Origin of the sequence: Paenibacillus sp. 2KB_20, from assembly GCF_052115765.1 — a bacterium.
Taxonomy (GTDB): Bacteria; Bacillota; Bacilli; order Paenibacillales; family Paenibacillaceae; genus Paenibacillus_AQ.
Genome location: NZ_JBFRHH010000009.1, coordinates 57,672 through 115,342, shown reverse-complemented (window position 1 = coordinate 115,342; position 57,671 = coordinate 57,672). Strand labels below are relative to the sequence as shown.

The 57,671-nt window shown below is 46.9% G+C and carries 59 protein-coding genes, 1 pseudogene and 1 other annotated feature (2 of these 61 cut by a window edge); of the genes and pseudogenes, 15 read left to right on the top strand and 45 right to left on the bottom strand.

Annotation, left to right across the window (positions count from 1 at the left end; translation table 11 throughout):
- The 3 genes from AB4124_RS23975 to AB4124_RS23965 all read right to left on the bottom strand — a co-directional run.
- Positions 1 to 770, bottom strand: partial view of an NAD(P)/FAD-dependent oxidoreductase gene (locus tag AB4124_RS23975; protein WP_430107248.1) — the 5' portion only. 142 nt of this gene lie to the left of the window's left edge; the window shows 770 of its 912 coding nt (coding positions 1-770); it begins with the start codon at positions 768 to 770; its stop codon lies beyond the left edge, outside the window.
- A gap of 185 nt (positions 771 to 955) precedes the next feature.
- Positions 956 to 1,939, bottom strand: coding sequence for a phosphotransferase family protein (locus AB4124_RS23970; RefSeq protein WP_441974413.1), 984 nt, complete (start codon positions 1,937 to 1,939; stop codon positions 956 to 958).
- Between the two features lie 434 nt (positions 1,940 to 2,373).
- Positions 2,374 to 2,883, bottom strand: coding sequence for an AraC family transcriptional regulator (locus AB4124_RS23965; protein ID WP_430107244.1), 510 nt, complete (start codon positions 2,881 to 2,883; stop codon positions 2,374 to 2,376).
- Between the two features lie 236 nt (positions 2,884 to 3,119).
- Between AB4124_RS23965 and AB4124_RS23960 the strand changes: the two genes are divergently transcribed.
- On the top strand, positions 3,120 to 4,376 hold the full coding sequence (locus tag AB4124_RS23960; protein ID WP_430107242.1) for a cytochrome P450: 1,257 nt from the start codon (positions 3,120 to 3,122) through the stop codon (positions 4,374 to 4,376).
- A 101-nt stretch (positions 4,377 to 4,477) separates the two neighbouring features.
- On the opposite strand, the gene AB4124_RS23955 is transcribed toward AB4124_RS23960, so the two are convergent.
- Positions 4,478 to 4,888: a hypothetical protein gene (locus AB4124_RS23955; protein WP_379405111.1), complete on the bottom strand. Its 411-nt coding sequence runs from the start codon at positions 4,886 to 4,888 to the stop codon at positions 4,478 to 4,480.
- Between the two features lie 14 nt (positions 4,889 to 4,902).
- Positions 4,903 to 5,493, bottom strand: coding sequence for a TetR/AcrR family transcriptional regulator (locus AB4124_RS23950; RefSeq protein ID WP_441974412.1), 591 nt, complete (start codon positions 5,491 to 5,493; stop codon positions 4,903 to 4,905).
- 252 nt (positions 5,494 to 5,745) lie between these two features.
- On the opposite strand from AB4124_RS23950, the gene AB4124_RS23945 reads away from it, so the two are divergent.
- Positions 5,746 to 6,663, top strand: a complete 918-nt coding sequence (locus AB4124_RS23945) for an aldo/keto reductase (protein WP_076326090.1) — start codon at positions 5,746 to 5,748, stop codon at positions 6,661 to 6,663.
- Positions 6,664 to 6,712: 49 nt separating this feature from the next.
- Here AB4124_RS23945 and AB4124_RS23940 read toward each other — a convergent pair whose 3' ends face one another.
- The 6 genes and pseudogenes from AB4124_RS23940 to nirB all read right to left on the bottom strand — a co-directional run.
- Positions 6,713 to 8,044: an MFS transporter gene (locus tag AB4124_RS23940; protein WP_441974411.1), complete on the bottom strand. Its 1,332-nt coding sequence runs from the start codon at positions 8,042 to 8,044 to the stop codon at positions 6,713 to 6,715.
- Positions 8,045 to 8,190: 146 nt separating this feature from the next.
- Complete coding sequence (locus AB4124_RS23935; protein ID WP_441974410.1) at positions 8,191 to 9,840, bottom strand: FAD-binding dehydrogenase; 1,650 nt, start codon at positions 9,838 to 9,840, stop codon at positions 8,191 to 8,193.
- 321 nt (positions 9,841 to 10,161) lie between these two features.
- Positions 10,162 to 10,917: a uroporphyrinogen-III C-methyltransferase gene (cobA, locus tag AB4124_RS23930; protein ID WP_441974409.1), complete on the bottom strand. Its 756-nt coding sequence runs from the start codon at positions 10,915 to 10,917 to the stop codon at positions 10,162 to 10,164.
- 8 nt (positions 10,918 to 10,925) lie between these two features.
- The gene (locus AB4124_RS23925; RefSeq protein WP_441974408.1) at positions 10,926 to 11,801 is read right to left on the bottom strand and encodes a formate/nitrite transporter family protein; all 876 of its coding nucleotides are present in this window, start codon (positions 11,799 to 11,801) and stop codon (positions 10,926 to 10,928) included.
- 22 nt (positions 11,802 to 11,823) lie between these two features.
- Positions 11,824 to 12,144, bottom strand: coding sequence for a nitrite reductase small subunit NirD (gene nirD / locus AB4124_RS23920; protein WP_441974407.1), 321 nt, complete (start codon positions 12,142 to 12,144; stop codon positions 11,824 to 11,826).
- 13 nt (positions 12,145 to 12,157) lie between these two features.
- A pseudogene (gene nirB, locus AB4124_RS23915) lies at positions 12,158 to 14,044 on the bottom strand (nitrite reductase large subunit NirB); the annotation flags it as partial.
- Between nirB and AB4124_RS23910 the strand changes: the two are divergent.
- Positions 13,991 to 15,091: an anthranilate phosphoribosyltransferase gene (locus AB4124_RS23910; protein ID WP_441974406.1), complete on the top strand. Its 1,101-nt coding sequence runs from the start codon at positions 13,991 to 13,993 to the stop codon at positions 15,089 to 15,091. The pseudogene nirB and the gene AB4124_RS23910 sit on opposite strands and share 54 nt — an antisense overlap.
- Before the next feature lie 52 nt (positions 15,092 to 15,143).
- On the opposite strand, the gene AB4124_RS23905 is transcribed toward AB4124_RS23910, so the two are convergent.
- From AB4124_RS23905 to AB4124_RS23890, 4 genes are all read right to left on the bottom strand, one after another.
- Positions 15,144 to 15,263 (bottom strand): YjcZ family sporulation protein, encoded by a 120-nt coding sequence (locus AB4124_RS23905; protein ID WP_256720830.1) that lies wholly within the window; start codon positions 15,261 to 15,263, stop codon positions 15,144 to 15,146.
- A gap of 132 nt (positions 15,264 to 15,395) precedes the next feature.
- A complete protein-coding gene (locus tag AB4124_RS23900; protein ID WP_441974405.1) occupies positions 15,396 to 16,187 on the bottom strand; it encodes a hypothetical protein in 792 nt (263 codons plus the stop codon).
- Positions 16,188 to 16,304: 117 nt separating this feature from the next.
- Entirely contained in the window at positions 16,305 to 17,270 is a 966-nt protein-coding gene (locus tag AB4124_RS23895) for a hypothetical protein (protein WP_441974404.1), read from the bottom strand.
- Entirely contained in the window at positions 17,231 to 17,791 is a 561-nt protein-coding gene (locus tag AB4124_RS23890; RefSeq protein ID WP_256720828.1) for an RNA polymerase sigma factor, read from the bottom strand. Before AB4124_RS23890 ends, AB4124_RS23895 begins: the two co-directional genes overlap by 40 nt.
- Positions 17,792 to 18,148: 357 nt before the next feature.
- Between AB4124_RS23890 and AB4124_RS23885 the strand changes: the two genes are divergently transcribed.
- Positions 18,149 to 18,586: an SgcJ/EcaC family oxidoreductase gene (locus tag AB4124_RS23885; protein ID WP_441974403.1), complete on the top strand. Its 438-nt coding sequence runs from the start codon at positions 18,149 to 18,151 to the stop codon at positions 18,584 to 18,586.
- 186 nt (positions 18,587 to 18,772) lie between these two features.
- On the opposite strand, the gene AB4124_RS23880 is transcribed toward AB4124_RS23885, so the two are convergent.
- The 3 genes from AB4124_RS23880 to AB4124_RS23870 all read right to left on the bottom strand — a co-directional run bounded on the left by AB4124_RS23880 (position 18,773) and on the right by AB4124_RS23870 (position 21,073).
- Positions 18,773 to 19,309 (bottom strand): GNAT family N-acetyltransferase, encoded by a 537-nt coding sequence (locus AB4124_RS23880; RefSeq protein ID WP_441974402.1) that lies wholly within the window; start codon positions 19,307 to 19,309, stop codon positions 18,773 to 18,775.
- Between the two features lie 15 nt (positions 19,310 to 19,324).
- Positions 19,325 to 20,308, bottom strand: a complete 984-nt coding sequence (locus AB4124_RS23875; RefSeq protein ID WP_441974401.1) for a phosphotransferase — start codon at positions 20,306 to 20,308, stop codon at positions 19,325 to 19,327.
- A 171-nt stretch (positions 20,309 to 20,479) separates the two neighbouring features.
- Positions 20,480 to 21,073: a DJ-1/PfpI family protein gene (locus AB4124_RS23870; RefSeq protein ID WP_441974400.1), complete on the bottom strand. Its 594-nt coding sequence runs from the start codon at positions 21,071 to 21,073 to the stop codon at positions 20,480 to 20,482.
- Between the two features lie 271 nt (positions 21,074 to 21,344).
- Here AB4124_RS23870 and AB4124_RS23865 point away from each other — a divergent pair, with 271 nt between their 5' ends.
- Complete coding sequence (locus AB4124_RS23865) at positions 21,345 to 21,857, top strand: DUF3231 family protein (RefSeq protein WP_441974399.1); 513 nt, start codon at positions 21,345 to 21,347, stop codon at positions 21,855 to 21,857.
- A gap of 321 nt (positions 21,858 to 22,178) precedes the next feature.
- Here the strand turns inward: AB4124_RS23865 and AB4124_RS23860 are convergent, their stop codons facing one another.
- Positions 22,179 to 23,165 carry a DMT family transporter gene (locus AB4124_RS23860; RefSeq protein WP_441974398.1) on the bottom strand — a complete coding sequence of 329 codons (987 nt, stop codon included), beginning with the start codon at positions 23,163 to 23,165 and terminating at the stop codon, positions 22,179 to 22,181.
- Between the two features lie 122 nt (positions 23,166 to 23,287).
- Between AB4124_RS23860 and pdxR the strand changes: the two genes are divergently transcribed.
- Both pdxR and AB4124_RS23850 read left to right on the top strand, forming a co-directional pair.
- On the top strand, positions 23,288 to 24,319 hold the full coding sequence (gene pdxR / locus AB4124_RS23855; RefSeq protein WP_441974397.1) for a MocR-like pyridoxine biosynthesis transcription factor PdxR: 1,032 nt from the start codon (positions 23,288 to 23,290) through the stop codon (positions 24,317 to 24,319).
- A gap of 44 nt (positions 24,320 to 24,363) precedes the next feature.
- Complete coding sequence (locus tag AB4124_RS23850) at positions 24,364 to 24,681, top strand: hypothetical protein (protein WP_441974396.1); 318 nt, start codon at positions 24,364 to 24,366, stop codon at positions 24,679 to 24,681.
- Positions 24,682 to 24,782: 101 nt separating this feature from the next.
- Here AB4124_RS23850 and AB4124_RS23845 read toward each other — a convergent pair whose 3' ends face one another.
- From AB4124_RS23845 to AB4124_RS23775, 15 genes are all read right to left on the bottom strand, one after another.
- Positions 24,783 to 25,442 (bottom strand): FMN-dependent NADH-azoreductase, encoded by a 660-nt coding sequence (locus AB4124_RS23845; protein ID WP_441974395.1) that lies wholly within the window; start codon positions 25,440 to 25,442, stop codon positions 24,783 to 24,785.
- Between the two features lie 242 nt (positions 25,443 to 25,684).
- A complete protein-coding gene (gene hisC, locus AB4124_RS23840) occupies positions 25,685 to 26,812 on the bottom strand; it encodes a histidinol-phosphate transaminase (protein WP_441974394.1) in 1,128 nt (375 codons plus the stop codon).
- 215 nt (positions 26,813 to 27,027) lie between these two features.
- The gene (locus AB4124_RS23835) at positions 27,028 to 28,641 is read right to left on the bottom strand and encodes an alkaline phosphatase family protein (RefSeq protein ID WP_441974393.1); all 1,614 of its coding nucleotides are present in this window, start codon (positions 28,639 to 28,641) and stop codon (positions 27,028 to 27,030) included.
- Positions 28,642 to 28,756: 115 nt separating this feature from the next.
- Positions 28,757 to 29,971 (bottom strand): MFS transporter, encoded by a 1,215-nt coding sequence (locus AB4124_RS23830; protein ID WP_441974392.1) that lies wholly within the window; start codon positions 29,969 to 29,971, stop codon positions 28,757 to 28,759.
- A gap of 26 nt (positions 29,972 to 29,997) precedes the next feature.
- On the bottom strand, positions 29,998 to 30,411 hold the full coding sequence (locus tag AB4124_RS23825) for a hypothetical protein (protein ID WP_076326067.1): 414 nt from the start codon (positions 30,409 to 30,411) through the stop codon (positions 29,998 to 30,000).
- A 113-nt stretch (positions 30,412 to 30,524) separates the two neighbouring features.
- Positions 30,525 to 33,032 carry a WG repeat-containing protein gene (locus AB4124_RS23820; RefSeq protein ID WP_441974391.1) on the bottom strand — a complete coding sequence of 836 codons (2,508 nt, stop codon included), beginning with the start codon at positions 33,030 to 33,032 and terminating at the stop codon, positions 30,525 to 30,527.
- A 180-nt stretch (positions 33,033 to 33,212) separates the two neighbouring features.
- Positions 33,213 to 33,380, bottom strand: coding sequence for a hypothetical protein (locus AB4124_RS23815; RefSeq protein WP_441974390.1), 168 nt, complete (start codon positions 33,378 to 33,380; stop codon positions 33,213 to 33,215).
- A complete protein-coding gene (locus AB4124_RS23810) occupies positions 33,377 to 33,673 on the bottom strand; it encodes a DUF2269 family protein (RefSeq protein WP_441974389.1) in 297 nt (98 codons plus the stop codon). The genes AB4124_RS23815 and AB4124_RS23810 overlap by 4 nt, the downstream gene beginning before the upstream one ends.
- Positions 33,670 to 34,296, bottom strand: a complete 627-nt coding sequence (locus AB4124_RS23805) for a TetR/AcrR family transcriptional regulator (protein WP_441974388.1) — start codon at positions 34,294 to 34,296, stop codon at positions 33,670 to 33,672. The genes AB4124_RS23810 and AB4124_RS23805 overlap by 4 nt, the downstream gene beginning before the upstream one ends.
- Positions 34,297 to 34,325: 29 nt before the next feature.
- On the bottom strand, positions 34,326 to 34,778 hold the full coding sequence (locus tag AB4124_RS23800; RefSeq protein ID WP_441974387.1) for a DoxX family protein: 453 nt from the start codon (positions 34,776 to 34,778) through the stop codon (positions 34,326 to 34,328).
- A 185-nt stretch (positions 34,779 to 34,963) separates the two neighbouring features.
- Positions 34,964 to 36,211 (bottom strand): MDR family MFS transporter, encoded by a 1,248-nt coding sequence (locus tag AB4124_RS23795; RefSeq protein ID WP_441974386.1) that lies wholly within the window; start codon positions 36,209 to 36,211, stop codon positions 34,964 to 34,966.
- 342 nt (positions 36,212 to 36,553) lie between these two features.
- The gene (locus AB4124_RS23790; RefSeq protein ID WP_430107212.1) at positions 36,554 to 36,958 is read right to left on the bottom strand and encodes an NUDIX hydrolase; all 405 of its coding nucleotides are present in this window, start codon (positions 36,956 to 36,958) and stop codon (positions 36,554 to 36,556) included.
- A 33-nt stretch (positions 36,959 to 36,991) separates the two neighbouring features.
- On the bottom strand, positions 36,992 to 37,450 hold the full coding sequence (locus AB4124_RS23785; protein ID WP_339272726.1) for a DMT family transporter: 459 nt from the start codon (positions 37,448 to 37,450) through the stop codon (positions 36,992 to 36,994).
- A gap of 40 nt (positions 37,451 to 37,490) precedes the next feature.
- The gene (locus AB4124_RS23780; protein ID WP_076326059.1) at positions 37,491 to 38,192 is read right to left on the bottom strand and encodes a Crp/Fnr family transcriptional regulator; all 702 of its coding nucleotides are present in this window, start codon (positions 38,190 to 38,192) and stop codon (positions 37,491 to 37,493) included.
- A gap of 52 nt (positions 38,193 to 38,244) precedes the next feature.
- Positions 38,245 to 38,670 (bottom strand): DMT family transporter, encoded by a 426-nt coding sequence (locus AB4124_RS23775; protein WP_441974385.1) that lies wholly within the window; start codon positions 38,668 to 38,670, stop codon positions 38,245 to 38,247.
- Between the two features lie 356 nt (positions 38,671 to 39,026).
- Between AB4124_RS23775 and AB4124_RS23770 the strand changes: the two genes are divergently transcribed.
- Positions 39,027 to 39,890, top strand: coding sequence for a pentapeptide repeat-containing protein (locus AB4124_RS23770; protein ID WP_441974384.1), 864 nt, complete (start codon positions 39,027 to 39,029; stop codon positions 39,888 to 39,890).
- Between the two features lie 113 nt (positions 39,891 to 40,003).
- Here AB4124_RS23770 and AB4124_RS23765 read toward each other — a convergent pair whose 3' ends face one another.
- The 4 genes from AB4124_RS23765 to AB4124_RS23750 form a co-directional block, all read right to left on the bottom strand.
- Positions 40,004 to 41,686 carry a glutamine--tRNA ligase/YqeY domain fusion protein gene (locus AB4124_RS23765; RefSeq protein WP_441974383.1) on the bottom strand — a complete coding sequence of 561 codons (1,683 nt, stop codon included), beginning with the start codon at positions 41,684 to 41,686 and terminating at the stop codon, positions 40,004 to 40,006.
- Positions 41,687 to 41,764: 78 nt separating this feature from the next.
- Positions 41,765 to 42,023, bottom strand: a binding site (T-box leader).
- A gap of 87 nt (positions 42,024 to 42,110) precedes the next feature.
- Positions 42,111 to 42,599 (bottom strand): translation initiation factor IF-3, encoded by a 489-nt coding sequence (gene infC / locus AB4124_RS23760; protein ID WP_076326055.1) that lies wholly within the window; start codon positions 42,597 to 42,599, stop codon positions 42,111 to 42,113.
- A 41-nt stretch (positions 42,600 to 42,640) separates the two neighbouring features.
- Positions 42,641 to 43,405 carry a metallophosphoesterase family protein gene (locus AB4124_RS23755; RefSeq protein ID WP_441974382.1) on the bottom strand — a complete coding sequence of 255 codons (765 nt, stop codon included), beginning with the start codon at positions 43,403 to 43,405 and terminating at the stop codon, positions 42,641 to 42,643.
- A gap of 238 nt (positions 43,406 to 43,643) precedes the next feature.
- A complete protein-coding gene (locus AB4124_RS23750; protein ID WP_441974381.1) occupies positions 43,644 to 44,087 on the bottom strand; it encodes a GNAT family N-acetyltransferase in 444 nt (147 codons plus the stop codon).
- A 281-nt stretch (positions 44,088 to 44,368) separates the two neighbouring features.
- Between AB4124_RS23750 and AB4124_RS23745 the strand changes: the two genes are divergently transcribed.
- Together AB4124_RS23745 and AB4124_RS23740 are read left to right on the top strand one after the other, a co-directional pair.
- Positions 44,369 to 46,315, top strand: coding sequence for a GTP-binding protein (locus tag AB4124_RS23745; RefSeq protein WP_441974380.1), 1,947 nt, complete (start codon positions 44,369 to 44,371; stop codon positions 46,313 to 46,315).
- 226 nt (positions 46,316 to 46,541) lie between these two features.
- Entirely contained in the window at positions 46,542 to 47,411 is an 870-nt protein-coding gene (locus tag AB4124_RS23740) for a cation diffusion facilitator family transporter (protein WP_430107203.1), read from the top strand.
- An 88-nt stretch (positions 47,412 to 47,499) separates the two neighbouring features.
- On the opposite strand, the gene AB4124_RS23735 is transcribed toward AB4124_RS23740, so the two are convergent.
- The 3 genes from AB4124_RS23735 to AB4124_RS23725 form a co-directional block, all read right to left on the bottom strand.
- Entirely contained in the window at positions 47,500 to 48,138 is a 639-nt protein-coding gene (locus AB4124_RS23735; protein WP_441974482.1) for an inositol monophosphatase family protein, read from the bottom strand.
- Positions 48,033 to 48,308, bottom strand: a complete 276-nt coding sequence (locus AB4124_RS23730) for a hypothetical protein (RefSeq protein ID WP_441974379.1) — start codon at positions 48,306 to 48,308, stop codon at positions 48,033 to 48,035. Before AB4124_RS23730 ends, AB4124_RS23735 begins: the two co-directional genes overlap by 106 nt.
- A 215-nt stretch (positions 48,309 to 48,523) precedes the next feature.
- Complete coding sequence (locus AB4124_RS23725) at positions 48,524 to 49,378, bottom strand: MBL fold metallo-hydrolase (protein WP_430107199.1); 855 nt, start codon at positions 49,376 to 49,378, stop codon at positions 48,524 to 48,526.
- 446 nt (positions 49,379 to 49,824) lie between these two features.
- Here AB4124_RS23725 and AB4124_RS23720 point away from each other — a divergent pair, with 446 nt between their 5' ends.
- Genes AB4124_RS23720 through AB4124_RS23700 form a run of 5 tightly spaced genes read left to right on the top strand, consistent with a single transcriptional unit; the run spans position 49,825 to position 54,286 of the window.
- Entirely contained in the window at positions 49,825 to 51,252 is a 1,428-nt protein-coding gene (locus AB4124_RS23720) for a PQQ-dependent sugar dehydrogenase (protein WP_441974378.1), read from the top strand.
- A gap of 29 nt (positions 51,253 to 51,281) precedes the next feature.
- Complete coding sequence (locus AB4124_RS23715; protein ID WP_441974377.1) at positions 51,282 to 52,088, top strand: ATP-binding cassette domain-containing protein; 807 nt, start codon at positions 51,282 to 51,284, stop codon at positions 52,086 to 52,088.
- Positions 52,088 to 52,945 (top strand): ATP-binding cassette domain-containing protein, encoded by an 858-nt coding sequence (locus tag AB4124_RS23710; RefSeq protein ID WP_430107193.1) that lies wholly within the window; start codon positions 52,088 to 52,090, stop codon positions 52,943 to 52,945. The genes AB4124_RS23715 and AB4124_RS23710 overlap by 1 nt, the downstream gene beginning before the upstream one ends.
- A 1-nt stretch (position 52,946) precedes the next feature.
- Positions 52,947 to 53,711 carry an energy-coupling factor transporter transmembrane component T family protein gene (locus AB4124_RS23705; RefSeq protein WP_441974376.1) on the top strand — a complete coding sequence of 255 codons (765 nt, stop codon included), beginning with the start codon at positions 52,947 to 52,949 and terminating at the stop codon, positions 53,709 to 53,711.
- Positions 53,708 to 54,286, top strand: coding sequence for a hypothetical protein (locus tag AB4124_RS23700; protein WP_441974375.1), 579 nt, complete (start codon positions 53,708 to 53,710; stop codon positions 54,284 to 54,286). The genes AB4124_RS23705 and AB4124_RS23700 overlap by 4 nt, the downstream gene beginning before the upstream one ends.
- Before the next feature lie 237 nt (positions 54,287 to 54,523).
- Here the strand turns inward: AB4124_RS23700 and AB4124_RS23695 are convergent, their stop codons facing one another.
- The 4 genes from AB4124_RS23695 to AB4124_RS23680 all read right to left on the bottom strand — a co-directional run.
- Complete coding sequence (locus AB4124_RS23695; RefSeq protein ID WP_441974374.1) at positions 54,524 to 55,405, bottom strand: GNAT family N-acetyltransferase; 882 nt, start codon at positions 55,403 to 55,405, stop codon at positions 54,524 to 54,526.
- A 145-nt stretch (positions 55,406 to 55,550) separates the two neighbouring features.
- Positions 55,551 to 56,303 carry a hypothetical protein gene (locus AB4124_RS23690; RefSeq protein WP_441974373.1) on the bottom strand — a complete coding sequence of 251 codons (753 nt, stop codon included), beginning with the start codon at positions 56,301 to 56,303 and terminating at the stop codon, positions 55,551 to 55,553.
- A 127-nt stretch (positions 56,304 to 56,430) separates the two neighbouring features.
- A complete protein-coding gene (locus AB4124_RS23685) occupies positions 56,431 to 57,180 on the bottom strand; it encodes a class I SAM-dependent methyltransferase (protein ID WP_441974372.1) in 750 nt (249 codons plus the stop codon).
- 96 nt (positions 57,181 to 57,276) lie between these two features.
- A protein-coding gene (locus AB4124_RS23680; RefSeq protein ID WP_430186760.1) for a GNAT family N-acetyltransferase crosses the window boundary here: on the bottom strand, positions 57,277 to 57,671 show its 3' portion. Its footprint extends 40 nt past the window's final position; 395 of the gene's 435 nt are visible here — the last part of the coding sequence; its start codon lies off the right edge, out of view; it ends in the stop codon at positions 57,277 to 57,279.

The following is a 57,671-nucleotide window of genomic DNA, read 5'->3' as shown; positions in this document are numbered from 1 at the left end:
AAGGCATTAATGACCACGCTTCCGGCTTCATTGATATCACAGCCGATGGCGGCCGGCAATTCAGAGCCGGAGACCAGCTTCGGCGCAAAAAAGATGCCCGTGCAAGGAATACTCTTTCCATCCTCCAGCACGACTTGCTGTACCATCCCTTCATTCGACTCAATGCGATGAATTGGGGAGCTGAATACGGGGATGTTATGCTCCTTCAATTCTTGGCGCTGTTCATCCGTCAGTTCATCCGGTCCATTGGTACAGATTGTATAACGATCACTCCAACCTGCAATGACTTTGGCCATATGCGCTGCAGCCTCACCCTTGGCAATCACGACAAGCGGCTGATCCCGCAGTTCCCATCCATCGCAATATGGGCAGACGAAGGCGCTTTTCCCATATACGTCTGCCAATCCGTTAATATCCAAGGGGCTATCTTTCTTTCCGACGGCAAAGAGCAGCTTTTTACTGCGGTATACCGTCCCCTGTCCTGTCGTAATTTGAAAATCACCATCGACACCTGCGACCGAAGCGGCGGTATCCTCTACAAAACTAACAGAAGGATAAACGCTAATCTGTTCCCTTGCGATCCTGCGAAATTCCGATGGGCTAATGCCATCTCGGGTAAGAAAACCATGAGTCTCGCGGGTAACCCGATTTCGTGGCTTCCCTTCATCCATCAGCACCACATGTTTTCTAGCTCTCCCCAATACCAACGCAGCATTCAAGCCTGCCGGCCCCCCGCCAATAATAAGGACATCATGCATTTGTTCACTCATTTATACCAACACCTTTCTGGATCTTTAATATCTATAATAATAGTACAAGAAGAGATTCCTTCTTGTTTTTCTTCGTGCTCAAAGTAGACTGCCACCAAGATTCATTATTACAGACTTACAATGTCTATTATAGATAAACAGAGTCTATAATGCAAATCTTATTTTGATTTACGAATCAAAAAAACTCAGCCCTTCGTAACCTGAACGGTTCCCGCAATTAATCGCTGAAGATCATGCATTCGATTGGGCGTAGCCAAGCTGGAATGGGTTAACATATCGCACAAGGCAACAAGATCCTCAAGCTTGGACAGGATTTTCCAATGATCATACAGAACCGCACCTTCCTCACGATATGCACGAACAAAGTTCTTTTCAAATACAGATCCATCGGGTTCGTATCGAAGCATATTGGCTATATCTACGTATCGGTTCCATGAAAAGGCGTCCTCCCAATCAAGCACTGCCGAGACCTCACAACCTTCAGGACCATGCCGCATTAATATATTTAAGCCATTATAGTCTGAGTGAACAAGCATAGGCGTATCTTCAATCTCTGACAATAAATGACTGTACGTTTGACTGAAGGACCATACCGATTGAGCTAGCTCTTCCCCGAGCCATTGGCCGCATTGATCCTGAAAGAGGCTTTGTTCAATAAATGCGAGAAAACGTTCCCCGTCCATCCTCATCGGATCCTGGACTTCCATGTCCCCATTGAAGAAACCGGATTCTGTAAATGTGTGTTTATGGATGTTGGCGAGAGTGCGTCCGGCGGAGGCTGCAGCGGCAACGAGATCCTGCTCGCTTCCGCCCTGCATCACGTCACGAAGAAGACCGCCTTCCTTCCACTCCATTATCGCCCATGGCTTATCGAATACGCCGCAGCTCATATCCGCATAGATATAATCGGCAACAGGAACGGTTTGGCGTACTCTTCGAATGATAGCAAGCTCTTTTTCGGCAATCTCCCGACCTTTCCTGAACAAGCGCAGCACATAAGGCTCTGCACTGCCTTCCAGACGAATTTTGTAGTTGGTATTGCTAAGTCCGGTACCGATCCGTTCAGCGGTTGCTACTTTTTTACCGGGGAATACGGGTGAAATGATGTCATGAATTTGTGTGATGTCTAGTTGCATCGGCGGCACTGCGCGTTCCCATCCTTCTTTCATCTCGATGCCCTCCTATTATAAAAATTTTAAAGTTGACATGCAGTAATGCCGTTACCTCTATTTATAGTTTACATATTCTAATGTGATATATGAAATCTTCTTCACAGATAATGAGTGATATAATGGCAGCTAGCTTTAATAATAGTTCAACAAGTCCGGAATCGATTCGTCCTCTCCGCTACGCCGTGCGGATTGCTTACTTTTAGACGAAAGAAACCGTTCTTTGGTAAAATGGAGGTGCGACCCAAACCATTTACGAAAGGAACGGTTTCTTTTGTACATTCAATTTACCTTGGACCAACTCTATCTGCCAATGGATTTGGAGGAAGATATCCTTAGGCACCATCTGGTTTCTGTTTAGGAGAGCCGTACGCCAAGAAACTAAATCTACTTTTGGGACGGCCCCATTAATCATACAACGCGAATCGTACGTCTCATTTCACGTAAACACCGTAGTCCAATATGACATTCCCCTGTTCATCCAGCGTCATGAATCGGATATCGTGATAGCGTTCGAAGAACCACGGATTGTCGTCCAAGATCCAGCCTTGTTCGGCGATTTTAGCCATACATACGTTATGGGGTTCCATACCGAAAAGCTCACCATTATCCCTATTGCCGTACAACCAACAGATCCCCACATCGCCTTCCGCCAGGTCCGCATAATCAAACCCTACCGGCACTTCCGTGTGCTCCGGGAACAGCATCCCGATCCAATATTCAAACCGATTCCCGCTCATTCGCATGATACCGTAAGAAGAACCCTCAGATTCCGGCAGTGCGCCAAGCTTCCCGATCTCTTCGAACCAGCCATTGGTGGACCATTCATCCCATCGGTCCGCGAAGCTTCCGGCCGCATTCCGATGCTCATCGAAATACCGTTTGCCGATCAAGCGCGCTGACGGGATATGTTCTTTATATACCTTGGTTACTTCTGCTGTCACGATCCTCACCCTCCTGCTCATTTTTAGTTATGTACATTCTTATTGATTTCTCTCGCAAGCATGAGAATCCTGCAAAGGATGGACCATAAGCCCGCATATTTCTAATACAGATGGCCAGTCCTTAGACACGGGAGTAGAAGCTTGGTTTGTTCAAATCGGATGAGAACGGGTATTTAAGATATTGTGTTGGAAGCACGTAATCATTTCTAATCTTGAATATCCAGGAGGCGACCGTTATGGAAAATATCAAAACGATTCCCAAGGAAGAGGGGCTGGATCACAGCTTGAATGTGCTGCGCGAAGGCTACTTGTTCATTACCAACAGAACCATCGGCTTTCAATCTGATCTTTTCGAGACGTGTCTATTGGGCGAACGTGCCATCTGCATGCGCGGAGAAGAAGCGGCCAGGCTATTTTATGACCAGGAGAAGTTTGTTCGAGGTGGTGCAGCACCGAAACGCGTGCTGAAAACCCTGTTCGGTGAAGACGGTGTACAGACGCTGGATGGCGAAGAGCATCATCATCGCAAAGCGATGTTCATGTCCTTGATGTCCAGGGAGGCTCTTCATAGCATGAGAGAAATCACCCGCAAACATTGGGAGCTTGCTGTAAGACGATGGGAATCTGAGGATAAAGTCGAAATTTATAAAGAAGCTCAAGAAATTCTGTGCCGAGTGGCCTGCGAATGGGCGGCTGTGCCACTTCCCGAAGCGGAAGTGAAAGAGAAAACGGGCTGGCTTGCTGACATGATTGAGGCTACAGCAGCCTTGGGTATCAAACATAGGAAGGGAAGATATGCCCGTGCCAAAGCAGAAAAATGGATACAGTACCTCGTAGATGACGTGCGCAGTGGAGCAATAGATCCGCAACAGGGCAGCACCCTGCATACGATGTCCTGGCACCGCGATCTTAGGGGCGAGCTCCTGGACAAGGAAACCGCAGCGGTAGAAATCCTTAACATTCTTCGTCCCATCGTAGCGGTTGCCATTTACGTGTGCTTTACTGCTTTAGCTGTCATTCAGCAGCCCGAAGAACGTGAGAAATTGATGACGTCCGACGAGAAGCTGCTCAAGAATTTTGTTCAAGAAGTGCGGCGGTTCTACCCCTTCTTCCCCTTTGCGCCTGCGCGTGCACGGAAAGATTTTACCTGGAACGGATATGCATTCGATAAAGGTGTGCTCACAATCCTAGATTTATACGGAACGAACCATCATCCGGATCTATGGGATCAGCCTGAGCTGTTCAAGCCGGATCGTTTCGACGATTGGAACGGGAGCCCCTTTAATTTCATCCCCCAAGGAGGCGGAGACCATCATATGGGACACCGCTGTGCCGGGGAGTGGATTACGCTCGAGATCATGAAGGAGAGCCTCGACTTTCTTGCGAACAAGATGAGTTATGAAGTGCCTGTACAGGACGTAAGCTTCAGCTTTCATAATATGCCGTCTCTTCCTCACAGCCGTATCGTCATCCGGAATGTCAAAGCGCTGTAATAAAACTCAAAGTTATGCGGTAGTCAGGGGTACATCATACGCACTTACTTACGCATCCCAACTACCGCTGACTTTTTTCTTGAGGCGTGAATGGTTATTGTTTAACTGACCTTATCCTCTTCGCTCAATCCGCTGGCTTGAAACGCTTGTTCTTTCCCATCATAGCGAGCCAGAGAATGCACCTTACGGTCCTTTACGCGCAATACCGTAAATACGATCGATTCACCCTTGATATGGCCATCCTCATAAAGCCAAGTCCCATGCTGCTCCAGTACGATCCATTCATCCTTGGCGTAACGGTTTATCGTAGCCAGCTGCAGATTCGCTCGTTCCAGCCACTCCTCCAAGTCCGCATTATTCATTAACCCAGCGCCTTGTGGACCTGCAATCTCAATTTGGGTCGCGGTTAAGCCAATCAGTCCTTCCAGATCTTTATGGTTGGATCGATCTACCCATTGTTCCGCTGTTTCAATCGTCATCAACGTTTGGTTATGTGCCGGATTACATTCCATTCCAATATCACTCCTTATGCTCGAATGCTGTTCAAATAATGAAGCGTTGTATACTTCACAAAATCTGCATGTGTCATACGATCTTCCCTGACCATAATGGAGTACACGAGGGGATCCAGTAATTGCATAAGCTGCAAGGCAGAGAAATGCGTTGGCAAATCTTCGGTGAACACCCGCTCCCTCTTCCCTCGCTCAATGATTCGCTCAAAACAGGCGATCACTTCATCCTGAATACTTTGGAGCTCTTTTGCCTTTGCATCCGCAAAGATGGCACCCATATCCGGAAAACTTGTCAGCACGAAGGTGAAAAACGAGCTGGATAATCCTTCGCCTATGACCCGTTCCATCTGTCGAACCGGATGAAAATCCTCGCCAACCACCGATTCCACGATCTCCCGGAATTCCATTATTTTAGGTTTGATGAGCTCAAACACAAGCTCCTCTTTGGATTTATAATGCAGATACAATGTACCCTTCGCTATTTCTAACTCGTCTGCGATGTCGCTCATTTTCATGGCATGATAACCGCTGTCCATAATTAGCCGCTCAGCTGTATGAAGGATTAGTTCTTGCCTCGCCTCAAATTTCTTTTCGCGTTTATTCAACTTATTCACCACGTCCTTCATTAAAAATGACCTGAAAGTCATTTTTGACTCATGAGTCATTTTATTGCATGCGGACTCTCTTGTCAAATTTAAGCTTGTACACCACACCACCTGCATGTCACAATAAACTAGAGACTGTCAGCATGGACCTATTCATCTACGTAGTTTCGCTTACAAGTTCTCTGCTGCCCCCTGCAACTACAGCGAGGTGGTCGCACAATCAACCTATTTCTGAATTGGAGGACCGTAATCATGAAAACGATGAAGCTTGGAACTAGTTCACTAGAAGTACCTGTTGTAGCCGTGGGTTGCATGCGTATAAATTCGCTGGAAAAAGCGGAAGCCGAGCGTTTTGTGTTATCCGCACTGGAGGAAGGCGCTAACTTCTTCGACCATGCCGACATCTATGGCGGCGGAGCTTGCGAGGAAATTTTTGCGGATGCTATACATATGAATGCAGAAGTCCGCGAGAAGATCATTCTGCAATCCAAATGCGGGATTCGTCCAGGCATGTTCGATTTCTCCAAAGAGCATATCTTGAATTCCGTCGATGGCATCCTGAAAAGACTCAAAACCGAGTATCTCGACGTACTCCTTCTTCACCGTCCGGATGCGTTAGTTGAGCCTGAAGAGGTGGCTGAAGCATTCGATCAACTCGAAAGCTCCGGTAAAGTGCGTCATTTCGGCGTATCCAACCAGAATCCGATGCAAATCCAGCTTCTGAAAAAAGCAGTGAAGCAGCCGCTCGTAGCCAACCAGCTGCAGCTTAGCATCACGAACACCACCATGATTCAAAGCGGAATCAACGTCAATATGGAAAATGATGCCGCAGTTAACCGTGATGGCAGCGTACTGGATTTCTGCCGACTTCACGACATTACGATTCAGCCTTGGTCGCCTTTCCAATACGGGTTCTTTGAAGGCGTGTTCCTTGGAAGCGACAAGTTCCCTGAACTTAATCAGAAGATCGATGAGATTGCGGAAAAATACAACGTAACCAACACCACGATTGCCATTGCATGGCTTCTTCGTCACCCTGCACACATGCAGCCGATTATCGGGACGATGAATATCAGTCGATTGCAAGACTGCATTAAAGCCGGCGATGTAACGCTCACCCGCGAAGAATGGTATGCCATTTACCGTGCGGCAGGCAATATCCTTCCTTAATGGCCATTACTAAACAGCCTCCTATCGACTACGATAGGAGGCTGTTTCATTATAATGCCGTGTTGTTTGAGGATGACGAAGGTTTGCGCTTGTTCACCGAGCTTAGACAAACAGGTATCATCACCAGCGACAGCAAACCTCCCGCAATCGAGAGTGTACCGTAACTGGTATGGGCAACCACCATACCGGATAAAGCGCCGCCCGATGCTCCCGCTAAAGCAATCAAGACATCCACCGTTCCCTGCGTTCTGGCGCGGGCGGAAGGATGGGTAGCATCTATGATGAGCGCCGTTCCGCTGATGAAGCCAAGGTTCCAACCCAGCCCCAGCAGAGCCAGCGCCGTTATGATCAGCGCCATGGATTCGGCAGGAGCCACAGCGGCTAGAATCCCGGAGCTCAGAAGCACGGCTCCGGAAGCGATTGACATGCTGATGCGGCCGATTTTGTCCACGAGGAAACCTGTGATTAACGAAGGCAGGTACATTGCTCCGATATGAATGCCTATCACCAAACCGACCGCACTCAGATCATGGCCGTGATGTTTCATATGGACGGGCGTCATGGTCATGATTGAGACCATAACCACCTGAGTCAATATCATCACGCAGGCTCCAACCATGATTCCCCGTTTGTTTCGTTCTGATCCGTTTACCGTTCCGGCCGAAGAATCACCGGAAATATTAATGTTAGCTTCCTCAATCGCTTGGGCAATCGCATAGGGATCCGGACGCAGGAATACTAGCAGTATCAGGCCTGCCAGAATAAAAGCCACGGCCGCCAACATAAACGGTCCTGCCAATCCAGGAATCCCGAAGGATTCCGCAACGTTCCCCATAACCCCCACCAGATTCGGACCTGCAACGGCACCGAAGGTGGTGGCAACCATCGCCATGCTGACCGCTCCTGCCCGCTGTGAAGGTTTAGCCAAATCCGTGCCTGCATAACGAGCTTGCATATTCGTTGCGGTACCTGCACCGTATATCAACAACGAAGCGAACAGCAGATAAATATTTTGATAAACGGCAGCCAATATGACTCCGATCGCGGCAATACCGCCCGCCAGGAATCCGGCAGCCAAACCCGGCCCTCTCCCGTATCGCTGGGTAAGCCTGCCAATATACCAAGCACCCAGTGCGGAACCGACCGTGATAAGAGCAACAGGGATTCCTGCATATCCGTCCGTCTTGAGCATATCCTGTGCCAAAAGCGCACCGACCGTCAATCCTGCGGCCAGACCAGCCCCACCGAATATTTGCGAGAGGATCACAACGATGAGGGTCTTCTTATACAGCTTGTTTTGCAAGTCGGGCGAATCTATGTAAGATTGAATATGAGACAGCCGCTTTGTGTTGGCTTCAGTAATATCCTGTTCATGGGACATGGACATTCTCCTTTCATGTGCTACCAAACAGAATACCATAGACTATCTTACAGTAAGAAGAAATTTTCATTTCGCTTCCTCATACAGGATTTGCTAACTAAACGGCAATCTGCCGTACGTTGACCCAAAACACGGACAGCCTATCATCAGAGCTTCGCAATGCTCCGGCCTGCCTGTCTCCCCGTGAACAGGCAGGCTCCCAGAAATGTTCCTTCCAATGCACGGTATCCATGAACGCCTCCCCCTCCGAATCCCGCTGCTTCTCCAGCCGCGTAGAGTCCGGGAACCGGCTCGCCGTTTGCATTCAGTACCCGCCCGGATAGATCCGTCTGCAGCCCGCCCAACGTTTTTCGGCTAAGAATATGTAAGCGTACCGCGATCAAAGGACCATGGGCCGGATCAAGAAATTTATGCGGTTTGGCTACGCGTATCAGCCGATCGCCGATGTAATTCCTTGCTCCCCGAAGCGCCGTAATCTGCAGATCCTTGGTGAATGCATGATCCATCTCGCGGTCTCTTGCGGCCAACTGACGCTCAATGTCCACCCGCTTGATCAGATCGCTGCCTGTCAGTTTATTCATGCCGTCCACTAGCTCGGGCAGGGAATCGGCAACAACAAAATCCTCCCCATGATCCAGGAATGCTTGCACCGGCCCCGGGATACCCGAACCTGCTCTGCCTAACACTTTGCGGATGCTCTTTCCGGTCAAATCCGGGTTTTGCTCTGATCCGGACAAGGCGAATTCCTTCTCTATCACTTTTCTGGTGAGAATGAACCAGGAATAATCAAAGCCTGTATCCTGAATGGCTTTCAGGGCTCCCAGCGTATCGAAGCCCGGGAAATTCGGGGCAGAGAGCCTTTGCCCTTTGGCATCAAGCCAAACAGAAGAAGGACCCGGCAGTATCCGGATGCCGTGCTGTGACCACACCGGGCTCCAATTCTTAACCCCTTCCGTGTAGTGCCACATCCGGTCTCTATTGACGACCCGGCCGCCTGCTTGCTCCGTAATTCCCAGCATCCGTCCATCCACATGTGAGGGAACGCCAGAGAGCATCGATTGGGGAGGCTTCCCGAGCCGAGACGGCCAATGCTGTCGGATCAGCTCATGGTTGGCGCCGATTCCTCCGCTGGAGACAACGACGGCCTCTGCAAAAAATTCATAGTCGCCGACCACTTCCCGCGTGCTTGCTTCGCCACGACAAGCAGAACTCGAAGCAAGGACTGAACCCCTTACGCCTGTCACAGCACCATCCCGCGTAATAAGTTCATCCACTTGGTGACGGGAGCGATAATCAACCATTCCTGAACGTATGGCGTCTCTGACCCTGGACTCGAATGGTTGTACGACTCCAGGACCTGTGCCCCACACAATATGAAAGCGTGGCACGGAATTGCCATGACCCTCCGCGAGATATCCGCCGCGTTCGGCCCAGCCTACAACCGGAAAGAACCGAACCCCTAACGAATGAAGCCATGCCCGCTTCTCGCCGGCCGCAAAATCGACATAGGCCTCTGCCCATTTCCGCCCCCATCGATCCTCGTCATCCTCCCGATCGAAACCAGCGGCTCCCAGCCAGTCCTGCCACGCCAGTTCACGGGAATCCTTGATGCCCAGTCTTCGCTGTTCCGGCGAATCAACAAGGAATAACCCGCCAAAAGACCACCATGCCTGCCCGCCCAGCGAACTTTCCGGTTCCTGATCAAGCAGCAGCACCCGCTTGCCGGCCTCGGCCATCTCCGCGGTTGCCACCAGACCGGATAAGCCTGCTCCCACCACGATTACGTCATATTTCATGTGTGCCACCCCCATTTTTTTCAGATATAAACATGTAAAACTTTCAACACTCTCGCAATATCATGACTGGTTGTGTAAACATGATATTCTCCGATTTGTAAGCGTTTCCCTCTTGCTTGAAATTGAAATCGTGGAACCTCATATTGCCGGATTCATATAGTGTATGCCTTCCCTGTGCCACAAACATGTTTAACACCAAAATAAAAGTGAACCCCGAGTGGATAAGGGTTCACTTTTTTTGTCAGCGTATCTGTATTTCGTTCCAATGTACTAAACGATGCTCATGCTTCGTCATCCATCGTCCTCACACCTGCATAAGCTTTATCCTGTTCGTTCCTCCGCCTCCGCAGCCAGTTTGAGGAGCTGATCCCTCACTCGTACAACTTCACCGATGATCAGAAGTGCCGGATTCTTCACGTTCATAAGAAGGGCAATCTTGTGGATGGTTCCGAGCGTTCCCGTGATGGTTCGCTCCTCTGCCCGTGTCCCCTGTTCAACGATAGCAACGGGAGTTAACGGCGGCTTGCCATGAGCGAGCATCTCCTTGCAGATGTCGTCCATTCTGCTGACGCCCATGTACACCACAAGCGTATCCACACTGTGAGCCAGCAAGTCCCACTTCACGCTTCGTTCGTTTCCATGGCAGCTTGTTCCGCTGACAAAAGCTACCGAAGTGCTGGCTCCACGGTGGGTCAGAGGTATCCCTGTGGAGGAGGCTGCGCCCAAAGCCGAGGTAACGCCGGGCACGATCTCGAAGAGAATGCCTCGCGCAGCCAATTCGCACGCCTCTTCGCCACCTCGTCCGAAGATCAGCGGATCGCCTCCCTTGAGCCTTACGACATGATGACCGGTACGGGCATAAGTCACCATGTTCTCGTTAATTTTCTCCTGCGGAATGGAATGGCTGCCGGGTGCCTTACCGCAGAATACGAGCAAAGCATCCTTCTTCGCGTAACTCAACAGCTCATCGTTTACCAGTCGATCGTACATAATGACGTCCGCTTCCTGAATACGCCGGAGGGCTTTCAACGTAATCAGCTCCGGATCTCCCGGACCTGCGCCAACAATATACACCATGCCCGGCCTCATCGTCTTTTATCGACCGGAACCGCCGTCTCCTCCATAATCCTGAGTCCATGCTGGGTCTTCGCTATCGGTTTAACCTCGCTGCACTTTCCGAATCCATATTGGGATAAGTACAACATCGCCCCGGTAAATACCGCTCCGCCAATAAAATTACCTATGAGAACGGGGATTTGGTTCCAGAGCCACCAATCGGCCATGCTGACATCCGCCCCGAGCATCATGCCCGCCGGAATCACAAACATATTAACCACGGCATGCTCGAATCCTTGACCGAAGAAGATCAGGATGGGCAGCCACATCGCAACGATTTTTCCTATCGTTGAGCTTGACGTAAACGCCATGACAACGCCTAACGTCACCATCCAGTTGCAGAGCATAGCCTTGATCATCACCAGCTGCATGCCGTTCATGCCCAGCTCCTTATAGCCGAGTGTCTTCGTCTCGCTCGTGTCGATGATCATCTGAATAAGCGGATGGCTCATATCCGTCCCCATCTTGGTCACGGTAAGAGCATAGAGCCCCCCATAAATCAGACAGCCTATCACATGTCCGAGAATAACCCATCCGTAATTCGCAAGCATGGAAGCACTTGAAGCCTTCTTTTGCAGGACGGCTAATGGCAAGAGTGCAAAGCTTCCAGTTACCAACTCTAAGCCCAGCAGTACAATCATCACAAAGCCAACCGGAAATAGGAGTGCGCCCACCATCGGGATATTCGTTTGGTTTGAAGCGGTAAAAGCTAGCCTGGTGGCACACGCCAGGATGGCGCCTGACAACAAGCCGCGGATGAGCATCTGCGAAGTCTTCAGCCGGGCTTTCGCAGCACCGGCCTCGATCATGTCATTCATTACCTGATTCGGTTTCACATAATCCATATCGTGCACCCTCTCTTATGCGTTAAGCCGTACGATCCTGCAGGTAAATCGCGCCGCTCACCGGGTCAACTTCTACCTGATAGGTGTTTACATTGCCCGTATCCGGCTCTTGAACCTGCCCGCTGCATAAGTCGATCTTCCAATCATGCAGCGGACAATGCACCTGCTTCCCGCACACCATTCCCTCCGAAAGCTTGCCTCCTTTATGCGGGCACTTGTTCTCCACGGCCAGAATATCCCCATCCGATAAACGGAACAGCGCGATTTCCGTTCCACCGACCTCAAGGGTCCTTGAGCCCATATGATCAATTTCGCTCACATATCCTACATGAAGTTTCGTCATTTTTGGATTCCCCCTATTTCGTCACAGGTTCAGCATCAGGCAAAGGCACGAAGTTTTTACGAAGCCCGCTGTCCGACGTAATTTCCTTCCACGGATCCTTCTGCTTGCTTAAAGCCAGCTTTATTCTCGAGAAGAGCGCGACGCGGTCCTCCTTCTTCTCTAATGCTTTTTTCACATGGTCCAAGCTTACTCGCTCGATCCAAACCGATGTCCGCTCATTCCACTGCGCGTTTTCCCGATAGTATTGGATAAATGCCCCGGCCCATTCGAGCACCTCATCTTCCGTCTTCACGATGCATAATAACTCCGTTGCCCGAACATGAACGCCTCCATTACCGCCGACGTGCAGTTCCCATCCGCCATCAATCGCTACGACTCCAAAATCCTTGATGGTCGCTTCTGCACAATTTCTAGGACATCCGGAAACCGCGAGTTTCACTTTAGCCGGGGTGCACAGCCGCTCAAACTCTTTCTCCAAGCGCACACCCAGGCCTATGGAATCCTGGGTGCCGAATCGGCAAAACGTGGACCCCACGCAAGTTTTAACGATACGGAGGGCTTTACCGTAAGCATAACCGGAAGGCATATCCAGCTCCTCCCACATCTTCGGCAGATCCTCCTTCTTAACGCCAAGCAAGTCGATCCGTTGTCCGCCTGTAATCTTAACCATCGGGACATCGAATTTTTCCGCAATCTCTGCAATTTTCTTTAACTGCGAAGGCGACGTCACCCCGCCATATATTCTGGGAACAACGGAATAGGTGCCATCCTTCTGAAGGTTGGCATGGTATCGCTCGTTCGTGAAGCGGGATTCCTTCTCATCCACGTAGGATTCCGGAAACAGCATACCCAAATAGTAGTTCAAGGATGGCCGGCATTTAGAACATCCCTCCGGATTGTCCCATCCCAGCACATTCATCACTTCTTTGACGGTTCCAAGTCCAAGACGGGTTATCTCGCTGATAATTTCATCCCGTCCTAGCGATGTACACCCGCATATCCCTTCTTTCACGGGCTTCCCTGCTGCATCTCCGGCGTATAACTGAACCAGTCCCTCAACGAGCGGTTTGCAGCCGCCGCAGGATCCCGATGCTTTTGTACAAGCTTTAACGGAAGCAACGGTGTTGCAATTTTTCGTAAGAATGGCATCTTTTATCGCTTCTTTCGATACGCCGTTACAGCCGCAAATGATCTCATCATCCGCCAACTGAGCCAGCCGCTGTTCCGTCGATACGGTACCGGCATGACCCGTGAAGCCTAACTGAAACTCCTTCTCTCGGCCCTTGATTGACTCGCCGCTTTTCATAAGTGAGAACAGCTTTGGTCCATCCCCCGTATCACCGAACATAACGGCTCCGATAAGCCGGTCTTCGCGGATCACGATTTTTTTGTATACTCCTTCAACTTCATCTTGATATCGCATCGATCTTGTTCCTTCCGGGTCTGAAAAATGACCTGCCGAGAACACATCCACGCCGGATACCTTTAGTTTCGTTGACGTTACGGAACCGGCGTATCCACTCGTCTCCACACCCGCCAGATGCTTGGCAAGAACTGCTCCCTGTTCGTATAGTGGTGACACAAGACCATAAGCGATTCCGCGATGCTCAGCGCATTCGCCCACCGCATAGATACCGGGGATATTCGTCTCCATATAGTCGTTAACCATGATTCCGCGATGCACTTCAACCCCTGAGGACTGTGCCAAGGAAACGTTCGGCTTAATCCCGACGGCCATCACGATCAGATCGGTATCGACACGGCTCCCGTCCGTAAAATGGAGTGCCTTCACCCGCTTCCGCCCTGAGATGGATTCCGAATTTTTACTCAGTAGAAATTTCATTCCTTGGGTTTCAAGTTCACGCTGCAGCATTCTGGCCGCCGTTTCGTCCAATTGTCGTGCCGCGGCAAACGAGGCGCACGTGACCTGACTTACGAGGAAGCGCTGCAGGCTGCAGAATCGATTCTCGGATTGCAGGCAACCCCTGCACAGATCGGTGCCTTTTTCATTGCGGAACGCATCAAAATGGAAAGTGTGGAAGAATTGGAGGCATTCGTTAAGGTTGGCCGTGAATATGCGGACCGTTCGTTTGTACATGAGGATGTAGACTGCGCAGGACCTTATGATGGCAGAAAGTCCTCCTTTTTCTCTACGTTAGCCACCTCGTTTGTGCTGGCTGCTGCTGATCTGCCTGTCACTCTGCACGGGACTGCATCACTGCCCCCGAAATGGGGGATCACATTGTCGGATATACTCGCGGCCAAGGGAATAACCGGACCGTTACTGGCAAAGGAATCATCCATCCGCGCTGCCCGTCAATCGGGCGTATTATATGTGCATGCTGAAGACTGGTGTCCCCCGCTTAAGCATCTTCGCCCGATCCGGGAGGAGCTGGGTATGCGGACCGTACTCAACACGGCCGAAAAGTTTGTGAATTACTCCCATTCCCCGTTCCTTACCTTCGGTGTGTACCATAACACGGTCTTTGACCGTTTAAGCCGGTTAATCACGAAACTCGGATATCGGAAGGCGATCATCATTCAGGGCTGTGAAGGCTCGGATGAACTGTTCATTCACCGGCCCTCGCGGACTTACCGAGTTGAGAACGGTGAAGCCAACCTCCAGATCATCGATCCAGAAACGTATGGACTCGATACGCCCGTCCCCGACATAAGCTGGACCCCCTCCGAACAAGCTAACGTTACCGAGCAGGTTCTACAGGGTAAGGCTGACATCGCATGTATCTATCAGGTTCTGCTGAATGGAGCTGTTCGCTTACACTTGGCGGATAAGGTAAGATCCGTCGAGGAAGGGATCTATACTTGCAAAGCTCTGCTAGACTCGGGTAAACCGTGGGAGCTGTATGGGAAGTGGCTGAGCTTGCTTTTGGAACCCATCCCGAATGATGGTTGGACCCTGCCAACCGTCAGACATGTTTCGCATTGAACAGAAGAAACCCGCACCGGGCAAGCGGTGCGGGTTTCTTTTTCGTTACCTATTATACCCCAAATCCAAATCCGAAAGCAGAAAGGATGATGACCAGGAGAATAAAGAGAACCAGTACTGCTCCAACAGATGATCCGTATCCTCCGCCACCGTATCCAGCAACTTCACCCATTGTTCCAACCTCCTTTACTTTTCCGAACACAACATCCTATGCTCGTCATATCGAAGAGCGTAGACTCTAGAGGAAAAAATAAAAACAGACAGGAAATGGGTCAACATGAATCCGGATTCTTAAGGCGAAATCTTATTTTGTAATCATTTTCTTGGCATAGTTCAGTACATCCGATTTGGCGCTCTCCGCCCAAATGCTGTACCGAATCTGCTGCTCTTCATCCACCCAATCCAAGTGATCCCTTCCCTTGGAGTCGGCTGTGTAGACACATTCCACTCCGTTAATGACAATATTTTCCTTTTTCTCGTTCGGTTTCTCATATGGCACAGGCGTTCCGCCCAGCGGCAGTTCAGGAACAATATAACTCGCTATGACTTTAAGATTTACTTTTCCCTTATCAAAATTCAGGATCGCCACGGATGCTTCATTCGCCTTCATGATGTCAGAGTATACGAACTTCTCGCCGTTTGCGGCCTTCTCCTTCAATTCCTGGTCCAGCTTCTCGTACAAGTCTGACGTTCTTTCAGGACTCTTTAAGTACAAAATCGCGTTCTGTAATGAATAACTCTTCGGCAAGCCAGCAGGAATGGTTAGCGTTGGAGCGTTCATGGCCTTCGCCTTTGCCACATAGTCCGCATACTTGGTATAGGCAAAACCTTTAGACGTAAAATAGATTTCATCTAGGCGGTTATATTCCTGGTCCGCAACATAATAGGCAACCATCTGTCCTGCCTTAAGTTTGTCACTCAACTCGTTGATACGATCATCAAACGAAACGGATGTATTCTCCGGTATGGCAGAAGAAACCGCTGCTGTCATCTGTGGAACAGATGTACTTGTATTACTTGCTGCGTAAACATTCGCGGATCCGACCATCATCGTTGCTGCGAGAAATAATGCGACTTTCATTTTGTTTTTCATCATGATAAAATGTGTGCTCCTTTCGGCGGTAAGGCCTTTAAAGTTATTTTTTAAATACATCTCGTATAACACCTTGCCGACAACAAAAGGGACATTTATCCAAAAAAAGTAGAAATCTTTTTATTCCGAAACAAGACCGGCTGCAATCTTTGCAAATTCATCCTTGGACAGCGGATCCTTTGGATCATCCGTAATTATATACAGTACCTCTTCACTGTCGCTTAGCCAAGTCAAGCTGCGCGATGGGCTTGTTGGACTGGCTGACAAAATCATTTCTTTCCCTTTCACCGTCAATTTTACGGCTTGGTTTGTGGGCACCCCAGCTTTTGAGCCCTTCTCTCGTGCAAAGGCTACAATCTTGATCCGATTTTCGCCTTTACGATATTCCATTCCTGTAGAGGTAATATCGGACCAAGGAACAATCTTATAGAACAGTCCCTGTTCTTCATCCGACTTCTCAGCCTGCGCCCTGAGTTCATCCACAAGAATTTTATACTCCGGCGTATTCCATACGGGCGTGTTCCTTATTTGAATCTGTCCAAAATCAAATCGATACCCATCCGGTACATAATCAGGTTCTTGAAGCACAGGAGCACCCTTCTCCTCGATTTCTTTTGCGAGTTCCTGATAATTTGAATGCTTAGTCAACATATAAAAATAATTCAATGGCTGCTCTTTGACCAGTGGTGTCATATGCAGGTCCTTGATGTAATATACGGCCTGTTCTCCCGGCTTTAACTTCTTTCTCAACTCTTCTTCCGACTCTTTTACACGTTTGGCATTATATTCCGATTCAGAGTATTTCCATGGCTTCATGGTAGACAGAATGACTTCGCCTTCCTTGTTCTTGATCTGAATAAAGTATTGGCTTGCGTAAACGCTAATTGACGAAAGAATCAAAACCGCAGTGAGTGTCGCTGCAATAAAGGTTTTTTTACGATTCCCGTAATTTCTCCCCTGTTTACTCTGGTGGATTTGCCTCACCTTGTGCATGATGGCGGGGGTCACGTCCACCTCTTCTTCCACGGAGTGCAATTCCATGCTTCTCAGAATTCGATCTTGCTCCGGCTTTCCCGAATCTCGCATAACTCCGTCCCCTCCTTCTCCTGAATCAGCTTGATGACTTTCTGTTTCATTCGAGCATACTTTTTCTTCACTGCACTGAGATTCTTATCCAGAATCTGCGCAATCTCCGTGAATGGTTTATCTTCAAATACCCGCAGCACGAGTAGATTACGCTCTTCCACCGAGAGCTTGGTCATGGCATATTCCAGCGGTTCGCTGAACCATCTGCGCTCGAGTGTCTGTTCCACGCTATCAGCATAACCCGCTGGTTTGATTAGACGGCTCACTCGCATGCGAACCTGTCTCTTGCGAAGCAGATTAAGGCAATGGTGATAGGCAATCTTGTATAACCATGATGAGAACGAAACCTTCGCTTCATAGGTATGAAGCTTGGTAAACGCTTTGATGAAGATATCCTGGACGGCATCCTGCGCGTCCTGCTTGCAGCCGAGCATCCGGCAGCAATAGATGTAGATCTGTTTTTTGTACGTTTCAACGATAGGCTCGAAACAATCCACCTCACCGGCCTTAACGCGTCTCACGCACTCCTCTATCGAATCCAATTCGAAGACGCACCTCCGCGTAAATCTTATTTACGTTTATATAACACCTCTTCTCCCAAAAAAGGGACACCCGTACAGAAAATAAAAAAACAACTCATACCACAAGTATGAATTGTTTTGATGCAATGTCGATCTTTTTCTGTTATCAGTCACGAGATCTCCGAACGTCTTGATTATCCCTCATCTCGCTTATATACCTGAGGGCATATACTCCTGCCATAAAATATATTTTTAATTATATATCTTATCATCTAAGATGAAATCACAGAAATCAATGGATAAGGATGAAGAGGTCTCGGTCCATAATGCAGTACAAATAAAAGGAGGCTATACGCAATGTCCAACAACCAGGAGAATCACAAGGGACTAGAAGAGCAGGAAGGTCGCATCATTAGACAAACGATTTCCGATATGGAATCTGCATTTAATCAACATGACGCCGATGACTTGGATCGTCACTTTACTCAAGACTCCACTTGGGTCAATGTTATGGGGGAGATGCTCTCAGGCTGGGAGCAAATAAATAACGCACATAACGTTGTTTTAAAGGGGCCGCTTCTTCATTCATACGCAAAGTATTTCGTTGAGAAGCTTGTATTCTTACGCCAGGATGTGGCCATCGCGCATATACGACAGTATCCGGCTACATCGAAGGGGGAACTCATCGAAGACGGACAAGGAAGCCTGGCAATCTATGTGATGGTCAAGGACCATGACACATGGCTCCTTGCTGCGGGTCAGAATACTTTAATCCATTCGCACCGTAATGGATGATCCCAATAAGATTGAGTCTATCATCCAAGCAGCTTAAACATTATTTCCCATGTTAAAACCCGGGTTCCCGATCATAGGATCGGGGACCTGGGCATCATCTATTTTTAAATATCGGCTTATACAGCCAAACTGTTCCTTAGCTCGTGAAAACAGCATTCACCAACTTATGAGCTCTTTACTAATTTTCTATGCCATTGATGAGTCAAACTGAAAGATCAACTTCTCATTGTCGTCCCTCATAGCAACAAATTCTTGCACGCGAGAGTTCGAAACCTTGTTGTTCAGCGTCTTTCTCCAGAATGCCTGAGCCCGCTTATTACGATCCGTGACATTCGTCTGGATTTCCCAGCTGCCGACATGCTTGTCGAACACTTGTGATGCAGCATTCTCTGCAACATGTATTCCACGGAAGGGTTTCATAACAAAAAACTCATTCATGTAAAATTCACTGCCATATGTATATGGCGGGGTTGCTACCAGAGCAAATCCTGCCGGGATGCCATCCACTCGAATCAGGTAAGGAAACAAAATCGAGGGCTTCTCCCACCATATATCAAATACTTGGATCTGGTCATTCAAGGTTCGTGTGTCATCATCCTCATAGACGCCATATCGATTCGGCTTCCATCCCCATATCCCTGATAAATCATGCAAATATAGCGGATATATATTATTAATGATAAATTTGGTGGAAGTATCGGTTAACTCCACGGTAACTTTCATAGGTTCTCCTCCGTCCTAGACATAATGCAAACCCTTGAAATACTGCATTTTGCTATCTATAAAACCTTCATCAAAGTCGCCAATCCCAACAAACTCCGAATCTTGAAAACATAGTCCAAAGAGCCATAGCTGCCGAATGGCAACAAAAACAGGAACAGCAGCAAGATCATTTTCACTGAGAGATCTGACACTATCATATCCTCTCAGAAAGGCGTCCCATAATTCTTCCAGTTCCTCCGGGTCATGCCCGCTATGTATTTCTCTGGCCAGCCTAAACTCGGCAATATCGTAAGCTCTCCAGCCGTAACCGCTTAAATCAAAATCATAATGGGTCAGCTTTCCGTCCTCTGCAAATGCGGCATTCGTATTGCCATGCAAATCTCCGTGGCATACGCCCCAATCCAATCCTTTAATCTCGAGTTCCGAGATTCGTTTCTTTAGTTCCGCTGCCAATTCACCTAGGTAGTTGTAATCCGTCAACCGATGCTCCATATAGGGTCCGATGATGGATAGAGGCCTATCTATAAGAAACTCCATATCCAACTGTTCCCTTGCATGACGACTTTCAAAATGCGCTGCCGCCTTATGCATATGGCCAATGGATTCACCGAATCGGTAGCTGTCCGCTGGGGCGAGAATCGGCCTTTCGTGCCCTTCCGCATATTGAAATAGGACCCCGTATCGTATTCCTTCCATGACGTCAAACCCTCTAAGGTATGCGCCGTCTTTTCCCGGAATTGGCTCTGACACGCTGATCCCGTTCGCACCGAGAAATCGCAGCAATTCCAACTCAAACTCGATGTCAGAAAGTCTTCTTCGATCAGCCCTATAGATTCGGAAGATATACTTATCAACATCCGTTTCTACTTCGTATGTATCGTTCATGCCCCGCAGAAAATACTGAATTTTCACAACGGAACCGATCTCATAATTGTGTTGGATATGTAACCCTACCGCTTGTTTAGATAGAAGCGAGTAAGTGACAGGAAATAATCTCAACCCAAATCCCTCCTTGTACTCAAGGGTATCATCCTCGACAAACTCTTACATATAGGCTGTATGATTATAACTGTTTTTTATATAAACCGCGGTACGTCGTAATCACAAAAAAAGCAATAAGCGCTGTCTTCTTTCAGACAGGCTTACTGCTTAAAATCATTTAGTCTTCAATCATGATTTGCTTGTAAATCCCATAAGCTCTTTCACATGCAGAGTATTTTCCAAAGATGTCAGCTTTTCCAGCAAAGTGAAAGCCACATCAAAAGCCGTTGCCGGGTTACATGAAGTGATCAGGTTCCCATCGACAACGATCTGTTCTTCCACGACATGGGCACCGAATTCCCGCAGCTGCGATTTTCTAATGCTGGTTGGGTGATCATAAGTCGTGGCTTTACGTCCCTCCAGCAAGCCGGCTTTGCCAAGCGTAAGGGCTGCAACGCAAATTGTAGCTATCCACTTGCCTTGCGCATGAAATTCCTGAATGATCTTGGAGAACCTGGAGTCGTATGCATCGTTATAAAAACCCGCTTCCTCGAACCCGCCAGGAATCGCCAGCGCATCGTAATCATCCACCTTAACCGAGTCCAGCGTGACCTCAGGAATGACGGTAAAGTTCCATGTGCATTTCAACCGGTCATGCAGTCCCGCAGTCACAACCTGAGTGGTCCCGTCACCCTCCAGCTTGTTCCACCCCAGTACATCAGTAAATACACTCGCTTCAACAGCTTCAAATCCATCCGCCAACAGCAAAAGCACTTTCTTCATAAGCCAACCTCTCCCGTCCTTGTTGCACTATATGATCTTAAGAGAAATCCCGATCTATCGGATTGTGTTCTATCTTAATCTATACTTCTCTCTAAATTCAACTGAAAAACAAATAAATAACAAAAAGAAGCAGCCCGATGACTGCCTCTTTTTATTCAATAACCAACCTGCATAATTGAATGAATGTATTCTGCTTACTTCGAAAGAATTAAATAACAATCTCCTGTCCATAATAACCCTGTTTGAATAAATATTAAAGGAGCGAATAAGATTGGGAATTTTAAGCGGCAATCCTAAAAACGAACCCATGCATTATGGGGAAATATTTAGCGTATGGACAGCATCCACGTTGGCAAAAGGCATGGTGTCCTGTTACGAGGCTTATTTGAATCATGCAGGCGATAAAGATCTCAAAAAAATCCTCCATGATCTGTTGGATCAAGCTAAACTTGAGATTAAAGAATGTGATGAATTGCTTACCGAAAACGGAATCGCCCCTGCACCGGTACTTCCCGAAAGACCCCCGGTCAAACTTGAGGATATTCCGGCGGGCGCAAGATTCACGGATCCGGAAATTGCGGCCAAAATCGCTGCTGATACATCGCTCGGACTGGTAGCATGCAGTCAAGTTATGGGACAATCCATCCGGGAGGATATTGGCGCGTTATTTGCTAAATATCATCTCACCATGACTGCGCTAGGTGTACGTATCCTTCAGATGAACAAGGAAAAAGGCTGGCTCATTCCGCCACCGCTTCAAATCAAGAGACCTGAAGGAGAATAGTATAATTAAGCAGAAAAAACACTCTGATCTGATAAGGCCCAGGGTGTTTTTGCTGTTCTGTTCTATTCATCTCGTTTGTATCTTTTATATATTAAAATTCTATCGCTTCAAAATTTTCGTTTTCGATCTGTCTATTACCATACGATTCCTCCTGAATAGAATGTAAGTTCTTCTGTCTTGATATTCTTACTCGTTAGCGCCGTGAATACAGCCCACAACAAGCGATCGCTTAGCCGCTCAGACAGTTGGCATCTTAATCTGCTCAGACGCTAACCCTTTTTCTATACAACAAAAGAGGCCAGCTTGCTCTTCTTTTGTTTTTTACTCAATCCTAACCTTATCGATGATTCCATGTTCCGACGAGTGCTGTTGGGGGAGCGGGTTAATGGCTGCCTGATGCCAGCCGATGAGAAACATGCCTAGAATAACTAGGATGCCGCCGCACCATTGCTCCCATCCTGCGGATTCTTTTAATACGAGGACCGATAACAACAAAGCCGTAAAAGGCATCATACCAGAAAAAGCGGCAGCTGTGGATACATGGCAGCGCTTGATACCGGCATACCACAGCATAAAGGCCAAGGCCGTCACGATTGGTCCATACCAAAAAAGCGCAAGCCATTCCTGCAACTCTAATGCTGCCAGTGAAGCCAGCGAATTCTCGAACCATGCGGGTATCAGGCATAACATCAAGGCGATCACCGAGACCAGTGTCGTCTGGACCATAGGATGAATGGCTTTGTTTTGTGAAGCCGTGCGCTGCATCGAACCGATGCGGGACAGCAGGTTAAAGCCGGATTCACTACATGCCGCGCAGAGCACAAGCAGGTTACCGTACAGATGTTGTACCTCGAATGCATGGCCCGGCGTGAGTATTCCTTGTATGATCATAATGCCTGTCACCGTGCTAAGAATGCCTGCCAGCTTCATGCCGTTCACCGATTCCTTCAGGAACCCAAATGCCAGCATGACAGTAAAGGCGGGTGTTGCGCCTGTTAGAATTCCCGCTTCTGCCGTGCTGGTATGAAGAAGGCCCTGCAGCAGCAGCATCCGAAACAGAAACATCCCGAGTAACGCCTGAAAGAACAGAAGCCTCCACTCCCGAAATGTTAATTGTCGAACCGTCCTCACCAGCTCCTTCCTACATAGAGGAAGCATACATAGCAAAGCCAATAACAAGCTGGCCGCTGTGATCGTAAACGTCCCTAATTTCCCGTTCAAAAACCATGCCGTGATGACCGAAGTCCCTGCAAGCGTGAACGCCCCGCATAAATAAAACATCCCTTTCCATCGTTCCAATAAGATCACATCCTCCAGATATCACAGATCGATAGCGACTGAATCTATGCTACAATCATAGGGAAAAGACTGGTATGGTTACAGATCCAGTTAAACGTGAAATTATGCAGACCAGTTGGAGGACGAGCCTCATGTGGGGAATCACACTGCACCGAAGCAGTGAAGTATCGCTTAAACGGCAAATTTATTTAGCTATAAGGGAAAGGATTGTTCAAGGAATCTTGCAGCCAGGAGAAGCCATGCCCTCATCCCGTCAATTAGCAATAGAACTCAAGGTATCTCGTAACACGGTCAATGAAGCGTTTGACATGTTGAACGTCGAAGGCTACGTCGTTAGCCGACAAGGGGCTCCGACACGAGTTGCGAAAGGCATTGTACTGGATAACCTGGCTGAGGTAGATCCGCCGCCGCGGAAAAAAGCCCCTCCTGATTTTGCAGTGGATTTCCGGACAGGACAACCTGAACTCCGGCTATTCCCACGGTACGTATGGCAGCAAATTTCAATGAAAACACTCAGCGATATGAGCCCCACTCTGCTAGGTTATACAGGTCCTCAGGGCCTGCCCGCACTTCGTGACGAAATTTCATTGTGGCTTTATCGCAGCAAAGGCCTCAAGGTTGATGCTCAAGATATATTCATAACGGCAGGTGCCACACATGCACTGAATATCCTTGCGGACTTACTCTATCATGAAAATCAGGATATATGGTTTGAAGATCCCTGCAACATCGAGATGCTGCAGACGTTTATAAACAAAGGGTATCGAATTCATCATGTACCCGTGGATGAGCACGGGATTCAGACCGAGCACTTGAACGACAAGCCTGGATGTCCTGTGTACGTGACACCCTCTCACCAATTTCCGCTTGGAGGGATTCTGCCGGCGGATCGTCGTGCTGCGCTCATCCGCTACGCCAGAAAAAACGGCAGCTATATCATCGAGGACGATTATGATAGCGAGTACCGATACAGTGGGGATTCGATCGCACCTTTATATGCCATGGATCCCAATAGGGTCATTTATGTTGGCACCTTCAGCAAAGTGCTGTTCCCGGCCCTGCGGATCGGGTACGCGATTGTACCCCGTAAGCTTCAACAGCGCTGGGGCATCTGCGTACCCATACCGATGTGCAGAATCCCCCTTTTGAGCAAGCTGCCTTAGCCGAGTTTTTACACACCCGGAAATTTGACAGGCATATCGGGAAAATGCGCAAGATCTACGGCGAACGGAGACAGGTCCTGTTATCTTCGCTGCATGAGTTTTTCGGAGATACTTGGCGTTCCTGGGGAGATGCAGCCGGCCTGCATCTGACTGTTGAATTTCCCGGGGCGATCTTTGACGAGGCTTTCAGGCAGAAAACCCGGCAAGACCGGATACGCATCACGCCGCTGGACTACCATTCTATTCAAAAAAGAACCCATGCAAACAAGTTATTGTTTGGCTACGGTCACCTGGAACCTGCTGAAATCCGCAGTGGAATCTCACTGCTGCAGGCTTATTTGAAGAAACAAGGGTACCTATAACAACCTCAAGATTCCTTCAAACTTCCATCCAAACAGTGAAGGCTGCCATCAGGCAGCCTTTTAATGCTTAAGTCACTGTTCTGTTCTCCATGCATCCATTCCTATTTAATGTTTATCGTTGGCTTCGTGCTTGCCAGCTGTTTCGCAGCTTCTTCCGCTTCCTGAAAGGCCTGTGCGAGGATATCATCTCGATCCAAGATCGCATTTCCCTGCGCCCGGATGATCTGATAATCGATGATCCCCATAAAATTAAACATAGACTTAAGGTATTTATGCGAGTATTCCACCTCGGCATACCAGTCATGATTCGTGTAAATGGCATCACTGGCCTGAATGACCAGCAAACTGCGGCCATCGGTTAGCAAACCTTCCGATCCATTCTCCGTATATTGAAATGTCTCGCGTGCAATCAGGATGTTGTCGATATAATCTTTAAGCTTGGAAGGAATGTTGAAATTGTGCATCGGCATGACGATAACATACTTCCGTGCTGCCTTAAACTGCTGCAGGATGGCGGACATGCGGTCCGTTATCTGTTGCTCCTCTTCGTTAAGCGGCTCCTCTCTTCCCTGTTTGCTCCATAGCTCTAGAACCATATGATCGATGGCAGGTATAGAATCACGGTATAAATCAATTTGTTCTATAGCTCCTGCTGGATTCCATTTCGTGTACGCCTCCAAAAAATGCTGAAGCACCCGCAAGCTGACAGATGTTGCTGACTCCACCTTCGGATGTGCGTTGAGAATGAGCATGTTCTCCATCTGATATCTCTCCTTTTTCATCTATTTCATAATGTAGACAAACAAGGCGATCCAATTGTGACATCAACTTATGATTTTATGCATAAATCGAAGGCCGCGATGGAAATAATATCTAAAAGTTAAAATCCATCAAAAAAAGGACCACATCTGCGGTCCTTATCGTATTTTAGCATACCTGCTCTTGCTGCGTGCTTTTGTCGGATGCCAGTTTCACTTTTTAACACTTTATACTTACCATAAGGTTACGTGGTATGCACTAAGATTTCGCCTAAAGCATCAAGGAATCCTTGATTTTCTTCCGCCGTCCCTACGGAAATCCGAATATGCCTAGGCAGTCCCCAACCTTTGGCGGACCTGACGATAATCCCCCGCTCCAGCAGCTTGTGGTATATAATGTCTGCATGTTCTCCAAGCTCCGCCAGAATGAAATTGCTCATGCTCTCGTAGTAAGGAATCGCTAACCGACTCAGTCCCTCATAGATTTGCTGTCTGCCTTGTTCATTCATCCGGCATGATGCCTGGACGTGCTCCCCATCTCCAAGTGCGGCCAATGCCGCCGCTTGTGCCAGCGCATTGACATTAAAGGGCTCCTTAACCTGAAGCAATGTGCGGATGATGCTTTCCGAAGCAGCGCCATAGCCGACGCGAATACCCGCAAGACCGTAGATTTTGGAGAAGGTGTTCAGGGTGATGACCGGATATCCCAGCTTGATGAAATCGATCCCGTCCGAGTAATCAGGGGCTGTCGCGTAATGACGATATGCTGTATCGATTACAACCAGCACGCGAGTTGGAAGACGGTCCAGAAGATTTTTCATTTCAAGTTCGGGAATGTAGGTGCCTGTTGGATTATTGGGAGTACATAGATACACGATTTTGGTTCGTTCCGTAACCACGGACAATATATCCTCCGCAGAGAAGGCATATTGCTCACGCAGCGGTACCCTAATGACCGTACCAGACATAAGAAAAGCACCAAACTCATATTCGCTGAATGTCGGATCAGGAACGATAATCTCGTCACCAGGCTCCAGGTACGCCCGAGAAATCAGCATGATCAGCTCATCGCCGCCGTTTGTCACAATGAATTGATTCGCTGCCAACCCCAAGTGCTCGCCAAGCGCTTGTGTAAGACCTGATGAACGCTCGTCGGGATAACGGTGTAAATCAGGCAGCTGCTCCTGAATGGCTTGCAATGCTTTAGGCGAGGGACCGAGTGAATTTTCATTGGAAGCTAATTTGATGACGCGATCCAAGCCGTATTCCTGCTGCACTTCCCAGATTGGCTTACCTGCCGTGTAAGGCTTCAACCGTCCTAATGCCTGCCGCGGTGTTATTTGCAACTCTTTATCTTCCCCTGCTTGATTCAATATGTTCTCCCTCCGTTGCCGTGTATTTATGTGTATTTATCTTCTACACTTCACCATCGAGATGCCGAAGTTACATCATATTATAACGGTAAAGTTCAAATAAATCGCTACGAAAAAGGCACCCTTTTCCATAAAATCGAAAAAGAGTGCCTAATATCTTGCAAATTTCACAACAATGGCATAGTCATGGAACATGACTGAATCGCCTTTGCAAATTATTTTGTCTTCTGAACGTGATTCGTCAACAGATCAAGTAAATAGGCTTTTAGATCAACCATTCGTAGATTTGCAGGCTTTTCGTTAGTTCCCGCAATGATAAGTGGCACAAGCGACTCCATTTGGCGAATCGAGCCGTGGCCCCCGCCCCCCGCATGCGTCGGAGAGCTCCGGTCCGCCAATTCGTATCCCGGTTTAGCCGTCACGACCAAAAATTCTCCTTTATGAGAATTCAGCGAACCGGACAACCTCTCCAGCACATCGGGATACTGTCCGTAATCCAAGGTTCGATGATCGGCATTCAATTTAAGGTCCAGCACCTCGGCATCCTGCTTCACGGTCCACGTTTGTTTATAGCGATCGATCAGGTTACCTTTCGCCTTATATTGGAGTTCCTTCGAAGTGGATCCTTGAAGAGCATGAATCCATCCGTTTTCTTTCCAAGCAACAAAATCGATGCGGTCATCCTTGCTCAGGATATCCGCTAAGCTTCGCAGAGAACGACTAGGCTTGAAATTATATACATAAGCCATCGTTTCATTGACTGCGAGGGCGACCTCGGTTTCCGCTTTCACCTCTTCACCCGGCTTTAGAACAGAGATGCCTTTCAGCATAGCGGGCATATCAATCTCCGAACGTTGTTCCGCTGGAAGAAGCTGTGTCATGCCGCTGTCTCCAGCGATGACAAAAATCGCTTCGTTGAACGCTTTTTCCGGCGATCCGAAGGCATTTAATACGGCCCGGAGCTGCTGATCCACTTTTTTGACGCCTTCGAGCTCTGACGGACCTTTTTTATGAAGCTTCTGGTCCAGGTCCGGTAAATAAACATACAAAAAATCCGGCAGCTTGTTGGCTCGAATCAGATAATTTACGGCTTCGATTGCATACTTATTGTTCAGCCCCATCCGATCCGTGAGATCGTCAGGCAGATTCTTGGTATCTTTAGGGCCTTCCAGGGGATTGGACAAGGCTCCCAGAGTTAAAAAATCCGGACCTTTGACTTTTATGTGTTTCGGCAGGGAAGTCGGACCTTGAATCCAATCCGGGATCGTCAGCGTATGCTCGGTCGGTCCCCGATATATCAAGCCGTTAATCGACCCTGATTTCAAGCCAATGCGGGCTAATTCTTCGTAAATCGTAGGTGAATCCGGATTTAAATGTTTCCCGTTCAAATGGATTAATGCATCAGTCAGAACCGGATTGATGCCTTGCTTGAGGATTTCCATCGGCCCTGTTCCGTAGTTGATCATCTTCTTATCGTCAGACGAATACCATAGGAGACCTGGTACGCCATGGCCATTCGGATATTTTCCCGTCAACATCGTGCTGTCAATCGTGACAGACATTGTAGGAAAAGAGCTGACCAGATCCTTGTAATATTGTCCATGTTCGATCAAATATTGAAAGGTGGGCAGCTGTTTTTGAGAAATGCCCTTATCAATCGCCTGTGCCATTAAGGAGTCGACCATCAGGAATATGACTTTCTTATGTGTAGGACCTTGTTCGGATTTAACCCGCAGCAAATCCTGTTCGCCAGGTTTTTGATGTCGGCATCCCATTACCGTGATCAGTACAAGGGACAGCATTACGAGGATCATCCTGTTTATTCGCATTTTCACATTCACCACCTTAGTACATTTTGTCGCTAAAGTGGAAATGTCATTCGAGGGATATTTTGCATATTACGATGATCCATTTATGTTCAAATATGATGTTCGCCGGTTCTAATCAAGCCTCGCTTTTCCTGCTTTGATAAAGGATCCGGTTCACTTTCTCGGAGCTGAGCAGCATGATCAGGGCAAACAACAGAATGACGACGGGTAATAAACCTATCGATATTTGAGCCGCAACGATACCAAACAGTGGGGGTAAGATCGTGGTGCCGGTATAGGCAACAGCCATCTGATAACCCATGATTCTGGATGATTGAGCTTTGCCGAATCGGGCTGGCGTTTCATGCAGCAAACAAGGGAATATGGGTGCAAGCCCGAGTCCGATAACAATGAGTCCAATGAGAGAAAGATAGGAATGCAGCGGCAGCAACAACAGGACTGCACCGGTAATAGCCGTCACTTGTCCAACACGGATGAGCGTCCGATTGTTCAACCTCAGCGTTACGAATCCTGTAATGAATCGGCCGAATGTGATGCCTCCATAATACATGGACACCCATACTGCTGCTGTTTCCGGGGACAGATCTCGGGTTCCTACGAGAAAGCTCGCTCCCCATAAACCGACGGTCGCTTCCACTCCGCAATAGAACAAAAACGCCAACAGGGTTATCTTTACCCCTCTAATTTGGAGCGGTTTTCCGTGCTTCTGGACAATGGCTTCATCGCTGTTCGTTGATTCATTTTGTTCTTCAATCATGCCTTCGGGCTGCCGATGCTGACTTGCCACGATCCTCCAGAGTGGGAGCGTGAGCAGCAGGATGAAGACCAGAACGAACTGCAGCATGGATACGGTAAAATATCCGTCTCTCCATGTACCGTTAGCACCCATGGAATAGGACATGATAATCGGCCCTAACGTTGCGCCCACGCCCCAGAAGCAGTGCAGCCAGCTCATATGGTGGGCCTTATAATGGTTTGCTACATAGTGGTTCAGTCCCGTATCGACCGCCCCTGCGCCTAAACCCAGCGGAATCGCCAGCAGAATGAGCCAGAACAGCGATGGCGCATACGCAAAACCGAGCAGCGCACTCGCCGTCAACAAACAGCTGATAAGCGTAACCATACCCGTTCCGAAGCGTTCGATCACGCTCCCGCTAATCAAGCTGGATACAATCGTGCCTCCGGTTACGACCATCGATAGCAACCCTGCGGATTCGAAGGCAGCACCGATATCCGGCTGCATGGCCGGCCAGGCCACCCCGAGCAAGGAATCCGGAAGCCCTAAACTGATAAAGGCCATATAAATAATTAGAAGAAAAAATGTTACCACAAATAATGGTCCTTTCTACGCCGTGATCATTCAGACAATGGGATGAAATAGGAAGTAATCTCCTTAATTTTGGCAGCATTAAGGGTGCTGCTAAACCGGTATACGTTACAAAATGCCAGGCGCTTCCGGTCATCGAATACAAGGATTCCGTCCGCTGCACCGGTGCTGCCGTGCGTTATCAGATGATGAATATGCAGTTCGGCTGTCTTGCCATACTTCACCTGACATAACGATTCAATCACTTGATCCTTCCCATGAACGATTCTTTCCCCAACGTAACTCATCTGAATCCCATCCGTGAAATTCTCATTCATGAATTGTGTATCCATGCCAGCCAAAGCGATGTGGAGTCTCTTCAGCAACTCCTTCTTCGGTGCGTTCCCGCAATCCTCCTCGCATGTGATAACGAAATCTTCTTTGCCTGCAATACCATCTGCCATAACCAAACCTCCTAATCCCAGCTGTGTATGTAAGGGGAGTTTTCCATCTATTTTAAACCTTGTTTGGTCATATGGAAAGACTATGCACGGCTTCTATTCCCGAAGATGAAAGGTTAGGGATGAAACGCCTTCCAGAACTCCCCTTCGGTATCAATCATGCCCTTGATCTGGGCAAAAGGAATTGTGAACGTCGGAAAACCCGCTGCGTAAGGGGCGATCTCATACGGTGCAAACACCAGATGTAATGCGTCCCCGGTTACATAGAAGGGCTGGTTTGCTGCAATTCCCTTATAGCTATCCGGGAATACATACGAATACTGCGGATCCTCTTGAATCTGCTTACCAACAATGCGGCTGAGCTCCTTCACATAATCGCTGCCCGGCTTAAACAAGTCCTTCAATTCATACATCCTGCCGTTCTCAAGATTGATCACGGCGTAAACTTTCGTTGGCATGCCGTGTGCGGCACCAGAGGGATAATTATAACCGTTCAACTCCAGTTCAAGCAGTTTTTGCTTGTAGAAAATGACGTCAAAATCGCCTGTATAAGTATAATCAAGCTGTTGATTCGGAGGAATGAATTTCACCTGTGACATTTCTTTAAGCTTCGTATTCAGCGTGTGCTGAGCTGCTTGATCCCTCATTCCATGGATCTGTGGATAATAGACTAAGTAGTCCGGATTGGGTTTATACTTTTCTTCCAATACCTTATAAGGAGGATGCAGCGGGATCACCGTGTTCTGCATCCATATGACATGACCCGACCGTTCCAGGTAAGACAGACGGTGATCGACCAGGGCCTTAATCAACCCTCCTGCTTCCAGTGTAAGCGAACCGCTGCCGTTCACTTGGGGATACCCCGGCGCCGGTCTGCCGGTTCGATCAATAAAATACGTCTGTTTCGCATCATAAACCGAGGCCAATCCATGCTTGTAATCAGAAACTTCCCGATATACAAAATCAGATAACCTCTTTCCGTCCCAATCTGCAATGGCATACATCGAACCAATATACGGCTGTTCAGGATTAATCGCACGCCCAAGCGCAAACCGGTCTTCATTCAAGTCCCGGATATCGTTATATTCCGGCTGGATTACCCACTCGCCCTGCTTATTAATGACGCCATACTTCGACTTGTAATCTTCTGCCGTGTTAACGATCGCTCTGTCATGATGAAAAGGAAATGCCGAAGTATAGGTCGGCGCAATGACGATGTTCCCCTGCTCATCGATATATCCGTATTTGCCAGTGCTATCCTTCTGAAAGGCCAGCAAGCCATCGCCAGGCGGTCCGACGTAGGCGAACGAATAATTGGCCAAGCGGCGTCCATAGAGATCAATGAGCGCGTAAAGATTGTCTTTTATTTTCACAACAGCTTTGCCATCGACAAAATCATTCGCTTCCTCATATTGCGCCGGGATCACCTCTTGGCCCGCGGAATCGAGGTAGCCGTATCGGCTGTTCGCTCCATCTCCACTGCCATTATCAGTTACATAATAAACCGCCCTTCCTTCTCGAAGACCTGCTATATACGGATATCCTCGTCGTGTCAGCACTTCCCCTTGTTCGTTAATCATCTTAAAACCTTGATCATCGATCACGGTCGCTCGATGCTCCGAGAACGGGCTGATGGACTGATATATAGGCTTCACTACGAAACGGTCAGACCTGTCAATGAGGCCATACTTACCGTTCACGCCTACGATCGCAAGACCATTGTCCTGAAAATCCTGTGCATCATCATACTTTGGTTCAATGACCATCCTTCCGCTGCGATCAATGTATCCCCACTTCGTTCCGTCCGTCGTCTTCACGGATGCCGGAAATAACCCGACATGTTGCTGCGGCTGTCCTCTGCTTGCAAGCATCTCCTTGATCCGCTTCTCAAGTTCAAGCAGCGTTTCACGCGCCGGGTAAGGTTCGGTGAACGTGAGTGCTTTGCGGACCGACACAAGGGCCGCTTCCGGCATCCCGGCCCGATATTGTGCATCCGCCAGGTAATACCAATAATAAGAATAATCCGGATGTTCTTGCGTCAATCTCTCGTAGTACCTTACAACGACAGGGAAATAATAGCGGTATACATCCGGTGCAGTCACTAACGCCCCTTGGCTCCATCTGACGACCTCGACTCGATAAGCTTCGCCTGTATCGTGAATCCAAAGCGCGATTTCAGCCTGACCATCCGGACCCGAAGCACCCGGCATATCCGCAATATCGATATAACTGTAATATATATCAGCAGGTGCGATATCTTGAAGGCCCTCTGGCGTCCAAGCGTAGATCGACAATTTTGACCAGATGAAACCGAGCTGCCAACCTACGATTAATTGATTCATACTTGGGTTCAACACAGGGGCAGCCGTCAATGAAGTAACCCCATATCCCTGCCCCAAGACGTTGGCAACGACCTCATAACCGCTATTGCGGTAAAGCAGCACAAATAAATAAAGCTCATGATTCAATCGGGACACACCGACAATCTCTGGGATGTGATCTCCCGTGATGTCGACTGCTATGACTGCGGGATGTTCGACAGGCTTATCGATTCGCACAAGTTCAGCACCTTGTGGCAGATAGGCCATAGCTATTTGTGCCAGCTGCTGATCGTTAACGGACATTTGGACATCCTCCCTTGTTCAGAGCTTTCTCGCCTAATCGTATGCAGACTATGGTCAAATATGCACCTGAAGGCGGGGAGGGGCGGTACTTCTGATGCCCTATGTTTCCATTGTCGGATGACCGCAAATAAAAAAACGACCTGATCACGTTAGGCAATCAGATCGATCGTTCTCTTCGCTTCAAAATGGTTTGCTGACCATGAAATACAAAATAACGACCGGCAGCAGCGTGGCTATCGTCCCGCCTACCGCCCAATACGCCGAAGCTCTTTTATAACCTGCTGTAATGACCCCATCCCTAATGGATTGTTTACTATGCCGAATCATCCCTTTTTGCAGCGGAATCAATAAACCAGCCCACAGATCCCCGTCATACCAAACAGAATCAATGAAGCCATCAGCCAGCTCATTCCGCCCATTCCATATCCGGCTTGAACAGCCATCACAACGCCTGAAATGATGATCAGCAGCAAACCTGGCAGGGTAAATACCATATCGGCTAACATGACATTCTTAACCGTGTTATGGATTTCTGCCGGATCCCCTTTCAGATCAGCTCTTACTTTCCAGAATGCCGCCGTAATGATATTGCCGAGGAATAACACACATCCGGCGATGTGCAGAAATAACCACAATGTCATAAGCCATCCTTTCCCTCTTCCCGGTGCCCGGGCCGAAGAATATCGATGATGAAATCCGCATATTCCTTCGTGCCGAATACATGACTATTTACGCCGATTAGTCCCCGCATCCGCAGTCCGAACGACAACAGCTCAAACAGCTCTGCCGTCCGTTCCGCATCGATGGTTTCCGGTATGACCCCCGCTTCCTGGCCTGTAACAATCCATTTCTTCGAAATCGCTGTAGCTTCTCTATAGAAGCCAGCCACAATGTCGGCGATTTCGGGCTGATCGCTTTTGCCAATAAGGTACATTAAGATCAGGTTGCTCACATCGTCACGGCTTTCCAGTCTCGACATGCTGTTGGTAATGGTATTCATCGGTCCTTCAAACTGTTTAATGTCCCCTTGCTTGTTCACTTCACTCATGAACTGCTCGTTCTGCTCGGCAAGCTTAGCTCGTAATACGTGCACAAACAGCTCATCCTTACTTGAAACATAATGAAATATGGCCCCTTTGGACAAGCCCGAACGCTTCATGATGTCATTAAGGGTGGTTTGGCTGCAGCCTTGCTCCCTTATCAATTCTTCCGTGGCTTCAAGCAGTATTCGCTTGGTTTGCTCTCGCCTTTCTTCCTGCTTCATCTAATAACTCCTCCTTGATGATAAGTTGGTTACCCCTGAGGCGGAAGCCAGCCCGCCATGAGAACTGCGGCCAGGAAAACGATTTGCAGAACCGTTCTCAGCCCGATTGGAGTGACCGGCTTGCCGCCAAGTGACAAATGGCGATTCGCTGCGTATACATTGGCAGGAAACATGGCTATCAGCATGAGTGCGAGACCTGTAGATGCCAAGGCTGTGGTAGCCGGAATCAGGATGAGAATAGCGCCCGCAATCTCGAGCAGCCCGGTGAAGGTAACCATGAACGGGGCATTCGGTATTCCCGGGGGGATCATGGCGATTAGATCGGGTCGTCGTTTTCCCCAGTAGGCAGAAGCTGTTACCAAAAACATGGCCGCAACCGCAAACCTGAGCGAAATGACCCAGTCATTTACATACTCCCAGCCTGTGAAGCCCAGCGTCCGAAACAAAAGTAGCGAAACCATCATCGCGACAAATGGGATCATCAACCTCACCAACCTTCCGAATTTCATAACCTCATTATATATACCGACCATCGGTTTGTAAATGGAGAATTCCAAATTTATTCCTTTAGAGACTTCAGGCACATTCAGTATCTTATTAAAAAAGAGAGCAAGCGTGCGGCTGTGTTACAACCAGGCTTGCCCTCTACTCTCATAACATAGGTCAGCTATGCTGCGCTTTTTTCTTCTACATACATTCGAAATAGCAGGATATACAGCGCCACACTGATTAATGCCGATAGCAAGATGATGCTGAATATACCCATAGGCGGCAGCCAAGTGGACAGAAATACCGTCATCGGAGCCAGAAATCTTCCGATCGTAAACTGTAAGCTGTCAGCTCCCATATACTGTCCTCTTGCATGCTCTGGAGCATAACGGCTAATAAAGCTTTGCGTCACTGGGGAACGAGCCATTTCGCCGAAAGTAAAAATAATGGTCACAAAGAATAAGAACCAGATGTTCGTATTCAGTCCGAGTGCAAAAGTACCTACTCCGGATAACAAGGAAGATAGTACGAATACATCACGCTCCTTCCAATTCCGAAACCACTTGGTGACTGGCAGAATAAAGAGAACAAACAAGAGACCGTTGAGCCCCAGCACCCACCCTAATATCTCTGTGCTCGATAGCATAAGCGAATGTCCGTTCCAGGAGAACAGCGCCTGGGGGGGTACATAATCGATCACATATACCGCCAAATACAGATCCAGCTGCATGATCGCCACAAGGGCAAAAATCCCCGCCAGTATGTACACCAGAAACACTTTATCTCGAAAAATGATGCCATATCCCTTCCACTGTTCCTTGAATACCTGAAGAATCGACCCCGTTGCCTTTACACTTTGGGCAGGCCCCGGCAGGGTTTCATGAACGATGAAGTAAATCGCGATGAAATAGATCAGCAATACGAAGGAACATGACCACAGAAGCTCTTGCCGATACTGAAAAAAGAAAATGGCTCCAAGTGCCGGACCAAGCACGGCACCCAAGTTGTTCGCTGTCGTAAACGTTGCAAATACTTGCCGCCTTTCTTGAACCGGAACCAGATCGGCTACCATCGCGGAGCTGGCAGGTCTATAGATGGCTCCCCCGAATCCGATGCCGATAAAAGCGGCATAATCGATCCAGTGCGAAGGCGATAACGCGAACATCGCAAACATGACCGTCTGCAGCGACGCGCCAAGCAGCATGATGGGGCGACGTCCCAGCCGATCGGCTAAAGCACCACCGAGTAAGCTGCCGATAATGCTGAATATCGGAGGAACCGTCATGAGGATTCCCGCGATATGATTGCCTAAAGCCGCTCCGAAATAAACCGTTATGAAGGGAAAGTACATCCAAAACAGCATATTGAACAGCGCTTCACCTAATAATCGAACCTTTAAATTGTTATCCCATAATCGTATTTGCACAAGACTCCCTCTCTCTATGTCGCAGCAGCACAAAATTTAAAAATCGAACGATATATCACGTCCCCCGGCCGGGTATTACAAACTATAAAACATTTCCCTGGCAAAATATAGACTTATAATGAGCGCTGAGCTATACTAATAATATGAAAGCCGAATATCGACCGATTCAATTTAGATGACCCACAAAACGAACATTTGTTCTAAATATGAAAGACGCTCCCTTGGGAGCGTCTTTTTTCGATGCATGGATGTATTGATTTATCCTTCCGTTGGACCAGCATGGATATTGAATACGCTCGTTAGGTTGGCAGCCTGGACGCAGGATACTTTTCCCAATGGGGCTTAATCAGCCAGCTTCTTCAATTCATGCAGATGATCGAAGATCATCTGGCAAACCTCAGAGACCCGATCCCGATCCTTATACGTTAACCAAGCCAATTCTTCAATTTCCGAAGCCGCACTTAGCTCTCCTTCATACTCCGCCGTGTAACAGGACATCGTTACTCGAACACCCTCCGATTTGCCGTGAGCGCCAGCCCGGAAGCTGCCTGCATTCGCCGCGGTCTCCGGTTTGATCCGAACGGACAGCTCCTCTTTGATTTCCCGCACCAGCGTATCGATATCGGATTCTCCCGGTTCCCGTTTTCCTCCCGGCAGATAGTACGTATCCTTTCCTTTGGAACGAGCGCCCAGTATGCGTCCATCCGCGATATGGATCCAGGCGATCTTGTCAATCTCCGTTATCATATGGATTCCTCCCCTTATCATGTAAACTTCATGCTAAGCCGTCCCTTGTTGTTCCCGTTTCCCGCCTAATTTAAATACCAGTATCCCCCCGACAATCACAAGAACACCGATCAACTGGTTCATTGTAAACGGAACCTTCTCTAACCCTAACCATCCCAAGGAATCCCACAACAATGCGAAACCGAGCTGCGAGGTCATGACAATCGAAATGGCGAATGTGGCACCCAGCAGCCTTGTCGCCTGCACCAGGCAAATCACCACGCCGACCCCAATCAACCCGCTAATCCAGTACCAAGGCTCCATGTTTTGAATGGCGAACGTCCCCTTGCCTTCTACAGCAAGACTCATGCCGAACGAAGCCACGAAGCCCATGCCTAACACCAACGTCGTTGTAGACCAGGAGCCTGTCTTCTCATTCACTCTATTATTGAAAATGTTCTGCAAACTAACCATTGAACCCGCGATGAGTGCCAATACCAATCCTGCTAACATGTTCCATCTCCCTTACTTCATGTTTCATCATCACCGTGTGTTATTCTTCGTAAATATTGCCTCCCGCTACATTCGTTAACGCATCCCGGTCTTTAATCAGAATGTACCCCTTGTGACGCTCGATCAGCCCTTCCTGACTGAATTTCAAGATCACCCGGTTTAAATGCCGATAGCTGGTTCCAAGCAGATTCGCGATATCGGTCAGGTTGAACGCGGCCGGGTTTTTGGTAGCGAACGTATCCGACTCCGCCTCTGAAACGGACAGTAAATAGCTAGCCAGTCGTACCTCCACCGGATGAAGCAAATTGAAACTCAAGAAATTGGATTTAATATAAAATTTCCGCGTAATGATCCGCAGCATAAATTGAAGCAGCGGCGGATGCTCCTGTCCGTATTTGCGAAGCCAGCGATAATGCACGCCGATCATATAGACAGATGATACGGCCTGTACCGTATTAATCAACGGATTGCCTTGAATATATTCAATATCTCCGATCACCTCAAGCGGTGTTTTGAAAGATAGAACAAGCGCTTTGCCTTCCGCGGAGGTCGTGAAGATTTTAATCTTCCCTTGAACCAGGATATACAGCATATCGGCCGGCTCGCCTTGCGTGCAGACGATGTCGCCCTGATCATAGTGATATAACACCAGATAAGGCATTAAATCATCGTGAAATACGGACTGGATCTGGTTGCTCAGCAAAAGATGCTGCATGAGCTCCGCATTATGAATTTCCTTCACGTCCCTCTCTCCTTTCCCGAACACTCCATCTCAAGAACCGCTTGGTTCCACATTATAATTTGATAATCACGACACCAGCGATCATCATCCCGATCCCGATGAATTGAGGCAAGCTCATTCTCTTTTTCACTACACCGAACCATCCCTTGCTGTCAATCAGGAACGTTAAGAATAACTGGGCGATCAATAACGCGGATATCGTTAATGTAACACCGATGTTCTGAATCGCAGTCACCTCACTGAATATAATGGGCGCCCCCAAGGCTCCTCCGATTAGATAGAGCGGCTTCACTTGTCCAAATCCTTGTCTGCTTCCGTCGCGAACGAACAGCAGAATAATGAAGGCCATAATAAATCCGGTCAACTGCGTAATCGCGGCAGCTTGCCAGGTGCCCATATCCTGACTAATCCGGGCATTGGCCACACCCTGCAGCGTAATGCAGGCACCGCCAATGAATGCAAATAAGATTCCTCTCACGATACATACTCCTTCTTCTATAGGTCTGTATACTATTAAAAGTTAATTCCCCAAACTCAGGAAAGGACATATGTCCTGAAATGACGTAAATTCCAAATAAAGCGATGTCCATAGACACGAATTTCATTATATACTATCGGTTGGCTTTGCATATAACATACAAAAAGCTGCCGGAATTTCCTTGGCAGCTTAAGATGCATTATAGCATCGGGGGGTTATGATTTTAACCCATTCCCGAGGTATAAAACAGTTTAAACCAAGATTGCATGTAGGACTCTATGATCATTTTGTTTTAAAATATAACTAGATGTCACTCATTGACGTAACACCGACTTGGAAGGAGCTCCTCTAACGTTATGCTAGACAAACAAGAACAAGTCCCCGATGAACAGGGCGGATTACAATTACAAGCGGATTGCGAACGCTGCTTTGGATTATGCTGCGTCGCTTTACCCTTCGCCGCCTCAACGGATTTTGCCATGGACAAAGACGGCGGAACCCCTTGTCACCATCTGCAATCCGACTTCCGCTGCGGTGTGCACAGCAGCTTGAGGCAGCGAGGTATGAGAGGCTGCACCGTATACGACTGCTTTGGAGCAGGTCAAATGGTTTCACAGGTCACCTATAACGGACGCGACTGGCGGCAGGCCCCTGGGACAGCAAAAGAAATGTTCGACGTATTCCCGATCATGCGACAGCTTCACGAGCTGTTATGGTATCTGAACGAAGCCCTGACTTTGCAACCGGCTCAAGACATTCATACCGATCTGAGATTGTCGCTGCAAGAGACGAGTCGATTGACTCAGCTTCCTCCCGAATCCCTGTTACAGCTGGATGTGGCAGCTCATCGGGCAGAAGTGAATCAGCTGCTTCTCCGAACCAGTGAACTTGTGCGAAATGATGCGCGCAAGAAGCATAAAGGGCCACCCGTGCGTCAAAAGATCGGGGGGCGCGGTGCTGACCTGATGGGAGCAAAGCTAAAGGGAGCAGACCTGAGATACGCCAATCTGAGAGGCGCTTATCTCATTGCCGCGGACCTCAGAGGAGCCGATCTGCGGGCTGCCGATCTGATCGGTGCCGATTTCAGGGACGCAGACCTTAGGGGGGCCAATCTAGCAACCAGCCTCTTCCTTACTCAATTCCAGGTTAACGCAGCGAAAGGAGACGCCAGCACCAAGCTGCCCCCCTCCTTATCTCAACCGGGACATTGGACGCGTTAACGCTCAATATATTAGGAAAGAAGAGATGATGATTTACTATAAACACTAAAAAGCCGGCAGCTAACTTGCTCCCGGCTTTTTAGTATTAGCCAAATGCTTCATACTCAACGACTTTAAGCGCGCTTCTTCCATGAATCCTTCAAAGGAACAATACGGTTAAACACCAGCCTGTGTTCTGTCGTATATTTGGAATCCACGCAGAAATATCCGTGTCTGATGAATTGGTACGTACGGTTCATCGTCGCTTCCAGCATGGAAGCCTCCAGTATGGCGTTTTCGATTCGAATCAACGATTCGGGATTCATCAGATCCTTCCAAACGTTATCCGATTCTGATAACTCGGCTGATTCCTTCAGCAGCTTATCATACAAGTGAAGTTCCGCCGGAATCCCGTGCTTCGCAGACACCCAATGCAGCGTTGCTTTCACCTTCCGCTCATTAAATCCGCTCCCGCTCTTCGTTAGTGGATCATACGTGCAGTGAATCTCCATGATTTCCCCCGTTGCCGGATCTTTCACGACATGTTCGCATTGGATGAAGTAGGCTCCTTTCAAACGCACTTCCTTGCCAGGGGATAACCGGTGAAATCCGGGAACGGGCTCCTCCATAAAATCCTCTTGTTCGATGTACAACTCTCGTGAAAAAGGAACCTCCCGCTCACCCAATGTTTCGTCACTTTCATGATTCGGTATGACAAGCATCTCGGTGCAATCTTCTGAAAGATTCGTGATGATCACCTTCAGCGGCCTCATGACGGCCATCGCGTTATAACACCGTTCCTTCAAGTCTTGACGGATATAATGATCGAGCATGCCCGAGTCCACCAGGCTGTTGCCGCGAAACACCCCGATTTCTCCCAGGAAACGACGGATACCCTCAGGTGTCACACCTCGCCGCCGTAATCCTTTTAACGTAGGTAGTCTGGGGTCATCCCATCCGTCGACAAAACCTCCCTCCACCAACTCCCTCAGGTATCGTTTGCTCGTAACGTATCCCGAGATATTCAATCTTCCGAATTCCCGCTGCTTCGGAGGCTCCGTCACTTCCAGTTCCGTAAGCACCCACTCGTATAACGGGCGATGATCTTTAAACTCGGCTGAGCATAACGAATGGGTAATTCCTTCGATCCAGTCCTGGATCGGATGGGCAAAATCGTACATCGGATATACACACCACGTTGTTCCCGTACGGTAATGCTCCGCATGAATGACACGATACAGGACTGGATCTCTCAGGTTCATGTTAGGGGAAGACATATCGATTTTGGCTCGGAGTACTTTTTCCGATGGTTGAAATGCCCCTGCGATCATTTGCTCAAATAACGCCAAATTCTCCTCAATGCTGCGCTCCCGAAAAGGGCTGTTGATGCCAGCTTCTGTCAGCGTCCCCCGGTATTCCGTCATTTGTTCAGGCGTGAGATCACAGACGTAAGCCTTCCCTTTAGCTATGAGTTTCTTGGCCGCTTCAGCGATTTGATGCGCATAATCCGACCCGAAATAAACGTCCGGCTTAAGTCCGAGCCACTCGATATCCTCCTGAATCGCATGTATGTATTTGATATCTTCCTTCAGTGGATTCGTATCGTCGAACCGAAGATTGAAAGTCCCATGGAACCGGCTGGCGATGGAATGATTGATGTAAATCGCATAGGCGCTGCCGATATGCAGATAACCGTTGGGCTCCGGCGGAAATCGCGTAGCCACCGGCCTGTGGTACACGCTGTTGTCTACATCCTCTTTGATCATCTTGGTCAAAAAATCCACCGTTTCTTCTACATTGTTTTTGTTCTCGCTCATACCTGACTCCTCCTTACGTTGATTTTTTCTGCCGTAACTCCGTAAAAAACAAAAAAATCCCGTCTCCAAGACATAAGTCTTGGGGACGAGATTGGTTTCGCGGTGCCACCCCTATTTGCCGATATCTCACGATACCAGCCTTTTCGGGTACGGCCATCACGCGATCGCTTATACCCTAGCTCTGTAACAGGAGCTCCTGTCGCACCATCCCTTATCCATAAGTTCCGATGCGCCGCTCAGAGACTTGGTTCAATGAATGGCTTCCAACTCCTTTTTAGCTTACCGGAGCTCTCTGTGGGGATTCCTGCTCATCTACTCTTCTCTTCATGGCGTTTACAATTTGATCCATAGTATCATCTAAATATAAAAAAGTAAACCATGGAACCTCACTAAAATGAAACGCCTGAATATGCGTTCCGTCAGCTTAGATCGGCAGCAGCTTCACGGTAGCCTGCTTGCCGCTGACCTGAATGCCCGTCTCCTTCTTGCCTACCTCAGCCAGATCTTGAACGAGTCGCTCAAGCAGCTTGCGAGCGGCTTCGCCCTCCTTGCCCTGAATGCGAATAACGGGCTGGACAGCTTTGCCCGCTTCCAGCAGCTTATGCATTTGCGACAGCTTGGTGTCATAATCATGCTCTTCAATATGTACAGACAAGCGGAATTCCTTTACTTTCACCGGACTTGATGAAGCTGTCTGGCCCTTCTTCTCTATCACGGCCTCCTGCTTCGCCTGCCCCCGGCTGACGAGCTTGCAGGGCGGGGGACTGCTGAATAGCGAGGTACACACCAAATCGGCTTTGTGACTTTTCGCCAGCGCAAGCGCCTCATCCCTGGAGACAACTCCCAGATCTTCGCCGTTTAGGCCGGTCAGCTCTACTTCGCGAGCTTTTATCTTTTCATTCATAATTAACATAGTGGATAGATCCTCCTATCGAGAGTATGTATTCGTTTATTTTATTGCTCTTCCTCTACGTTCACATCACTGTGCATGAACCGAACAATATGCGTTCGATATTCCTGCTCTTCCGTGATTTCCAGGCAGTTAAGCTGTTTACCGTACACGCACGCTCCATCGATACCGATTTTGTCCCCTTCTTCACAGAACCAAATCCCCTCCGAATCATGCAAGTTCATGGCCGGCGTATGCCCGAACACCACGGTTTTGTTAAGGCCTGTTGGATAATTATAGAACGGATCGCGAATCCAGATGAAATCATGATGAGGCTGCAACTTCCAGTCATCAACACCCGGATTGATTCCTGCATGCACGAATATGTGAGTGTCTGTTTCATAATAGAGGGCCAGCGTATCAAGAAAAGATAGATGATGCTCGAACTTTTTTTTAATATAGGCTTTACCTTCGTTATATCTGGCGCGATCCATTTCACCCTCAAAAAAATCGGCGCCGCAGTAGCTTTCAATCGTATGTCGAGCTCCATTGCGAATCCAGCGTGAGTTCACTTCATCCGTATCAAGCAAAATGGCATCCAGCATCATCTGATCATGATTCCCCCGAAGAGTGATGGCACCTTCATCCCGCAATTCCATCACTTGCTCAATGACTTCCCTGCTTCTTAATCCGCGATCCACATAATCCCCGAGCAAGATCAGCTTGTCCTTATCAGGATTGTACTGCACGTCAGACAATAACTGATTGAATTCATCGTAGCAGCCATGAATGTCGCTAATCGCTAATATTCGAATCGTAGTCCCCTCCATTCCGAGCAACTTTGCTATTTAGGTATAATAGCATATTCTCCTTCATATCAACACGCACTTGAATTCGGAGCTACGCCTTGTGAGGAACCAAACTTCCTTTCTCTTGGCAAACCTCCGCTATTGGTGAAAAAACACTCGTGTACAGTCCAAATTCATCCGCCTCCACAAAGAATCGAGCTAAAAAGCCATGCGTTCTGCCATAGGAAATGGTTGAATGCACGGCTTTTCTATTTATAGCCTATTTTATTAAACGATATTTAGCCATCACGTCTCCCCAGGGGGCATACCCGGCTTCTTTAAATCCAATTTCGGAATATAGCCTTTTTGCACGCTCATTCTCGGGTTTGTAACATAGCATAACATCGTCCGTTGTATCCGGCGAGGTCCGAATCTCCTCGAGAACCAAACGAATCGCGGGTTTGGCATAATGCAGTCCCTGAAACTTACCGTCGATCATAAACCGGTAAATCCAATAGTTATCATCGTGCGGGTGCAGACCATACATTACAAATCCGATCATCTCTTCATCATGGTAGATCGCACGCGTTTCGAAGCCCTCCATGAATTGAGCTTCCGCTATTGAATATAGATTGGGGGCGATCCACTTTTCCTGTTCAGGTCTCGGTTTAAGACGAATGCAATCCTCCCAATTGTCCTTATCTATGGCATGAAGTGTTATCAAATGCAAGACTCCTTCATATATGGTGTATGCCTTTATCCTAATCCAATGCCGACCATTTTTCACGGTATTAAATATGTAAATTCAAATATGACGCTGCACGTTGAAGGGTAGAGAACAAGATAATGAATGACTATAAGTATTTATTACATATTCCGATTATCTCTTAATGGATAAACTAGAAGTAACTTTATTTTTCATGGAGGCGATCTTTATGCGGCAATTCAACTATAACAACCAACGAAAAGGACAACTAACAATGAAACGAATGAGGGTTATTATATATGAAGAAAATATTGAATATTGGGGTTTTGGCCCATGTTGATGCCGGTAAAACCACACTAACGGAGCAAATCCTGTTTAGATCCGGAATTATTGATCAAGCGGGCTCCGTAGACCAAGGCAATACCATCACGGATTCGCTGGACATTGAACGCAGACGAGGCATCACGATAAAGTCCGCTGCGGTATCGTTCATGCTGGGCGATCTAAAAATCAACTTGATCGATACGCCAGGACATGCCGATTTCATCTCGGAGGTCGAGCATTCACTAAGTGTGCTGGATGGCGTCATTCTGGTCATTTCCGCGGTTGAGGGCGTACAGGCCCAGACGCGGGTGCTCATGCAAACACTGAAAGAACAAGGGATTCCCACCGTTCTATTCATGAACAAGATCGATCGAATGGGCGCAAACTACGAGAAAGTCTCTACCATGATACGTAATCTGCTGGATGAACATATTTGCGAGATGAGCTCTGTAACTCAGGAAGGCTGCGCAGCCGTTCGGGTGGATGTGGCCGATCCCCATAACGCCGGGTGGGTCGAAATGTTGGCACTGACCAATGACGATCTGCTGAACGACTATGCTCAGGATATTCCCATATCTCGCGAACGGTTGCAGGAGGAATTACACAGGCAAACCCAGCAAGGTAAAGTATACCCCCTTTTTGCAGGATCAGCAGCCAAAGGGATCAGCATCGAGCCGCTGCTTCATGCGCTTGGTGAATGTTTCCCCGTAAATGACGCCTCGGAGCTTCAGCATGAATCGTTATCCGGCTTGGTGTTCAAAGTCATCAAACTTCCGAATGGGGAACGTAACGTCTACCTCCGGCTGTTCGCAGGCAGTATCCAGGCACGTGATGAGATTAAGGTGATCACGCAGAACGGAAACACCACCATGTTCAAGGTGAAACACCTACATGCTCTGGATGATGGCAAATCCATTCCGGTGAATCAGATCGATGCCGGTGACATTGCGATTCTCATTACTGATGAACTCAAAGTGGGCGACGTCATCGGTGCTGTATCCGACAGGATGAGGCTGGTCCATTTTCAGAAGCCGCCGATACAAGTCCAAGTGTCAGCCAAGAATCCTGCGGAGGAGCATCAACTTTACACTGCCTTAAGCGATCTTACTGAAGAGGATCCGTTCCTGCAATATATCCAGGATCCAAATACCAAGGAACATATCATCCACGTATTCGGCAAAGTCCAGCAGGAAATTCTGCTGGAAACGATTCAGCAGCAATACGGCATCGAAGCTGTATTTTCAGCTCCGCGGGTCATTTGTATCGAGAAGCCTGTTGCGATGGGAGAGGCTGTTGAATATATGGGCGAGTGTCCTTTTTATGCAACGGTTGGCTTACGAGTCGAACCTGGCGAGAGAGGAACCGGACTTCACTATCGACTGGAAGTGGAGCTGGGCTCCCTCCCCTTATCCTTTCAGAAAGCGATTAAAGATACTGTGATTGAGGTGCTGCAAGAGGGACTGTATGGATGGTCCGTGACCGATATTATGGTGACGCTGACGCATACCGGCTACGCAAGTCCGGTATCGACGGCAAAGGATTTTCGCAGTCTGACCCCGCTCGTCCTCATGGCTGCGCTCAACATAGCCGGAACGGAAGTATATGAGCCCATAAACGTGATCCAATTCATTCTGCCGGAAACCAGTTTGAGCAAAGCGTTATCCAGATTGGCGGCACTGGAAGGGACCTATCAGGAACCCACATTCCACAACCATGCCGTCCACATTCATGGTACCATCCCCGTGCGGACGACCGACTTGCTGAAAGCCGAAGTCCATTCTCTAACAAGCGGTGAGGGCATGCTCTCCGTAAAACCAGGAGGCTACGTGAAGGTGCAAGCCACCGTCCCTGTGAATAAACGGAGACAAGTCAACCCGCTAAATCGCGGTGAATATATGCTTCATTTGAACAAGATCATGTAAGAACATATGTATCAATCCATAGCGGTGCCGAGAGATGGTCTCGCCCGCTATTTTGATGTGCTTAAAATCCTAGCGTCACTCTATCTTTCTTAGTCTGGTGCAACTCTTTTTGCCCCTTGTCACTTATTAAGTGATAGGAAAAAACGTTGCTCTAGACCCACCCCTGCTCTGCTTGGTAATATAGTCAGGTACTATTTTTTGGGCGTGCGGAAGGAGTCGGCTAGATTTGGAACAACAACGTTATCATGATTTAAAATTGGGTGAAAAAGGTGCCATCATCAGTATCATTGCTTATATCTGTTTATCTGCAATTAAATTATTGATAGGGTACACCGCGAACTCCGAGGCCCTGCGGGCGGACGGTTTAAATAATGCTACAGATATCGTGGCGTCCATTGCTGTATTGATCGGACTGCGATTATCGCAAAAACCTGCGGACCGGGATCATCCATACGGTCACTGGAAAGCGGAAACGGTAGCCTCCTTGATCGCCTCTTTTATTATGATGGCCGTCGGGATCCAGGTCTTGTTCGGGGCCGTCTCTTCCATGTTTGAAGGAAACCATGAATCGCCCGATCTCATATCCGCATGGACCGGCATTGTCTGCGCCATTGTGATGTACTTGGTCTACCGCTATAACAAGCGCCTGGCCTCCAAAGTAAACAGTCAAGCCGTAATGGCAGCGGCAAAGGACAATCTCTCGGATGCCTGGGTAAGCATCGGTACGGTTGTGGGTATCATCGGCGCTCAATTTCATCTCCCGTGGCTCGATCCGCTTACCGCCGTACTGGTAGGCTTCCTGATATGTAAAACCGCTTGGGATATATTCCGCGATGCCTCTCATCATTTAACCGATGGCTTCGATGAAAACATTGTCAAAGACTACAAAGAAACCGTAAAACAAGTGGTTGGCGTTAAGGGTGTCAAAGACATTCGGGCAAGGAATTATGGCAGCAACACGGTTGTCGACATCGTCATCCTGGTCAGGTCGAATCTGGATATCCGGGTCGCCCATGATATTTCTGAGCAGGTGGAACACGAGCTAAAAGAAACACACGGGGTTTATGACGTACATGTTCATATAGAACCGAGTTAAACCTGCAACATTACCAAGTGATATAACCAACAAAGAAGGTCCGGCCACAATCCTATGGCCGGACCTTTCAAGCGTTTTTAAATAATAGTTAAACTCGTGAACGAAGCAATGAAAGAAGCTCTTCATATATAGCAGGATTAGCGCAAACTATTTCTTCTCCATATAAGTCAGGAGGATAACCCGACGGCACCACACCGACATGGCCTGTAATTGCTCCAGCTTCACGAGCGATGAGACCTGCTGCTGCGACATCCCATGGAGCTAAGCTTTCTGTATGTGCGTCTAGTCGTCCGGATGCCACATAACAGATATCTATTGTCGGAGCAGCGAAACGTCGGATGTCTCTACAATGAGTAGTTAAGAGATTAACTCTTGCAAGAGCCGGATGTACTTTTTCTTTATCATGCGGGAAACCAGTACCGATAATCGAGTCTGTCAAGGATCCGGATCGAGGAACTTGAAGTTCTTTACCATTACAAAAAGCACCTTTTCCCCGAATTCCTACGTAGGTAACACCCAAATCAGGAGCATACACAACCCCTGCCCAAACCATGCCATCAACTGCTATGGCTGCAGAAATAGCAAAATGAGGAAGGCGATGTGCATAGTTTACCGTTCCGTCTAAAGGATCAATAATCCAAAGAGGACCATCAAAGTTATTTTTAGTCCCAAATCCATCGGTGTTTTCTTCGGAAAGAATACCATGTTCCGGGTAAGCACTAGTAATTGCCTCACGAATAATCTGGTCAGAAGCAAAATCTGCAGAAGTACAAGTTCCCCTGCATTTTTATATGTAACTTCTATAAGAGACTGAGTTTGTATTTTCGTGATTTTTTTCCCGGCTAAGCGAACTATCTTTTCTGCGAAGATTGCCCATTCAAGTGCTTTATCTTTCATTCGCTGATCCGCTCCCTTTGAAAAATGTTAAGTAACATCGACGCTATCAACGGAATAACTCAATTCAAATATTCAAGTTCGTTATGTTATATTTTGGCATTTCCCGCCTACAATGGAAAAGAAAAAGACCGCCCTGGCTAGGAGAACGGTCTTTTTCCGACCATCTTACGTGATCGACTACTCTTTATGCGGTTAACTATACTTAGTTGTGTTCCTTATTTCTTCTGTGATTTTAATATTTCATCATTAACAAACGCCTTTAAGAAGAAAAGCTCATCTCCTTGAGGGGTTCTATGATTCTCTTTCTCAAAATACTCTATGCATTGATCTAATGATGTTGAATTGGCGGCTCTACTACTTAAGGTAAGATCTTCCCAAAATTGATTCATCTCATCGAGATCACAAATGGATTCATGACCAAGTAAGAAATGACTAGCATCATATTTTTGAATATCTTCGATCATCGGCATTAATTGAGATTTTTTATAATGAAATAATGAATTTGTAGTTGTACCATAAACACTATCACCTAAGAAGATGACTTTTTCATCCGGTATATAAACAACCGTTGAATCATCCGTGTGCGTACTTCTAATTGTTTCAATCATACAAGTTTTGTTACCCAAATCAATATGGAGAGATCCTTTGAAAACGATATCTGGAGCGTTTAATTTGAATGACTCTCTCTCTGGTATTTCCTTCTGTATAATCTCCTTACATTGTAAAGACATATTATTAGATTCTACATAGGCATTAAGAGAATGATCATCATACGAATAGCTTCTCCAAACATTCATTTTTTGATGGGTTAAATCATTAACAATGATCATTGCATTGTATTCATTCATCCCTAAGAAATGATCCCAATGAGCATGCGTTATGACCAAATATTTAATAGGGGGAACATGTAGCTTATTTATTTCATGTAAAAACTCTCTCGCATGTTGAATGGAATTCCCACCATCTACGACAAGGCTATATGTATCTCCGCAAACTAGCCCTAAGGTCGGTCTTTCTTTATCATTTTGGTTAGATAAATAATAGATCGATTCACTTAATTTATTTAACATGTTCAATCTCCTCTTCATTAAGTTTTAATAGTAAAGAGAAAATCTGCATGCTATTTTAAATAAAACATATAGATTTTCTCATATTATTTTTTTACCAATGGAATCGCCTCCCTTTTCTATTAATCATCCACATTTATGCGCTTCTTACCTATAAAAAGATTTAGACCGCCCTCTCTACGGTAACGGTTTATTTCGACCACCCACTTAGCGGCCGACTGCTCGTTATGCAGTTATGGTGCTCAGGAGTCGTGTTCACACGCGGCTAACTTACATATTCTTACTTCAGTATATCTCATTTTATAAACGATGTTATAGATATTCATTGTAAAGTTTTATTTTATTCATATTCGACCTGTTACTCCTTTTCGCTATCCGCTCTCCCGGAATAATAAACCTTTCTAATCATAAGCTTAAACAAGAAAGCCATAAAAGGAGGGTTAAGTGAATTGACGAAAGTTAAAGTTAGTTTACGGCCCATTGTTAGCAAGCTAAATTTACCCACTGTATTGAAAACAACGATTCTTCCGGGCGACTCCATCGAAAGATTATTTATTGCAACCCAAGTAGGAGAGATCTTTTACATAGGAAACGGAGTTATAGAGACTTTCTTAGATATTCGCCTACGAATCCTGAAACTAGGTGGTTCTAGCGGCGGATATGACGAACGGGGTTTGCTAGGACTAGCATTTCATCCTCAATTTTATTATAATCGTCTGTTTTATCTCCACTATTCAGTAGCTGGAACCCAAGGTCCAGGGGCTCTTCCAGGTGCTCCTCCTGAATCTTTTAAGCCGAACCCGTGCGATGCTAGCACCTTAAACCTGAAGTGGGAAAATAGAGAACATCAATACGATCATATCGATACAGTCGAAGAATGGATTCTGCAATCGAATGGCCAACCTCAAAAAAGGCGGACATTACTTAACCTCAGAAGGCCGTTTTTAAACCATAACGGTGTCAATAGCTTAAACTTTTCCCCTGAAACAGGAAGGCTTGTTTTGACAACCGGTGATGGCGGATCAGGCTATGATCCGTTTAATTTAAGCCAAGACGATATGGAAATCGCAGGTAAAATCATCGAAATTGATGTCGTTAAGAATACATTTATCGATAATCCGCCCGTAGTTACACGCTTTAATGAACTGCCCGTACCCATTCAGGAAACGCTTACGGTAATAGCCAAAGGCGTTCGCAATATACCCGGCATTTCATTTCAAAGGTTTTATAATCAGTTTATCAAATACGTAGGAAATGTCGGACAGGATCTTGTAGAATCGATTTTTTCGTTCGTTCATTATAAACCGATACCGGTTACTCAGCTTATTCAAGCTTCTTTAATGAAAACGGAACCTGACCAAGAAGGATTTATTAACTTCGGCTGGCGCGGTTGGGAAGGTGCTTTTCCGACCTCGATCATAACCGGCTGCTCTGCAAATCCAGCTTTGAACGAGAAAACAATTGCTTATTACGATGAAGCCGTAAAAACTTCCGTACGGCGTCTTCAGCCTCTGACAAGTTATTTTCATGAAGATTCCCGAACCGATAAGTTTAGAGCAACTGCACTTACAGGTGTACAGCCTTATATGGGAAATGAAATCCCCTCTTTATCAGGAAACGTTGTGTTTACCGATCTAGCTCGAGGGAATGAATCTCAACTTCCCGTTAGAGGAGCCTTAGCATATACGAGGGTAAGAACGGATTGTAAGCTAAATGATTTTCATGTTATTGAAACCGATTATCCGTTTGGGTCTCAATCCGCATATTATGTTAGTTTGGGAACGAATCTGAATCAAACCAGACTCTATTTAGGGGTTTATGGCTCGATGAAAGTGGCTGATGCTAACCTAGGTACCGTTTTTGAAATTGTTCCATGATTCATAACGAACCAAAACCGGAGGGAAAGATGGACAACGTTATATCGTTCAAAAACGTATGGTTCCGGTACGATTCGCGCCAGGATTGGATACTTCGGGAAATCAATCTAACCCTTGATGAAGGAGAATGGCTTACGATCGTGGGTGGTAACGGTTCCGGAAAAACAACGTTAGTTCGATTGATTAACGGTCTGCTCCAACCTACATCGGGAGAAGTCGCCGTTTACGGAAAGACAACATGTGACCATCGGAACTTATGGAATATTCGCCAAAATGTAGGTATGGTGTTTCCCAACGCGGAGAATCAGATTGTTGGCATGACCGTTCAGGAGGATACGGCTTTTGGCTTGTATAATATCGGCGTTTCCCCGAAACAAGCAGAATCCCGGTGCCGATCCGTCTTGCAGTTGCTTGGGCTCTATGAACTGAAAGATCGTCCTCCGTATTTTCTATCCGGCGGGGAAAAACAAAAGCTCGCGATTGCCGGAGTTCTGGTCATGGAGCCCAAAGTGATCATTGTTGACGAGTCCACTTCCATGCTCGATACCGAAAGCGCCCGACAAATTCATCAGATCATGTCTGAACTGCATCGTGACGGATTTACGATTATCCAGGTGACCCATGAGGTCGAAGAGATTTTCACTGCCGATCGTCTTGTCGTGATGCAAAAAGGTAAGATCCAGTTCGATGGAACGCCCGAAGAAGCGGCGGCAAATTCATGCGTTTTTACGGACTCTGGCCTTCTCCCTCCGTTTTCTGTTCGAATGCGTGATCTTGCCAAGCAAACAGGGCTGAGTTTACCTACTACGAATGAATTTGAGTTCGGGGATGAGTGATGGATATTGTTTTGGAGAACGTCAATTGCATGCTTGCGGCCAGAACCCCTTTTCATAAAAAAGCCATTGATCGAATCTCGCTGCACGTTCCTGCAGGGCAGTTCGTGGCGATTATGGGGCCAACCGGGAGCGGAAAAACCACATTGGGACAGTTGATTGGAGGCCTGATCCTCCCTCAATCAGGGGTAGTACGGATCGGACCTTACCGAGTCAATAAAAAGTCCGACCGCCTCCGCCTTTGGAAAGCAATCGGATTCTTGTTCCAATTCCCCGAGCACCAAGTCATGGAGGATACGGTTTTCAACCATATCGGAGCCGGACTACATCGAATAGGTCCGAGGCGGGAATGGGTTGCCGAGCAAGTGAAACAAACGATGGAAGCCGTAGGGTTGTGCTTTTCACAGTTCAAAGACCGGTCACCATTTCAAATCAGCAGCGGTGAATTGCGGCGGATCGCACTAGCAGGAGTATTGGTTACGGAACCGAAAATTCTCATTCTGGACGAACCGACAGCGGGTCTGGATAGCTGGGAACGGAGCAGAGTGTTGTCGTATATCAAGCAAATTCATGATGAGAAAAAAATGACGGTTCTCTACATTACTCATCGGCTTGAAGAAGCCCTCGAATACGCTGATCGGATTCTCGTGTTAGACCATGGTCAATTGTACGTGGATTTTCACCCTTCTAAAATTCGGGATCACTGGCGGCGGCTGGAGCGAATCGGTTTTGTGAAAACGCCCCTGCTCCGTTTTATAGATTCACTCGAAAAACAGTTCGTCCAAAATCTGCTCGAAAGTGTATATAAAGAAGAGCAATTGATGTCATTCATCACAAATCTCTCTAGGGAGGAACTGTGACGTGCAATGGTTGAAGTTGCTGTCTTTCGGGCCGTCTATGAACACGCGCTCTTTTTTGCAGGACTTGGATCCTCGTTCAAAACTTATCTTTACAGCGACATATTTATCTTTGGTTACCATTTCAAATGATCTAGTCAGCGTGGTTTTCTATGCAATCGTTGGGTTGTTGTTGGTTCTCGCCGCCCGATTGCCCCTAACTTATTTATGGAACGGTCTGCAGGGTTTGCTCCCCCTTCTGCTCACGCTGTTTTGTTTCCACATCCTGTTAGGCGATCTTAAACATGCAATTCTTCTGCCTTGCAAACTCATTTTTTTTATCACAACGGCTATAGCGCTCAGTGCAACGACTCCCCTGACCAAGCTGGCTGACGGACTAGCGTCCATCCTACGCCCGCTTACTCGCATTCGATTTCCGGTTCAGAATTTCGTATTTATGATCTCGGTGGCCTTCCGGTTTATTCCTCTCTTTATTGATGAAGTCGACTCCATGTTGAAATCCCAAAAAGTGAAACACGCGCGTTATAAAGGCGAAGGCCTTCGAACCACATTACAATCTCTTCTTCAGCTTCTCGTCGCGCTGTTCGTTGCCGTGCTTCGCCGTGCAAACCAACTGGCTCTCGCGATGGACGCTCGCTGTTACTTACCGGGAAATAAAATCCGGGCACGCCGTTTACAGTTTAGTTGGCGCGATTGGTTGACGATCATTTCTGCGCTGGCTCTGCTTCTGATCCATGTGCTGTTGAAAGGAGAAGTTTTTGAACGATGAATCCCATGAATAATTACTGGTTAAAGCCCGTATGTCCAGAAGTTTCAGAGATTAACACCCGTTTTGGAGCGGCCCAATTTGCCACAAGAAAAATGATTACGGTCGCTTTTCTTGCCGCGCTATCCGCCATTTTTCAATCCATGGGAGGGTTATTGCCAGGGATAGGCTACTTGATTAGTCCTCTCGCCACAGCTCCCATTGTGTTAAGTACGATCCTTTCCGTCGGTTCCGGTCTGACCGCCTATTTGCTCACGATGTTGCTTCTCTTTTTTATCCAACCAAGCGAACTGATCGTTTTTCCTTTCACGACAGGCTTATTGGGGCTTGGGGTTGGCGGTTCGCTGATATATTTGAAAATACGTTTGCCGGTCGTGATTACCGGGTCGTTGTCTTTGTGGGCGGGAATCCTTTTGTTGCTATACGTTTTTCGATTTCCTGTACTGGGCCCGGCAGTTTCATCTACATTCAGCCTGAGTACGATCACCATCGTTTATGTGTTCTCGCTTTTCTACAGCTGGCTTTGGGTAGAAATAAGCAGGTATTTCATTAAAAAAATAAGTAAAGGGATTACTTGAATAAGACTGGGCAATCGAATCATAAAAGGTGAAATAGCCGAATTCATTAGTAAATACAGGTTCTTATCAATATGGGCTTCTGCTTGTTTGATCCGTTCATGCAAAGCAAGCAAATCATTCGGATGCTTCCTCAAGTGTATTTACATATCACCATATAATATGGTCGGGTGACACAAATCTATTTAAGCTATACTAAATATAAAAGGATGAATTAACCATAAATCCATAATTAAATCATCAGATGTTATGCCAATAGAAAGTATAATGTGAATGCTGATGAAAGCCTATAGACTTATAAAAGGGATTATCAGAAATAACATATGCTTTCTTAGCACCTAAGGAACAGCTTCTTTTTAATGCTTCTAAAACCACCGCTTTACCAAGTCCTTTATGTCGGTACTCTGGAATCGTACATACTGGTTCAACATAAGCATAATCCGTTTTCTGACTATACCATAAGCCGCAGTATGCAACATATTCCCCATCTTCATTTTCTGCAACAATATGTAAAAATGGATTCATATTCGCTGCTGACAACATTTTTTGTTGCTTATGAATAGTAATTTCATCAACGGGCACATGTCCTTCATGGTCAAATGCCTTCCATAGTAATTTCTGATGCTTATATAAATCATGTTTTACGTTGAGATTTTTCATTGTTATGCCTTCAGGAGTTATGTAATCAAGACTAACATTCTCTAGTTCAAGTTCAAGTACATTTTCAGTCTGATCATTCTTCACAAATTTCTTGCTGCGTAATAAGTCTAGAGTGTGAGTATCCGCATCATTCACCGCAATCCCAAGGCCTTTTTCATTACTAAAAGTAGCAATGGCATATTCCAGTATATCTTTTTCCAATTCTCTATACCCTTGTTTAGCTGCAAAAAATGCTTCGCCGAAATAATGGTCATAAGTTGTTATACCTACTATCTCGTCATTACAATACCACAAGCCAATCTTATCCATTAAGTCACTATTAAAGTCAGGATGAAAAAACATCCATTCCCACCTTGCCCAATTCCAATTTATATGTTTACGGTCATCCTTTGATAATTCAATCAAAAACTCACAAACTTTATCATAATAAGAATTATCGAAGTTTCTAAAATCAATTTTCATTTCAATCCCCCATAAAACAAAAAAATTTTACGACACAATAAAATACGAATGCATTTCAAAGGCCATACATAAATTATACCGCTGATTTCCAATAGATAGAAAATAAAGTTCAATTATAACTGAAGTAATCTACTCCGGTGGCCATTCACGAAACGCCCCAGCCTTTTGTCGACAAGAACATCAGCGACGACGTAGTGACATCAAGAGTCAAAACTGCCTCAAGATCCTCCAATTTATCAAAAACCTTCTTCAGCCATTCCTCGTCCAACCATAAATTAGGGTTGCTCATCTCTCTTTCCGCAGGATGACCTGTGGCAAACGTATCTACGCCGTCCTTACTTCCAAAGTAGAAATCCACAATCTTTAAAGACTTGTTTTCGGCGGTAATCAGCATTTTACTTCCCATTCCTGAACCTTCAAATTGAAATGCCAATTCAAGATAACAAAGGTTATCTTCTGTATGTTGTAATTTGGCTTGTTCAAACTCATTTTTCAAACCGTAATTAATAGAATTCCCACTTTGTAAATCCTGTTTTTGCGTTATCTCCAACATTTTATCTGCGAATTTTCGTAGGTCCTTGTTCGAAATATATTTTTCAAAAAGGATTTTTTCTTGCTCTGCAACTGCACCGTTAAATAAGTTTACAAATGCCTTCCCAAACTCTATAATCGTTTCGTCATCTGCATTACTAAGATGTTCACCTTGAATAGAAAAGTCTTGATTCGCAAGTTGGTTTAGTATACCTTTTGTCTTTTTCTCGTGGGATGCCTTACTGGTTTCAGCTGGAACTGATTGAGTTTCTTTGCTTAATGCTTTGTCTTTTATATCATGGGTTTGTTTGCATCCTGTGAGTGCCAATAGCGAAGATATCATAAAAATCAATATTGTCTTTTTCATATCAGAACCTCCTGCATCAAACATAAGAAAACTTTACCCCACATAATTCTAATCTTAAGCAATAGTGAATCCGCTGCTTCGATATCCTTCTAGCAATCAAGGAACATCAGTGTATGATATCACCCGACTACAGCTTCCTTGCTTTAAAAATGGCTGTTAACGGAACCATTTGCGATTTTTTGTTCCAATCGCTAATTTCGCCTGTTAGTTGCAAAGTTTCGTCGTTTGTCTGCTCAATCAACTGCTCAATTACAAAACCTGCCTTCGCCAAGGCGTTTACGTAAGTTGATATTTTACGGGAGCAAAGTAAAACATTTTTCCCGTCAAGATCTCGCTCAGACCATGTTTCATCAAAATAGCTATTTTTAAAAAAGGCTTTTCCCTCTTCGAATGCCACGCATATATGGATAGGATGCGACCAACTGAATATAAATACGCCATCCTTTTTTAAATATGAGGCAACCCTATTAAATGTACCCTGTATATCCGTTGTCCAGCCAATTGCATAAATTGAATAAACATAATCAAAATAATCGGTTGGTAGTCCGTGTTCCTCTTCCATTGCCCCACAAATCAGCTTAGCTGCATAGCCACTTTCTGAAAGGCGCTTCGCTGCTTTCTCAATTTGGTTTTTAGAAATATCTAATCCCCATAGCTCAGTGGCATTGTTATTGCCATGATATTTAAGAGATTCACCGTTGCCGCACCCAATATCTAAAAGTTTTTTGCCTGCTACATCACCAAATAAGTTTAATTCATTTTCCGTTAAAGTATTACAACCGTAATAAGGCAGTACAATTGCTTCTAAAAAATCATTACCGTTCTCGTCCCAATAAATCTTATTTGTGTTATGTATATTGCTAAAAGTTTTGTTCATATGATTGCCTCCACGTAATATAATGATCTTACTTCACAATCTGCTCCTCGAATTGCCTCTCTGAAAAGCCTGTTAAACAAATTCTCTTCTACAAAGTCAAAGACCTTTGTCAAAGCAGTATGAATCTTTATCATAACCATTATGTTCATAAAAGGCATGGGCATCTGTGCGTTTGAATCCACTACATAAGATTATGGTTGAAATCCCTTTCCTTTTGGAATAATCCTCCACATATTTAAGCAGTTTTGTTCCTATTCCTTTATTCTGGAGTTCTATTTGCACAGCAAGACCCTGGATGTGTAAGTAACCAATTTCATCTCCAAATGATAACGCCTGTACCGTTGTAATAAAACCAACCACTTTATTTTCAAATAATGCTACAAATGTTTTATAGTTCCCATCTTTATTCATTCTCTCTAGCGTAACGGAAAAATTATCAAGATTAACCTTGCGGTTTCCTAACACATTAATCCATAATGTTACTACCTCAG

What these genes read in the sequence shown, in the direction of transcription:
- AB4124_RS23710 (WP_430107193.1), top strand. Translation starts at nt 52,088, where the DNA reads ATGGATATTGTTTTGGAGAACGTCAATTGCATGCTTGCGGCCAGAACC.
- AB4124_RS23870 (WP_441974400.1), bottom strand. Translation starts at nt 21,073, where the DNA reads ATGAAGAAAGTGCTTTTGCTGTTGGCGGATGGATTTGAAGCTGTTGAA.
- AB4124_RS23825 (WP_076326067.1), bottom strand. Translation starts at nt 30,411, where the DNA reads ATGGCAGATGGTATTGCAGGCAAAGAAGATTTCGTTATCACATGCGAG.
- AB4124_RS23755 (WP_441974382.1), bottom strand. Translation starts at nt 43,405, where the DNA reads ATGGAGGGGACTACGATTCGAATATTAGCGATTAGCGACATTCATGGC.
- AB4124_RS23885 (WP_441974403.1), top strand. Translation starts at nt 18,149, where the DNA reads ATGTCCAACAACCAGGAGAATCACAAGGGACTAGAAGAGCAGGAAGGT.
- AB4124_RS23695 (WP_441974374.1), bottom strand. Translation starts at nt 55,405, where the DNA reads ATGAAAATTGATTTTAGAAACTTCGATAATTCTTATTATGATAAAGTT.
- AB4124_RS23810 (WP_441974389.1), bottom strand. Translation starts at nt 33,673, where the DNA reads ATGACATTGTGGTTATTTCTGCACATCGCCGGATGTGTGTTATTCCTC.
- AB4124_RS23960 (WP_430107242.1), top strand. Translation starts at nt 3,120, where the DNA reads ATGGAAAATATCAAAACGATTCCCAAGGAAGAGGGGCTGGATCACAGC.
- AB4124_RS23925 (WP_441974408.1), bottom strand. Translation starts at nt 11,801, where the DNA reads ATGGATTATGTGAAACCGAATCAGGTAATGAATGACATGATCGAGGCC.
- AB4124_RS23845 (WP_441974395.1), bottom strand. Translation starts at nt 25,442, where the DNA reads ATGGAGAACATGCTCATTCTCAACGCACATCCGAAGGTGGAGTCAGCA.
- AB4124_RS23905 (WP_256720830.1), bottom strand. Translation starts at nt 15,263, where the DNA reads ATGGGTGAAGTTGCTGGATACGGTGGCGGAGGATACGGATCATCTGTT.
- AB4124_RS23970 (WP_441974413.1), bottom strand. Translation starts at nt 1,939, where the DNA reads ATGAAAGAAGGATGGGAACGCGCAGTGCCGCCGATGCAACTAGACATC.
- AB4124_RS23800 (WP_441974387.1), bottom strand. Translation starts at nt 34,778, where the DNA reads ATGATCCCATTTGTCGCGATGATGGTTTCGCTACTTTTGTTTCGGACG.
- AB4124_RS23790 (WP_430107212.1), bottom strand. Translation starts at nt 36,958, where the DNA reads ATGATAACGGAGATTGACAAGATCGCCTGGATCCATATCGCGGATGGA.
- AB4124_RS23880 (WP_441974402.1), bottom strand. Translation starts at nt 19,309, where the DNA reads ATGAAAGTTACCGTGGAGTTAACCGATACTTCCACCAAATTTATCATT.
- AB4124_RS23725 (WP_430107199.1), bottom strand. Translation starts at nt 49,378, where the DNA reads ATGTTAAATAAATTAAGTGAATCGATCTATTATTTATCTAACCAAAAT.
- AB4124_RS23785 (WP_339272726.1), bottom strand. Translation starts at nt 37,450, where the DNA reads ATGTTAGCAGGATTGGTATTGGCACTCATCGCGGGTTCAATGGTTAGT.
- cobA (WP_441974409.1), bottom strand. Translation starts at nt 10,917, where the DNA reads ATGGTGTATATTGTTGGCGCAGGTCCGGGAGATCCGGAGCTGATTACG.
- AB4124_RS23820 (WP_441974391.1), bottom strand. Translation starts at nt 33,032, where the DNA reads ATGTCCGTTAACGATCAGCAGCTGGCACAAATAGCTATGGCCTATCTG.
- AB4124_RS23895 (WP_441974404.1), bottom strand. Translation starts at nt 17,270, where the DNA reads ATGCGAGATTCGGGAAAGCCGGAGCAAGATCGAATTCTGAGAAGCATG.
- AB4124_RS23685 (WP_441974372.1), bottom strand. Translation starts at nt 57,180, where the DNA reads ATGAACAAAACTTTTAGCAATATACATAACACAAATAAGATTTATTGG.
- AB4124_RS23900 (WP_441974405.1), bottom strand. Translation starts at nt 16,187, where the DNA reads ATGATGAAAAACAAAATGAAAGTCGCATTATTTCTCGCAGCAACGATG.
- AB4124_RS23955 (WP_379405111.1), bottom strand. Translation starts at nt 4,888, where the DNA reads ATGGAATGTAATCCGGCACATAACCAAACGTTGATGACGATTGAAACA.
- AB4124_RS23805 (WP_441974388.1), bottom strand. Translation starts at nt 34,296, where the DNA reads ATGAAGCAGGAAGAAAGGCGAGAGCAAACCAAGCGAATACTGCTTGAA.
- nirD (WP_441974407.1), bottom strand. Translation starts at nt 12,144, where the DNA reads ATGACGAAACTTCATGTAGGATATGTGAGCGAAATTGATCATATGGGC.
- AB4124_RS23730 (WP_441974379.1), bottom strand. Translation starts at nt 48,308, where the DNA reads ATGAAAGATAAAGCACTTGAATGGGCAATCTTCGCAGAAAAGATAGTT.
- AB4124_RS23700 (WP_441974375.1), top strand. Translation starts at nt 53,708, where the DNA reads ATGAATCCCATGAATAATTACTGGTTAAAGCCCGTATGTCCAGAAGTT.
- AB4124_RS23745 (WP_441974380.1), top strand. Translation starts at nt 44,369, where the DNA reads ATGAAGAAAATATTGAATATTGGGGTTTTGGCCCATGTTGATGCCGGT.
- AB4124_RS23765 (WP_441974383.1), bottom strand. Translation starts at nt 41,686, where the DNA reads ATGAGCGAGAACAAAAACAATGTAGAAGAAACGGTGGATTTTTTGACC.
- AB4124_RS23935 (WP_441974410.1), bottom strand. Translation starts at nt 9,840, where the DNA reads ATGAAATATGACGTAATCGTGGTGGGAGCAGGCTTATCCGGTCTGGTG.
- AB4124_RS23770 (WP_441974384.1), top strand. Translation starts at nt 39,027, where the DNA reads ATGCTAGACAAACAAGAACAAGTCCCCGATGAACAGGGCGGATTACAA.
- AB4124_RS23940 (WP_441974411.1), bottom strand. Translation starts at nt 8,044, where the DNA reads ATGTCCCATGAACAGGATATTACTGAAGCCAACACAAAGCGGCTGTCT.
- AB4124_RS23835 (WP_441974393.1), bottom strand. Translation starts at nt 28,641, where the DNA reads ATGCGAATAAACAGGATGATCCTCGTAATGCTGTCCCTTGTACTGATC.
- AB4124_RS23945 (WP_076326090.1), top strand. Translation starts at nt 5,746, where the DNA reads ATGAAAACGATGAAGCTTGGAACTAGTTCACTAGAAGTACCTGTTGTA.
- AB4124_RS23690 (WP_441974373.1), bottom strand. Translation starts at nt 56,303, where the DNA reads ATGAAAAAGACAATATTGATTTTTATGATATCTTCGCTATTGGCACTC.
- AB4124_RS23715 (WP_441974377.1), top strand. Translation starts at nt 51,282, where the DNA reads ATGGACAACGTTATATCGTTCAAAAACGTATGGTTCCGGTACGATTCG.
- pdxR (WP_441974397.1), top strand. Translation starts at nt 23,288, where the DNA reads ATGTGGGGAATCACACTGCACCGAAGCAGTGAAGTATCGCTTAAACGG.
- AB4124_RS23850 (WP_441974396.1), top strand. Translation starts at nt 24,364, where the DNA reads ATGCGCAAGATCTACGGCGAACGGAGACAGGTCCTGTTATCTTCGCTG.
- infC (WP_076326055.1), bottom strand. Translation starts at nt 42,599, where the DNA reads ATGTTAATTATGAATGAAAAGATAAAAGCTCGCGAAGTAGAGCTGACC.